Origin of the sequence: Marinifilum sp. N1E240, from assembly GCF_009295825.1 — a bacterium.
GTDB classification, from domain to species: Bacteria; Bacteroidota; Bacteroidia; order Bacteroidales; family Marinifilaceae; genus Marinifilum_A; species Marinifilum_A sediminis.
This window is the reverse complement of sequence record NZ_WHKF01000002.1, coordinates 57,672-115,342: the sequence shown is the minus strand read 5'-3', so window position 1 is coordinate 115,342 and position 57,671 is coordinate 57,672. Positions and strand designations below refer to the sequence as shown.

At 35.0% G+C, this 57,671-nt stretch carries 44 protein-coding genes and 1 other RNA gene; 8 read left to right on the top strand and 37 right to left on the bottom strand.

Going from position 1 to position 57,671, the window contains the following annotated elements:
• The first annotated feature begins 266 nt into the window (after positions 1 to 266).
• Positions 267 to 1,172 (top strand): carboxypeptidase-like regulatory domain-containing protein, encoded by a 906-nt coding sequence (locus tag GCQ56_RS05545; protein WP_193323718.1) that lies wholly within the window; start codon positions 267 to 269, stop codon positions 1,170 to 1,172.
• 794 nt (positions 1,173 to 1,966) lie between these two features.
• Here GCQ56_RS05545 and GCQ56_RS05540 read toward each other — a convergent pair.
• From GCQ56_RS05540 to GCQ56_RS05390, 31 genes are all read right to left on the bottom strand, one after another.
• Entirely contained in the window at positions 1,967 to 2,440 is a 474-nt protein-coding gene (locus GCQ56_RS05540; protein ID WP_299993431.1) for a WbuC family cupin fold metalloprotein, read from the bottom strand.
• Positions 2,441 to 2,494: 54 nt separating this feature from the next.
• The gene (locus GCQ56_RS05535; RefSeq protein WP_152733420.1) at positions 2,495 to 3,463 is read right to left on the bottom strand and encodes a glycosyltransferase family 4 protein; all 969 of its coding nucleotides are present in this window, start codon (positions 3,461 to 3,463) and stop codon (positions 2,495 to 2,497) included.
• An 84-nt stretch (positions 3,464 to 3,547) separates the two neighbouring features.
• The gene (locus GCQ56_RS05530) at positions 3,548 to 4,498 is read right to left on the bottom strand and encodes an NAD-dependent epimerase/dehydratase family protein (protein WP_152733419.1); all 951 of its coding nucleotides are present in this window, start codon (positions 4,496 to 4,498) and stop codon (positions 3,548 to 3,550) included.
• Complete coding sequence (locus tag GCQ56_RS05525; protein ID WP_152733418.1) at positions 4,491 to 5,603, bottom strand: glycosyltransferase family 4 protein; 1,113 nt, start codon at positions 5,601 to 5,603, stop codon at positions 4,491 to 4,493. Before GCQ56_RS05525 ends, GCQ56_RS05530 begins: the two co-directional genes overlap by 8 nt.
• A gap of 64 nt (positions 5,604 to 5,667) precedes the next feature.
• Entirely contained in the window at positions 5,668 to 6,426 is a 759-nt protein-coding gene (locus GCQ56_RS05520) for a formyl transferase (protein ID WP_227006012.1), read from the bottom strand.
• Between the two features lies 1 nt (position 6,427).
• Complete coding sequence (locus GCQ56_RS05515) at positions 6,428 to 7,381, bottom strand: polysaccharide deacetylase family protein (protein ID WP_152733416.1); 954 nt, start codon at positions 7,379 to 7,381, stop codon at positions 6,428 to 6,430.
• A gap of 83 nt (positions 7,382 to 7,464) precedes the next feature.
• Positions 7,465 to 8,646 carry a glycosyltransferase gene (locus GCQ56_RS05510; RefSeq protein ID WP_152733415.1) on the bottom strand — a complete coding sequence of 394 codons (1,182 nt, stop codon included), beginning with the start codon at positions 8,644 to 8,646 and terminating at the stop codon, positions 7,465 to 7,467.
• Between the two features lie 3 nt (positions 8,647 to 8,649).
• Complete coding sequence (gene wecB, locus GCQ56_RS05505; RefSeq protein WP_152733414.1) at positions 8,650 to 9,786, bottom strand: non-hydrolyzing UDP-N-acetylglucosamine 2-epimerase; 1,137 nt, start codon at positions 9,784 to 9,786, stop codon at positions 8,650 to 8,652.
• A 37-nt stretch (positions 9,787 to 9,823) separates the two neighbouring features.
• Positions 9,824 to 10,966 (bottom strand): capsular polysaccharide biosynthesis protein CapF, encoded by a 1,143-nt coding sequence (locus GCQ56_RS05500; RefSeq protein WP_152733413.1) that lies wholly within the window; start codon positions 10,964 to 10,966, stop codon positions 9,824 to 9,826.
• An 11-nt stretch (positions 10,967 to 10,977) separates the two neighbouring features.
• On the bottom strand, positions 10,978 to 12,015 hold the full coding sequence (locus GCQ56_RS05495; protein WP_152733412.1) for a polysaccharide biosynthesis protein: 1,038 nt from the start codon (positions 12,013 to 12,015) through the stop codon (positions 10,978 to 10,980).
• Complete coding sequence (locus GCQ56_RS05490; RefSeq protein ID WP_152733411.1) at positions 12,008 to 12,958, bottom strand: glycosyltransferase family 8 protein; 951 nt, start codon at positions 12,956 to 12,958, stop codon at positions 12,008 to 12,010. Before GCQ56_RS05490 ends, GCQ56_RS05495 begins: the two co-directional genes overlap by 8 nt.
• A 63-nt stretch (positions 12,959 to 13,021) precedes the next feature.
• Entirely contained in the window at positions 13,022 to 14,188 is a 1,167-nt protein-coding gene (locus GCQ56_RS05485) for an EpsG family protein (protein ID WP_152733410.1), read from the bottom strand.
• A 4-nt stretch (positions 14,189 to 14,192) separates the two neighbouring features.
• On the bottom strand, positions 14,193 to 15,392 hold the full coding sequence (locus tag GCQ56_RS05480) for a hypothetical protein (RefSeq protein ID WP_152733409.1): 1,200 nt from the start codon (positions 15,390 to 15,392) through the stop codon (positions 14,193 to 14,195).
• 145 nt (positions 15,393 to 15,537) lie between these two features.
• A complete protein-coding gene (locus GCQ56_RS05475; RefSeq protein WP_152733408.1) occupies positions 15,538 to 16,692 on the bottom strand; it encodes a polysaccharide pyruvyl transferase family protein in 1,155 nt (384 codons plus the stop codon).
• Between the two features lie 342 nt (positions 16,693 to 17,034).
• The gene (locus GCQ56_RS05470; RefSeq protein ID WP_152733407.1) at positions 17,035 to 18,471 is read right to left on the bottom strand and encodes a lipopolysaccharide biosynthesis protein; all 1,437 of its coding nucleotides are present in this window, start codon (positions 18,469 to 18,471) and stop codon (positions 17,035 to 17,037) included.
• A gap of 539 nt (positions 18,472 to 19,010) precedes the next feature.
• Positions 19,011 to 20,060, bottom strand: coding sequence for a dTDP-glucose 4,6-dehydratase (gene rfbB / locus GCQ56_RS05465; protein WP_152733406.1), 1,050 nt, complete (start codon positions 20,058 to 20,060; stop codon positions 19,011 to 19,013).
• Positions 20,061 to 20,113: 53 nt separating this feature from the next.
• The gene (gene rfbD / locus GCQ56_RS05460; protein ID WP_152733405.1) at positions 20,114 to 20,992 is read right to left on the bottom strand and encodes a dTDP-4-dehydrorhamnose reductase; all 879 of its coding nucleotides are present in this window, start codon (positions 20,990 to 20,992) and stop codon (positions 20,114 to 20,116) included.
• Between the two features lie 32 nt (positions 20,993 to 21,024).
• Positions 21,025 to 21,597 (bottom strand): dTDP-4-dehydrorhamnose 3,5-epimerase, encoded by a 573-nt coding sequence (rfbC, locus tag GCQ56_RS05455; RefSeq protein ID WP_152733404.1) that lies wholly within the window; start codon positions 21,595 to 21,597, stop codon positions 21,025 to 21,027.
• Positions 21,598 to 21,761: 164 nt separating this feature from the next.
• A complete protein-coding gene (gene rfbA, locus GCQ56_RS05450; RefSeq protein ID WP_152733403.1) occupies positions 21,762 to 22,640 on the bottom strand; it encodes a glucose-1-phosphate thymidylyltransferase RfbA in 879 nt (292 codons plus the stop codon).
• Positions 22,641 to 22,714: 74 nt separating this feature from the next.
• Positions 22,715 to 23,761 (bottom strand): SDR family oxidoreductase, encoded by a 1,047-nt coding sequence (locus GCQ56_RS05445; protein WP_152733402.1) that lies wholly within the window; start codon positions 23,759 to 23,761, stop codon positions 22,715 to 22,717.
• Between the two features lie 131 nt (positions 23,762 to 23,892).
• Entirely contained in the window at positions 23,893 to 25,182 is a 1,290-nt protein-coding gene (locus GCQ56_RS05440) for a nucleotide sugar dehydrogenase (RefSeq protein WP_152733401.1), read from the bottom strand.
• Positions 25,183 to 25,189: 7 nt separating this feature from the next.
• Positions 25,190 to 26,635 carry a UDP-glucose 6-dehydrogenase gene (locus tag GCQ56_RS05435; protein ID WP_152733400.1) on the bottom strand — a complete coding sequence of 482 codons (1,446 nt, stop codon included), beginning with the start codon at positions 26,633 to 26,635 and terminating at the stop codon, positions 25,190 to 25,192.
• An 83-nt stretch (positions 26,636 to 26,718) separates the two neighbouring features.
• Positions 26,719 to 27,840, bottom strand: a complete 1,122-nt coding sequence (locus tag GCQ56_RS05430) for a Wzz/FepE/Etk N-terminal domain-containing protein (protein ID WP_152733399.1) — start codon at positions 27,838 to 27,840, stop codon at positions 26,719 to 26,721.
• A gap of 316 nt (positions 27,841 to 28,156) precedes the next feature.
• Positions 28,157 to 28,444, bottom strand: coding sequence for a GIY-YIG nuclease family protein (locus GCQ56_RS05425; protein WP_152733398.1), 288 nt, complete (start codon positions 28,442 to 28,444; stop codon positions 28,157 to 28,159).
• Between the two features lie 243 nt (positions 28,445 to 28,687).
• Complete coding sequence (locus tag GCQ56_RS05420) at positions 28,688 to 31,108, bottom strand: SLBB domain-containing protein (protein WP_152733397.1); 2,421 nt, start codon at positions 31,106 to 31,108, stop codon at positions 28,688 to 28,690.
• A 669-nt stretch (positions 31,109 to 31,777) separates the two neighbouring features.
• Positions 31,778 to 33,730, bottom strand: a complete 1,953-nt coding sequence (locus GCQ56_RS05415) for a nucleoside-diphosphate sugar epimerase/dehydratase (protein ID WP_152733396.1) — start codon at positions 33,728 to 33,730, stop codon at positions 31,778 to 31,780.
• A 775-nt stretch (positions 33,731 to 34,505) separates the two neighbouring features.
• Positions 34,506 to 34,860, bottom strand: an RNA gene (gene rnpB, locus GCQ56_RS05410) — RNase P RNA component class A.
• 149 nt (positions 34,861 to 35,009) lie between these two features.
• The gene (locus tag GCQ56_RS05405; protein WP_152733395.1) at positions 35,010 to 35,363 is read right to left on the bottom strand and encodes a four helix bundle protein; all 354 of its coding nucleotides are present in this window, start codon (positions 35,361 to 35,363) and stop codon (positions 35,010 to 35,012) included.
• Between the two features lie 110 nt (positions 35,364 to 35,473).
• On the bottom strand, positions 35,474 to 36,610 hold the full coding sequence (locus GCQ56_RS05400; RefSeq protein WP_152733394.1) for an SPOR domain-containing protein: 1,137 nt from the start codon (positions 36,608 to 36,610) through the stop codon (positions 35,474 to 35,476).
• Positions 36,611 to 36,742: 132 nt separating this feature from the next.
• Positions 36,743 to 38,614, bottom strand: coding sequence for an OmpA family protein (locus GCQ56_RS05395; RefSeq protein ID WP_152733393.1), 1,872 nt, complete (start codon positions 38,612 to 38,614; stop codon positions 36,743 to 36,745).
• Positions 38,615 to 38,794: 180 nt separating this feature from the next.
• Positions 38,795 to 40,030 carry an S-adenosylmethionine:tRNA ribosyltransferase-isomerase gene (locus tag GCQ56_RS05390; protein WP_152733392.1) on the bottom strand — a complete coding sequence of 412 codons (1,236 nt, stop codon included), beginning with the start codon at positions 40,028 to 40,030 and terminating at the stop codon, positions 38,795 to 38,797.
• A gap of 161 nt (positions 40,031 to 40,191) precedes the next feature.
• Here GCQ56_RS05390 and GCQ56_RS05385 point away from each other — a divergent pair, with 161 nt between their 5' ends.
• Positions 40,192 to 41,220, top strand: a complete 1,029-nt coding sequence (locus GCQ56_RS05385; protein WP_152733391.1) for a DUF2027 domain-containing protein — start codon at positions 40,192 to 40,194, stop codon at positions 41,218 to 41,220.
• Between the two features lie 88 nt (positions 41,221 to 41,308).
• Here GCQ56_RS05385 and GCQ56_RS05380 read toward each other — a convergent pair whose 3' ends face one another.
• The 3 genes from GCQ56_RS05380 to GCQ56_RS05370 form a co-directional block, all read right to left on the bottom strand.
• The gene (locus GCQ56_RS05380; protein ID WP_227006011.1) at positions 41,309 to 41,983 is read right to left on the bottom strand and encodes a LysE family translocator; all 675 of its coding nucleotides are present in this window, start codon (positions 41,981 to 41,983) and stop codon (positions 41,309 to 41,311) included.
• 31 nt (positions 41,984 to 42,014) lie between these two features.
• Positions 42,015 to 43,820, bottom strand: a complete 1,806-nt coding sequence (locus GCQ56_RS05375) for a lysophospholipid acyltransferase family protein (RefSeq protein WP_152733390.1) — start codon at positions 43,818 to 43,820, stop codon at positions 42,015 to 42,017.
• Positions 43,821 to 44,064: 244 nt separating this feature from the next.
• Positions 44,065 to 44,904: a histidinol-phosphatase gene (locus tag GCQ56_RS05370; protein WP_152733389.1), complete on the bottom strand. Its 840-nt coding sequence runs from the start codon at positions 44,902 to 44,904 to the stop codon at positions 44,065 to 44,067.
• A gap of 137 nt (positions 44,905 to 45,041) precedes the next feature.
• On the opposite strand from GCQ56_RS05370, the gene GCQ56_RS05365 reads away from it, so the two are divergent.
• Entirely contained in the window at positions 45,042 to 46,874 is a 1,833-nt protein-coding gene (locus tag GCQ56_RS05365) for a YgiQ family radical SAM protein (RefSeq protein WP_152733388.1), read from the top strand.
• Positions 46,875 to 46,985: 111 nt separating this feature from the next.
• Positions 46,986 to 47,711, top strand: a complete 726-nt coding sequence (locus GCQ56_RS05360; protein ID WP_152733387.1) for a tetratricopeptide repeat protein — start codon at positions 46,986 to 46,988, stop codon at positions 47,709 to 47,711.
• Here the strand turns inward: GCQ56_RS05360 and GCQ56_RS05355 are convergent.
• Positions 47,704 to 48,663, bottom strand: a complete 960-nt coding sequence (locus GCQ56_RS05355) for a TIGR01212 family radical SAM protein (RefSeq protein WP_152733386.1) — start codon at positions 48,661 to 48,663, stop codon at positions 47,704 to 47,706. The genes GCQ56_RS05360 and GCQ56_RS05355 overlap by 8 nt on opposite strands.
• Positions 48,664 to 48,942: 279 nt before the next feature.
• Here GCQ56_RS05355 and GCQ56_RS05350 point away from each other — a divergent pair, with 279 nt between their 5' ends.
• The 4 genes from GCQ56_RS05350 (at position 48,943) to GCQ56_RS05335 (ending at position 53,804) form a co-directional block, all read left to right on the top strand.
• The gene (locus GCQ56_RS05350) at positions 48,943 to 50,499 is read left to right on the top strand and encodes a DUF4301 family protein (protein ID WP_152733385.1); all 1,557 of its coding nucleotides are present in this window, start codon (positions 48,943 to 48,945) and stop codon (positions 50,497 to 50,499) included.
• Positions 50,500 to 50,650: 151 nt separating this feature from the next.
• Entirely contained in the window at positions 50,651 to 52,054 is a 1,404-nt protein-coding gene (locus tag GCQ56_RS05345; RefSeq protein ID WP_152733384.1) for a tetratricopeptide repeat protein, read from the top strand.
• Positions 52,055 to 52,095: 41 nt separating this feature from the next.
• Positions 52,096 to 53,028 (top strand): DUF368 domain-containing protein, encoded by a 933-nt coding sequence (locus GCQ56_RS05340; protein ID WP_152733383.1) that lies wholly within the window; start codon positions 52,096 to 52,098, stop codon positions 53,026 to 53,028.
• Between the two features lie 35 nt (positions 53,029 to 53,063).
• Positions 53,064 to 53,804 carry a shikimate dehydrogenase gene (locus tag GCQ56_RS05335; protein WP_152733382.1) on the top strand — a complete coding sequence of 247 codons (741 nt, stop codon included), beginning with the start codon at positions 53,064 to 53,066 and terminating at the stop codon, positions 53,802 to 53,804.
• A gap of 135 nt (positions 53,805 to 53,939) precedes the next feature.
• Here the strand turns inward: GCQ56_RS05335 and GCQ56_RS05330 are convergent, their stop codons facing one another.
• The gene (locus GCQ56_RS05330) at positions 53,940 to 56,633 is read right to left on the bottom strand and encodes a TonB-dependent receptor (protein WP_152733381.1); all 2,694 of its coding nucleotides are present in this window, start codon (positions 56,631 to 56,633) and stop codon (positions 53,940 to 53,942) included.
• A gap of 137 nt (positions 56,634 to 56,770) precedes the next feature.
• Positions 56,771 to 57,598: a GLPGLI family protein gene (locus tag GCQ56_RS05325; protein ID WP_152733380.1), complete on the bottom strand. Its 828-nt coding sequence runs from the start codon at positions 57,596 to 57,598 to the stop codon at positions 56,771 to 56,773.
• Between the last annotated feature and the right edge of the window lie 73 nt (positions 57,599 to 57,671).

Genomic DNA, 57,671 nt, shown 5'->3' with positions numbered 1-57,671 from the left:
TAGAGCCTGGGAGAGGTTTCATTTTACTCCGCATAAGTTAGCTGGTACTTATTTAAGGACAAACCAGCTCCAGCGAAGGACAAGCTTCTCTCAGATCGATTTAAAAATTGCTCCGAACAGCTTTGCCAAGTCTTCGAACAGGAGAACGCCTGCTTGGGAAGAGACAAAGCAGGTTCAGATCCAAACAAGCAGCTTCTAGCAGAGCTTAGCAAATGATTCTGCCTTGCAAAGCCGAACTTTTTATGTCCTGTCTAAAACTAAATGTTATGAATAAAGAATTCATCAACCAAAGAGAAATGCACAGAACATTTCTAGATTTCCATACCAATCACGAAAGCACATTGGATGTGATACCTGTAATCAAAGAAATTTTTGACATACAAGTGGCTAATATCGCAACTTTTGAGCAATTGTGGGAAATCATTAATAAGAAAACCACTGGTAGCACGCTAACCAAACACAACATCAAAAAAAGTGCTGCCGAACAATTGAACCAGGTCAATTTGTTGTTCTACAACTACTGTTTAAAAACGAATCAGCTTACCGATATTTCCAAGCTAAAAGGCTCTGTATCCAGCTATACCAATTTGGGTGATGAACAATTCATAACCCGACTGGAATACAGCTGTCAGTTTGGGGATGATCTAGGTGAACAGCTAGCAGAAACAGCTGTAACAGCAGAAGAGCTAGCAGATTTAAAAACCCTCTGCGCTTCCTATATTGCAGCATCTCCTCGACCCAAAGAGATACAAAGTTCTGTGAAAATTGCCAATAAGAAGATCAAAAAGGTGGCTGCAGACATCATTCATACCAATAAAACCCGATTGGATGCCGTAATGGAATCTTTCTTTGCCAATGCCAATCCAGATTTGTATCAAGCCTATCTGGAAGCCACTCATGTGGAAAAAACCTATACCCGCAAAACGGCGGTTAGTGGTAGTATTTTCGACAAGGAAAGTAAGCTTCCCGTACCTCAGGCGCACATTCTTATCGAAGAGGCTGGTATCGATCATCTCTGCCAGGGTGAAAAAGGGGGTTTCCGAATTAAAAATCTGGAGCCTGGTACCTACCAAATCGAAATACAAGCGGTGACCTACAAAAGCATTAGTATGGAGCTGGTGCATCGCTATGGGGAAACCAATGTGTTGAACCTGGAAATGGAAAGCGAATGACGAATTGTGATGGCTAGATTAGGAATGAAAAGAGGCATGCTTTTGTCTCTTTTCTTCTATAACAATAAAGTCCAACAGTCGAAAAGTCAAATGGTCGAAGGGTCCAAGATGGAAAGTAGAATGGTAGAAGAGTAGAAAAGTTAAAAAGTAGAATGGTAGAAAAGTGGAAAAGTGGAATGGTTAAAAAGTCGAAGGTGGAAAAGTAGAATAGTAGAAGAGTAGAAAAGTAGAAAGGTCAAAAAGTAGAATAGTATAAAAGTAGAATGGTAGAAAAGTCCAAAAGTAAAAGGTGGAAAAGTAGAATAGTGGAAAAGTTCAAAAGTCAAAGAGTCGAAGAGTAAAAAAATAGAAAGTAGAAGAGTAAAAGGCTTGAAAGTTATGGCAGATTAGTGATTACCGCCTACTAATTCAATTGAAAGGGGCGTTTTTTGTGCTTTGCTCTGTTTTGAAGTAGCCGGCAGGGATCAGTCTTCAGCTGCTAGCTAGCAATAGTACTGCATTCAATCTATTTGTCATTACGAAGAAGCGATAGCAAATGAAGTAATCTGTTGAAAGCTTATAGTGTCTCTATTTTGACTTTGCACTGCCGTATGCGAGTAGATTGCTTCGTTCCCGAATTTTCGGGACAGGCTGTACCTCCTCGCAATGACAGGCAAGGATGTTCGACATTTAGCTTTTCTGCCTTAAAATCCAAAACATGAAAAACCCAAAGAATTCACTTCTTTGGGTTTTTCGATATATTACTTCGACCCCACAAAGAGATACTCTCATGTGGGATGGTACGCCGAATGCATTTAATACATTTTTGAAATTTGCGCACTAAGTTTTTCCCTATACAGTCTGCACTCCTCTTCATTTTTAGGTTCAGGTGCCCAAGAAGCAAACTCTACACCAACACCTGGAACATAAGGTCCTTCCTTTAACTCATAAATTACTGAACCCGATTCTTCTACCAAAATGGTATGCCAAATTCCAGCTGGGATTTCAACTCCATATTCTCCATTAATCGGATTTAACTCTCTTACCTCAGTAATTTCACCAATATCATTAAAAAATAAAGTTTTTACTTTTCCCCTTAATAATAAGAATATCTCCACTTTCTCAGGATGTCTGTGTGGAGGCAAATAAGTATCAGGCTCTATTGCATTCAACATTCTTTGCAATACCTCTTCCCCATTAGCATGAAAATTGTAGTTCATTCGCTTTCGCGAATTCTCAATTGCCTTCTTGCTAACTTGATCTAATAAATCTGAATTAATGTATTTCACCTAACTAATTTCTTAATAAAACTATTTCCTGTATTAATTTTCTATAACTACTATTTATGCCAATTGGTGCAAATGAAAATATTTTCGTTTAATAAAAACATAACTCATAGCTAAAATAACCAACGAACCAATAACAGATACGCCAACAGTCATCACAGAATAATCTGATTTCAATAGATAAATAGCAAATCCATTCATAATCAACTGAATAAGGGCGTAAGCCGTAGACACCATTAAATGAGGAATTTTTGCCTCATTTGCCAAAATCTGGTACAAATGCTTGCGGTGGGCTTGAAAAATATTTTCCTTCAATATCAAACGATGAATGATGGTTAGAACAGAATCCACACCATAAACACCCAATAATAAAACCGGAACAAGAGATGGTTCTGTTAATAACAATTTCCCGATCATGAAAAGAAGAATAAATGCCATAGCAATTGATCCAACATCTCCAGCGAAACATTTGGCTTTTTTCCTGAAATTGTAAAAATTAAAAACCAAAAGACTCAATCCAGTACAGTAAATCAAATCGTTCTCCAAAAAATTAACATGGTAATTGTTGATCATCCATAATCCACCTAGAACAGATAAACTATACACCCCAGTGATCCCATTGATTCCATCCATAAAATTATAAGCATTGGTTATGCCTATAAACAAAATAAAGGCAAGAATAATCCAATACCATGGAAGCTCAAACAATGCCAATTGGTAGAATAACATCCCCATAGATAACAAGTGAACAGAGAGTCGTAATTTATTTGACAAAGTCAAAACATCATCCAAAAAGCTAATTAGCGTAATCAAGCTTAAACCAACAAAAAACCAGGAATATTGAAAACCAGAATAAACGAAAAATGATAAAGCACCAAAATAAAAAATAATTCCTCCTCCACGCAAGGTTATCGAGGTGTGAGAACTTCTTTGGTTGGGTTTGTCAATGATGTTAAAATGATCTGCAAGTTTAAAATAGATTTGTATGATTGAGACTAAAACAATCAGAGTAATGAAATATTGCATTATTGGTATTCTTTAATTTAATAAATTATTAGTGTTTTGCTTCGAAAGAAGTTTATATCAAAAAAAATTGTTGAACAAATAATTCTATTTTGACAAACTAGAAAATGATTCTATTGTCTTGATCAAACCTTCCCTTGCAGAAACAGGCAAATTTCTCTCTAATACTTTCTTTATTTTATCGTTTGAAACCACATAATTCTCTGTAAGTTTCACTAGGCGTTCTTCCGTCAAAGGAAGTTTTAAGCGAGTTCCAAATTTAGCTAAACGGACTATAAATGTTTCCGGCAAATTCCATATTTTGGATTTCTTACCTAAAGTATTTGAAATGATAGAGATTAATTCATTGGTCGATAAGGATTCATCATCAGACAACTGATATATACCAGAATCAATATCTCTATTAATGAATTCCTTAAACACAAAACAAAGATTTTCAACACTCAAAAATGACCTTTTATTCTCAAAAGCACCAAGTGGATATGGAATTCCTGATTTTGCAAAACGATACAACAAGTTTAAGTTCCCTTTATTACCAGGACCATGTATCATACAAGGGCGCAGAATAAAGAACGATTTTTCAGTTGGCAATTTTTTTGACAGTAAATACTCTTCCGCTTTTATTTTTGAACGACCATAAGCCGTAATCGGGGCAGGTTTTACTTCCTCTGTTAAAAACGCCCCTTGAACAACATCCGCTACCGCCTTAACTGAACTCATTAAAAAAAACTTTGAGCAGTTCGTAGTCAAAAACCAATCGTAAATTTGCTTTGTCAATCCATAGTTAATGTCAAAATAGGCTTGTTCATCAGAAGTTTTCTTTAAATCATGAGCTTTTCCTGCTAAGTGAATAACAATATCAATATCTCTAATCTCTTCTAAACTATTCCATGAATAAATCTTCTCAACACCTACAATTTCTTTAAAGACAATATCCAAACCATATAACTTGAAGACGGATTGGTTATTAAAATATTTAACAAGATTTTGACCTACAAAACCAGAAATACCAGTAATTAGTAACTTTTTTTTATTCATACAAACCTATTGTTTTATCAATTACTGTATTTATAGAAAAATCTCTCTCGGCAAGCTTCCTTGAAGATAATCCCATAGATTCTCGTAAGGTAGAATCCATTAATAATTGCAAAATACGCTTTGCTAACAAGTCCACGTTTTTCATAGGAATTAAATATCCATTAACGCCCTCTCCTACGCACTCTTTGCAGCCAGGAGCATTTGTTGTAACAATAGGACGCCCAATAGCACAAGCCTCAATAAGAGACTTAGGCAAACCTTCTCTATAAGATGGTAATACGACAATATCGGCTTTAATATATTCGGAAATCATATCACTATTATATCCCTTCCATTCAACACCACAATCCCTTTCCCAATCTCTTAGCTGACGGCTTGAAACACTACTTCGGTTTTGAGAGTCATTGTCACCTACTAAAATAAATCTAACATCAGATGTATGCTCTCTAACTTTTTTAGCTGCTAAACAAAATTCTTCAACACCTTTTGTGTATAGCATGCGAGCAGGAAACAGAACAGTTAAATAATCCTTACTAATAGGAGACATATATTTATAAGTATTGGAAATATCAACACCAGATCCTTTGATAAGACATACAGCAGATTTATTATTCAAAATCCCCATATCATTAAACACTTTTAAATCATCTGGATTTTGAAATATTGTTTTAGTTTTATTATGGAAACCAAATCTCAATATTCTTGAAAAGATACGCTGTTTAAATGTCACCTTATCCGTTGTAAAAACATATCCTAAGCCACTCACTGCATTTATAGTAATACAATTTCGCAAAAATCGTGTGGCAATACCTCCATAACAGCATGTTTTTAAAGCGACGTTATGCACCACATCAGGTTTATGTTTCAATATCAACTTAAATATAGAAACAAATGTTCTTAACTCATTAAAAGGATTAGTGCCTGATCGTTGTAATGGTATTGGAATATAATTTAAACCACGCGCTTTTATCTCATTTCCTTTACCCGTCTCCCCTGCTAATATGGTTACTTCATAGCCTTTCGATTTAGCAGCCAAAGCAATAGGCAAACGATGGGATAAGAAAAACCAATCAACATTTACAATTATAAATAAACTTTTTCCCATTATAATAATATCATCTTTATAATTTTTTTAAACAAAAGGATAAATCACAGTACACACTTAAATTCTATTTAACTCCTTTGCTTCTATACTTTATATATTCCCAAAATGTAGGATGGGAATAAATTACTGAATCAACATCGTCTTTATGCACAAATTTGATATTCTTTTCCTGAATATCAGTAAGTGCACATTTTATTAGTGGAACAGCCTTAGCAATTTGTAAATATGGATAGGTATTAAAATTATCATCTGATGTAACCTCAATAACATCTTGATATAAGACTCCTCCCGTGTCGATACCTTCGTCAACCATATGTACAGTTACTCCACAATTGCCTTTATCACCGTTAACTAAGGCCCAATATCCACCATGAACACCTCTATATTCCGGAGTTATTCCTGTATGAGTATTAATAAAAATTGCTTTTGTGCAAGACAATACTTTCTTCGATATTATTCTAGTTCCATTTACTATTACTACATCAGGTTGCTCTTCAATTAATATTTTTATTGTATCATTATCATTAATTGAGTCTACTTTTACAAATAAATCAGTAGGATAATTGTCCACTGATAATCCATAGTTTCGTTTAATTTCCTCAATTCTACAAGATGAACCAAAAAGAATAAATTTATTGTAAATAGAAAATAATATTTGACCTATTACTTTAATAAATCCTAATTTTTTAATCCTCCTTTTCAAAAATATGTTTTTAGGAACAGCTGTATCTTCAACAATTTTACTTATCTCAAAAACATTTTCCAATGCGTTATAAACTATTTTAGAAGAATCACCATCTCCCACTAGCATTAGTATTTTCATATTATTTTTCAAGACAAACTTCCCCCATATTTAACGATACCATATTATATTTTTCGTTAAGATCAACATAATGAAGTAATATTTTTTCTAAAAAAACAAAATTAGCGTCCATATTCATTCCGAAATTATGAGGGTGCCACCACAAATGAAACAATTCATTTTTTCTTGCTGCGTTAGTCATTTGTCGTTTTATCCTCCTCAATCTTATTTTTTCTAAAAAGAATAATTTATTTGATACAGGTCTTAAAAAACGACTAGATGGAATATTTAAAGGACCTTCATTTTTTTTCTTTTCTAATTGACAGGTATTGTAACCAGTAATATTTATGTAAGAATCTATTAATCTGAAAATTCTCTTTAAAACATTATTCATTCTACTATTATATAACCAATTATCCTCATTACCCCTATAAGAAGAAATATTCATTTTTCTAAGAACATCTATATAATCACAATTAACCTGGTTTCTAGGCAAAACAATACTTTTAATATCAATATTATATTTGCGCTTCACCCAATCAATATTAGCTCCCAAATCCGCTTTAAATGTATTTTTATCTTGCCCCGCCTCCAAACAATAATAATGTGAAAAAGTATGAGATGCTACCTCCTGATAATCGGTATTTATTATTTCTTTAATTATTTCATTTGCAAAATGATACTTATATAGTAAATCATTTCCTTTGGCATAAGAATAAGGATCTAGACATTTATTATAGTAAAGTGGAAGCACATGAGGTATATTTTCAATTAATTCTTTTTTATTATCAAATAGTAAAAAACCGACCGTTGCCCAAGTCGTATGAATTTTATATTTACTAAATAAATTCAAAAGTCTAAAGCAAATAGTATCAACATTATCTAAATTAGTTTTATAGTCTGATATTTTACTGTGATCACGTATCCCCCAATATTTTTCAAAATCAAGAGAAATTACAAATTTTCCATTCTTCATTTAAACATACCTATTTAGCTACATACCATTAAAAACAATTATTAATCATACAATTCCATTTCAACCACAATCATAAAAAGTAATTAATTGTGTAACTTATCAATAAAGAATCTGAACTCTGTCTCATAAGCTTCATAGTGGAACTTATCAAAATCCGAGCACGTGTTTTTCATTTCTAATATTTTTCCCTTATCCTGATTGATTGCATTTGCTAAAGATTCATCTAATTTTTCATCAGAACAAATTGACAATAAATAACCAATCTCTCCAATGCTAAAATATTCACAGATATTACTCGAGTCATTTGTTAGTACTGGAGTACCACAAGCAATAGATTCTACAAATTTAGTTGGAAATCCAGCTGAATTTAACAAATTATTACTCCTCAAAAAAATAGTATAATCTGATTTTTTTATTTTAGATATAACTTCACCATGCGATTTTCTCCCTTCGAAAAATATATTTTCTTTAATATTTTCAGGAATTGAATCCAATCCAAAATATTCTATATACTCAGATTGAGTCAATCCTATCATCGTAAATTTAAAATCTCTTACACGATTTTTAATTCTAGCTAAAGCCAATAAAATAAAATCTAGTCTATCCTTTTGTCCATGAGAAAGTGAACCAACATAAATTAATTCACAAAGCTTGGTTGGCTTAAAATCAACAGTTTCCCATTTTTTATTTTTTTTATCCACAAGAGGAGGTAACCTTACTACGCACTCCTTTTTATAAAAATCCTGAAGATACTGACTAATAGCTATAACGCCATCTACTTGCCTATGCAAATAATGCATTCTAACATACGAATCAAAACCTTTGATAATTTTAAAAAACAAATTACCTTCAGGGAAATACCATTCAGTAACATCCGTAATTAGTTTAATGTTATTGTATTTACAATATTTTATTAATTTCCATAAAGAAACTGCTGGATAATTATATGCAACAATAATATCAACATTATTATTTAATTCAGTCCTAATTGTCTCTTTAATAAACTTTATACTTGTAATAAAATTGAACCATTCTTGTTTTGAATTAGGATATTTTTGTGATTTTGATTTGTATTCTAGACCTTCGAATATTTCAGCCTTAAACAATTTATTATGGCATTCATCAGTCTTTTCCACATCAATATAAAAAATCTCATAACCTAATTTAGAAAATAATTTTCCATTGTTAATTACCCTTTGAGCGGCAGCATTTTTATCAGGTAAGTTAAACCCTCCAACATATAATACAGATTTGTCCTTTTTCATAAACTACTTATTTTCACTCCAAACTATTCTATTGATATAATCCGTATAGGATAAAATGATTCTTACTACTTTATCCGAAACATTTGGCATAGAATAATCGGACACAGGTCTTAGGTCTCGTTCATTACCTCTTTTTTGGGTATCAATTATAGACAAGCCCTGCATGATTCGTTCGGGATTTAATCCAACCATCATAACCGAAGCTTCTTCCATCGCTTCAGGACGTTCGTGAGCCTCACGAATGTTCAAAGCAGGAAAATTCATAATAGAAGATTCCTCAGAAATGGTTCCACTATCCGAAAGGACTGCCTTAGCATTCTTCTGCAAATGATTGTAATCGTGAAAACCCAACGGCTTCATCAATTGGATCAAAGTATTAAACTCAACACCGGTTTCGTTAATTTTATTCCGAGTACGCGGGTGAGTGGAAACAATAATTGGCAATTGATATTTATCAGCAACAGCATTTAGGGTTTCCACTAATTTCAGAAAGTTATCGGAATTGATGTTCTCCTCACGATGAGCGGAAACTAAAAAATATTCTCCTTCTTTTAATTTTAATCTTGACAACACATCCGATTTATCTATTTGCTCTTGATAAGCATGAACGACTTCATAAATAGGTGAACCCGTTTTAATAACACGATCTGCTGACAAACCTTCTCGTAACAAATATTCACGTGCAATAGAACTATAAGTTAAATTAATATCTGAAATATGATCTACAATCTTACGATTGGTTTCCTCAGGTACTCTCTGATCAAAACAACGATTTCCTGCTTCCATGTGGAAAATTGGAATTTTACGTTTCTTAGCAGCAATGGCACACAAACATGAATTTGTATCTCCTAAAACTAAAAAAGCATCTGGTTGAATTTCTTCCAATACCGGATCAATATTCATTAATATTTTACCGGCAGTAACTGTAGCATTCCCTCCTGCGGCATTTAGAAAACGATCCGGTTTCCTCAGTCCCAAATTTTGAAAAAAGACCTCATTCAGCTCATAGTCATAATTCTGACCTGTATGTACCAATATATGCTCAATACTTGCAGTAGCATCCAATTTTAACAACACTCTTGACAAACGGATAATTTCCGGACGAGTTCCTACTACTGTAACAACTTTCAATTTATTCATTTCCATTCTTTTTTTTAAACCGACATAGAGAAGTCAATTACACCTCCAAATAAAATGTATCAGGAGATTTCGGATCAAATGGCTCGTTTACCCACATCACCGTAACCATATCAGACTCTCCTAAATTTTCAATATTGTGTGTATACCCAACAGGTATATCCACTACCTCTAACTTATCTCCAGATACAAAATACTCATGTATCTGCTTTTCATCTATTTTTCGGAAGCGGATCACACCTTTACCACTAACTACCAAAAACTTTTCATTTTTAGTATGATGCCAGTGATTCCCTTTCACAATTCCTGGTTTCGAAATATTTACAGAAACCTGTCCCCTGTCCTCACTTCTTAATATTTCTGTGAACGAACCGCGGTTGTCCACATTCATTTTTAACGGATAAGAGAACTCTTCAGTAGGGAGATAGCTTAGATAAGTAGAGTATAATTTTTTGGCAAAAGAATCATTCATATTTGCCACGGACAGATCATTACGGCTATTTTTAAAGGAGTGTAGCAAATCAACAATCTCTCCCAAGCATACTGAATGTGTAACAGGTACAATACAAAACTCACCATCTCTAGTTTCTTTACCTTCCAAAGCGTGAATTAATTCCTTAATCAAATCATCGATATATACCAAAGTCATTTGATATGATCTATCCGAGACGGTAATTTCCAAACCGTGCGCTATATTGTGACAAAATGTAGCAACAGCAGAGTTGTAATTAGGCTTACACCATTTTCCAAATACATTTGGAAAGCGATATACCAATACTTTAGCTCCTGTTTCATTAGCGTATTGGAATATTACATCCTCACCAGCTTTTTTTGATTTGCCATAAGGATTATCTATTGCTGCCTGAGTAGATGAAGAAATCATTACCGGACAAACATTTTTATGCTTTTTTAAAGAATTCAATAGCTGGCTCGCAAAGTCACAATTGCCCACCATAAATTCAGTTTCATTCACTGGACGATTAATACCTGCCAAATTAAAAATGAAAGTAGCCTCCTTGCAATATTGATCCAATAGTTTTTCATCAGTATCAATATCACACTCCAACAGTTCGAAATTTGGATCAAGAGTATAGGTTTTATCCTTTCCTTCCTGAATATTTTTCAATTGAGCAATTAAATTTTTACCAATAAACCCCTTCGCTCCTGTTATTAAAATCTTCATAGTATCTTGAATTAAATTTTTACAGGCTCACTCTTCTCATCCTGTATGTCCTCACAAATAAAATCTAATTTTAACAGCAAGTTTTTCATACCTTCCACATCTAAAGCACTGGTATTATGGGAATGATAATCTACAATTTTAGATAACTCTTCGTCTCCTTCCTTGAAATATTTATCGTAGTTTAAATCACGTGTATCGCAAGGAATTCGAAAATAGTTTCCCATATCTATAGATTTCGCCATTTCTTCTCGAGTCACTAAAGTTTCATATAACTTTTCACCATGACGAGTTCCAATTGTCTTCACCTCCGTATCTGCATTGTATAACTGCTTCAAGGCTTCCGCTAATACAGATAAGGTTGCAGCGGGAGCTTTCTGTACAAACAAATCGCCATTCTCCCCATTTTGAAATGCATAAATAACCAAATCAACAGCATCATTCAAAGTCATCATGAAACGAGTCATGTTAGGATCTGTAATTGTAATTGAGTTTCCATCTTTGATTTGATCCACCCATAATGGAATCACAGAACCTCTACTTGCCATTACATTACCATAACGAGTACAACAAATAGTTGTTTTTGCATCAGTTCCCAATGCTCTCCCGCTAGCAATGGCTACCTTCTCCATCATAGCTTTACTAATTCCCATCGCATTAATAGGATAAGCCGCTTTATCTGTTGATAAAACCACCACATTTTTCACCCCATATGCAATAGCTGACTGAATTACGTTATCGGTTCCTTCAACATTTGTTTTAACTGCTTGCATAGGGAAGAACTCACAAGATGGAACTTGTTTCAATGCAGCTGCTGCAAATACATAATCCACACCTATCATTGCCAAGTCAACCGAACGACGATCTCTAACGTCTCCTATATAAAACTTCACCTTGGGATTTTTTAGTCTATGACGCATATCATCCTGCTTTTTCTCATCACGTGAGAAAATTCGAATTTCTTTTATATCTGAATCTAGAAATCGACTTAAGACTGCGTTACCAAATGAACCAGTACCTCCAGTTATTAATAATGTTTTATTTTTAAACATAACTTTTAATATTCATTTTTTTAATTATAAATCTAAAAAAATCTAAGATTATATTCGGAAAATATTTATAAAGAAAATTTATTGTTTGTAACCTTAAACTCATTTTTTTATTCTGCAAAGGAACATCTTTCCAACAAGAAAGTGATTTGTAAAATAAATACCTATCTTTCATCGGATGAGTACAATTAATATCCCAAGGTCTGTTAAAGAAAGCCGATAAATAATGTATAATTACAGGCTTACTAATTGCTTCCTGAATAATTCCTGTACTATAATATTCATCCATATTTAAAAAACGGTTTCTTTTATATGTAAAGAATCCACTCATCAAATTATATTTGGGGTGTATTATCTTAATTCTTCCTTTACAAACCTCATTAACAACACCTTCACTAAGAACTGGGGGATTGCCTTTATGTCTCGCTATACATTCAATAAATTTTTGCTCAATATTTTGTTTCCTAAATTCTTTTAAATTTATAAGAACGACACCATCATTAATAAATTTATCCGATTTACTAAGATTTAATTGTTTTTTTGCATCGACGGTATATGTTTCAACACCAGCAAGCAAGTTGTTAGATAATTCAATTCCCCAAAATTCAGATATGGAGCTATTGATTATTGTATCGCTATCTATGTATAAAATTTTATCAATACCTTCAATTCTTGAGAAAAACAACTTTGCATATATAGTTTCAATGTGACGCCCAAGTGCATTAATTTTTAAATTGAAGCATATGTCATAAAAAGGGATTACAATAAGTTTCCTTTTATAAGAATTAACAATTTCATTAAGTTTAAATAGATTACTTGAACTCACATCTTTTTCAATAAAATAAATATTTATTGTTTCAACTTCTTTACTATTTTCAAGTAAAGAAATTAGAGATATTCCAGTATGTTGAATGTAAGCATCGTTGCAAGAGTAAGCTATATTCATTTATTTAGAAGTTAAGATTAGTTTTAATATAGAATTTGGTAGTTACATAAAACACTAATTTAATTAGTATAAATACTGACTATCAAACATTTTTTCACGCAAAATAGATTCTTCTTTTGTCAAAATGGAGGAATACGGTAAATATCTGTTGTAATTAGATATTCCCGAAATATCCGCAAAATACTGACCCTTTAATTTAAGAACAAGAAACAGTACCATAATAAAAGTAACTTTTAAATTTATTGATTTATTTGAATAACGAGTATATATAGTTAGACCTATTAAATCCGTAAATGCTAATAATAAAAAAGGAAAAAAGAATTGAATATACCTAACAAATATTTGAACATTAATAGAAAAAATCGACATTAGAATACATAAAATAATTAAAAATTCATAATCTAGTCTTTTATTTTTTATTTTTTTTAATCTTACAACCGCCAAATATGGTAATAATACATTTGAAATTACTGTAGTAATGACACCAAATATATTTAGCACCTGTCCTGAATATTGAGAATTCAAATATAATTCACTCTTCCTTATAAGACTTTTTGAAACAGCAATCTTTTCAAAAATAAATTTAATATTTTCACCTATAATAATTGAAAGAATAATTGCAATAAATAGATAAAAGATCCCGTATTTAGTCATTTTCAATTTTGTTAAAAACGGGATAATTAAAAGTATAATTGCTGATACATGCATCATAATTGCTAAAACACAGAATATATAATACATAATCCATTTCTTCTGTCTCAAATAATCATATGAGCCAAGAAATATTGCAATAGCCATAGAAGCTCGCATTACTTCAAAATTAAAACTTACATATAAAGTTAAATAATATAACAGAATTGCTGTAAATACGTATTTTGTGTGTTTTTTAAAAAAATTTACGATTATTAAATTAACAAAGACAGCATGAATAATCTGTAAAACAAAAAAATCAGGTGAAATTGTTTTTGCAAAAACTTCAATAATAAAATATAATGGGGCATGTGGAGAGAAAATAATATCTTGATAAGTTAAGATATCAAAGGTTGGAATGTATTCATAGTACTTCATGTACTGCATCGTATCTAATCCAATTCTATAACGAAACCCAGAGAGAATTATGAGAAGAAAAGACGCAAAATATATACTAAATTTTCTTCCCCTTACCTGCTTAGAAACATCAAACTTAAAAGTGAATAGTAATAACACACAAAGTACAACGAGATAGACCATTAGTTTATAGGCATTTATATATGTTTGAATATTCTTGAGCTACTTTTTTTGTAGAGAAAAATTCGCAGGCAACTTCTCTGCAATTTATTGAAAGTTTTTCTTTTGATATAATTAAATTATTTATCTCCTTTAGATTCATATTGTCAAGAACCAACCCAGTATTGTATTTTTCTATTATTTCCTTTGCTCCAAGTACATTTGAGTTTGTAACAATAGGTAATCCCATTGCTAGATATTCTGCTGATTTTATGCTCATACGTATATCTTTTTTTGTCATTATGTTTAGACCAAAATCCGTAATTGCTAAGTTGTTGGGCATTTCGTCCAAATCGCAGGAAATCGCAATATACTCTTCTTCTCTAATACCATAAAGGTTAAATGAGTTTTTAAGTTGAGCAATATTTAAGGTAATAAATAGAAATCGGTGTTTTATATTTAGCATTCTTAATTGAATGATGAACTCTGCATATGTGTTAGGATCGTTCCATGAATTGTTTAAACTACCTGAATAACAAAATACTATCTCGTCATTCCCAATTCCTAACTGACTTCTTAGTCGTTTCTTTGTTTCCTTGTCTGGTCTAAATTTATTAGTATCTACATTATTTGGAATTTCTACAAACTCAGTATTATATTTTGCTTTTTTAAAATGATCAGTATAGGTACGAGTAATAGAGACAGTAACATTAGCATTGTTTAAATATATTTTTTCAATATATTTCCAAATATTATATGTTATTCTCTCCTTTCCAGATATTAATTGTTCCTCTGGAAAGCTTGATCTTGGATCAAAAACTATTTTTGCTGACGACAATTTTTTAATTGCAATTGACGCCAGTGTAATAGGATAAGAACGACAATGTAAAATAGAAATCTTTTTTATGATTTTGTAAAATAGTAGAATAGGAAAACTTTGCAAGAATACAAAAGGAAATATGTACCACTTTCCCGAAGACAAGCCCAATCTTGGGATCTTAAAGCAAGGTACTTGTATTAAGGATATATTACTTTGTTTTAAAATTGAAATAGTTTTTTTTATTTTCTCTTTTTGAGAAAACATTTTATAGAATGGCTGAAATGCAACAATACAAATATTGTCTTGCGGTTCTATTCTTTGTTTTTCAATTAATACATCATATACCTGACTTCTAATTATTGCAGAATTTAAATTCTCACACCAAATTGTATATGCTATGTTAGCCATTGAATTTTCTTATTTTTAAAATTTTCTAATGAGTCTTTTAATCTTTAGCTCGTAAAATTGAAGTCTATATTTTGAGGACAAATTATCATTTTATTCAAAAATGCTTTATTAAACGAATAATCTTTGCCATTATCGATGGCACATTTTAATTACTTGATAAATCAATTCCTTCCCAAATTTCTTTCCACATTTTTGAATTGCTATTTATCAATTCGTCATGTTTCGATTGTAATAGATCTCTTTCCTGATTGTTGTTATTGGGATCTAATAATGAAATAATTTTGCTGATTAAAATATCGTATTCATTATTTATGTCTACAATATTTGAATCAATACCAAAATCACCAAATAATAATTCATATTTGTGACTCCAACTAGTTGCAATACAAGGTACACATTGACTTAATGCACTAGCAACACCATGATACCTAGATGATATAACAAGATAAGAATTACCTATTACACCTTTAATTTCTTTTGCATTTAAGTTATTAACGATCTCTACTTTTTTAGTTAATCGATTATTGATATTTCTACATACTTTTAAATCCTTAATCCCCTCATGATTTAATATAAAGACATGTTTACCCTTGTTTTGTATTTCCGTAATTACCTTCTCAAAAAGTTCATAATATTCGAGTTTACTTATATTTGTTTGAGAATACATTTTTCTATTTGGAATAATACAAACCGCATCTTCCAAGTGACTGTATTTTCGAGGGGTTATACCTTTAGTTGGGAATGTAAAATCTGGATAAACAAGTATTCTTTTTGGATCAACATTTTCATTTAACAAGAATTCTTTTGACACATTATCACGCGCAACAATCAGGTCTACATAATTATTTAAAATTTCTACAGTTTTTTTACTATTTGGTAAATTAAATGGTCCAAATGCTTGAGGTAGAAATATAATTTTTGTCCCATTCTCCTTTAATTTCCTATAATATTTCTCTAACAATTCAATATATTTATCTGAATATTTCCATTGATCACCATACCTAAATCCACCGGCATCTATAACCAAATCAATATTTTTTTCAGCAAAAAGGTCAGTAAAAAAATGATATGGTAATTTTAAACGATTAATAATTTCTCTTATGTAAGGTCCATATATTAATCTTTGTCTTAAAGAGATTCTAACTTTAAGATTTGTTTTAATATATTTCAAGTTTGTTGTAAATGAATTTAATGTTACTCTTGAAGTTGGCATTTTATGTTCTATTTCTTCAAGTATTGAATAAAGCATTAATTCTGCACCTTTATTCTCTGTGCCTGTTCCGTCAATCTGAATTTTCATATTTAATTGTATTTGATTACTGATTTCACATCGTTTTTAACAGATGGTACTCCAAAATTAGGTGCCGCATAACTCACTGATATTGTTCTAACGAATTGTTCCCAGTTTTTAAAGGTTAAAAAAAATTCTTTAGCCTCATTTTGTTTGTAGAAATATCTGACCGACTGCCTTATTAAGATAATACCGGATTAACAATCGCTGTTTACTTAATACCAAAAATTTACTATAGGTAATACTGCTTTTTATTCTCTCACTATTAAAATATTGATTAAGTATACCAAAATTCCATATAACCATATATGAATCATAGATTTTATAATTACATAAACTTGGTTTGAGATATCATTTTGTTTTTAACAGTTTAACTTTTAATAATTTAATCATTTCCTTTTCAAAATAAAGTATTACAATCAAATAAAATAGGAAATAAAAAATACTAATTACGATCCAATTCATATTAGGACAAATAAATTTCAATATAAATATTAATATTGAACTAATACTAACAGATAGAACGGCTCCTTTGACAGCTAAAATAATCTCAATTAATTTTATTTTAATGTGTTTTTTTAAAAATATAAGTGCTACAATCACCAAACTAATTTTATTTACCAGTATAGCTATTGTCGCACCTAACAATCCCCATCCTATAATACCAAAATATAAACCAGGTATTAAAATAAAAAGTGTTATTCCCAGTATAATCTTAAACTCTAGTCCAGGGTATCCAAGTCCGCGTAACAAAGATGCAAAAGAATTAATTATTAAATGAATCATAACCGCGATTGATAAAACCCTTAGAGGGAGGACTGCATCTCCCCAATTAGTCCCAAATATATCTAAAATCATTTCCTTTCCAAAAAGGACAAAAAAGAACATAATAGGATAAATCATGATTGCATTTATATTAACAATCATCAAAAAATAGCTTTTAAGTTTACTTTTATTTTTCTGTAGTTGTCCAAATACAGGATACATTACTTTATTTAAAATAGAACTTATAGCTTGTCGAAGCGTTTCCGTTAATGAAAAGGCTAAAGTATATACACCTAAAGAACTTGCTCCCAATAATTTCCCAATAATTAAATTATCTGCATTGTACGTAATCGTGCTAAAAACAGATGTTCCGGTCGAATAAACACTAAAACCAATTATTTCTTTAAAATAACTTTTAATCCATTCTAATTTTGGAATCCAACGTGTAGTGAGAAATAATAAAGGAACAGTAAGAACTGATATTATCGCATTATTTAAAACCAAAGCCCAAACTCCAAACCCAATATAAGCAGTATATAAACCAACAAACCCAGCAATCAAAGCTGCACTATTATTAATAAGGGCTAATTTTTTAAAGTTCATTGAACGAGTTAGAATAACCGTGTGTATTAAATTGAGTGGTTTTAACAAAATGCCAAGACTTAACACTGGGATTAATTGAAGGAGAAGTGGTTCGTTATAAAATGAAGCGGCAATTGGTCCTATACCAAAGCACATTAATAAATATAATCCTACTCCCCAAATTAATCCTGACCAAAATGCCGTATTGAATAATCGTTCTGCATCCTGATTTTCTTTTTTCTGAATTAGGGCGGCTCCCATGCCAAGCTCGGATGCAGCAAAAACTACCCCGATAAAAATAGTTGTCATTCCAACTAATCCAAAGTCTTTAGGTAAAATTAGTTTTGCTAATACTAATTTGACAAGAAAGCGAAACGTAAAACTGAATGCAAATTCAAAACTAGCCCATTTTATTCCTTTAAATATAATTTTTGCTTTCAAATTATTATGGTTTATTTAGTTGTCTACTCGTTTTTTGATTCCGTAACGTTGCAAAATTTGAACACTTTTAATATATGCAGCAATAAATATGATATTTCAGATGCCTTAATGAAAAAAATATAATTTTTGAATACATTCTTCTAATTTCACCATGTATAATATTCACATATTGCCCTACTAAAAACTTAAACATACTTGTTGGAGGAATCGAAGTATCACTTTTATAGCTTCATCAATTAAATTTTTAACACTTCCAACCTTCGCAGGTAATGTACTTGAATATTACAACTAGAAAGCATCTAAACTTTTAATATATCAGAACTAAATCTTGCATAACATAGTACTTTTTTTATCCTTATCTGTGAGCACGAAATCATTGATTATTTTGCTAGACTCACCAACGACAACCTTAACAGCAATGCTTCTATCAAACTACCAAACAACTACGTTCTATTCATAGCTACAGTTGTATCCTTATCACAAAGGAAACTCTTATTGTCTCTTATAAATATTTTAAACATACTTCTTGTTTAACTAAATCACCCTTTATACATGGCTTCATAATACTGCTCATATTCTCCAGAAGTAATACTATCCATCCACTCTTTATTCTCTAAATACCACTTCACAGTTTTTTCAATCCCTTCTTCAAATTGTAAAGTAGGCTCCCACCCTAATTCTTTTTTTAATTTAGTTGCATCAATTGCATAACGTACATCGTGTCCTGCACGATCAGTTACATAAGTAATTAATTTTTCAGAAGTTCCTTTTTTACGACCTAACAAGCGATCGGTTGTTGCGATCAATACTTTAATTAAGTCTATATTCTTCCATTCGTTAAAACCACCAATATTGTAAGTATCCCCTAATTTACCTTTATGAAAAATAACATCAATAGCACGTGCGTGGTCGTTTACAAATAACCAATCGCGTACATTTTCACCTTTTCCGTAGACGGGTAATGGCTTGTCATTGCATATATTGTTGATAAAAAGCGGAATTAATTTTTCTGGAAACTGGTAAGAACCGTAGTTATTCGAGCAATTGGATATTACTGTTGGTAATCCAAATGTATCTTGAAAAGCACGTACAAAATGATCAGAAGAAGCTTTTGATGCCGAATAGGGTGAGTGTGGATCATAAGAAGTTCCTTCAGTAAAGAAGCCTTCATCTCCTAAAGAGCCATACACCTCGTCGGTTGAAACATGATAAAACAATTTATCCTCAAAATTGCCATCCCATACGTGCTTTGCCGCTTGCAATAAAGATAAAGTTCCCATCACATTGGTTTGTGCAAAAGAAAAAGGATCTTTAATAGATCTGTCCACATGCGACTCTGCAGCCAAATGAATTACGCCTTCAACCTGATAATCAATAAATATTTTCTGAATCTTTTCAAAATCACAGATGTCGCACTTTACGAATTCGTAGTTTGGCTTGTCTTCTACATCTTTTAGATTTGCCAAATTTCCAGCATAAGTCAAAACATCAATATTGATGATTTTATACTCAGGATATTTGTTCACCAATAAACGAACCAAGTGAGAACCGATAAATCCGGCGCCGCCGGTGACTAGTATATTTTTCATTTTTTTAAAATTGCTAAACTGTATTTTTTTAAATTGCTAGGAATTAGTTTACTCTATTCTTCAAATTTTTCTGTCTTTAATATATCAATGCAATCACAAAGAGAATCGCCCCAGTATGGAATTTGAATTCCGAAATCTGCTTTAATCTTCGATTTATTCAAAACAGAATAGTGAGGACGAGCGGCTGGTGTCGGATAATCTTTACTTTCAATCGGATTAACCTGACAGTCTACCTCTCCCATTATCATAATAGACTTGGCAAAATCGTACCAGGAAGCAGCACCCTCATTGGAAAAATGATAAACCTTTCCTTGAGTATCCAAACGTTCCGATTTGGAAAGAATCTCTAAACAGGCCTGAGCCAAATCTCTGGCGTAAGTCGGCGTACCCACCTGATCGCAGATCACTCCTAAGCTTTCTCTTTCAGCACCTAAACGCAGCATGGTTTTTACAAAATTATTTCCATAAATAGAATACAACCATGAAGTTCTTATTAAAATAGAATTCGAAGCCGAATAAATGACTTGTAATTCACCTGCTCTTTTTGTTTTGCCATAAACACCCAAAGGGGAGACGGGCATTTTTTCGGAATAAGGGATATGAGAAGTACCATCGAAAACATAGTCGGTAGAGATGTGAATCAACTTTAAATGTTGATTTTCTGCAACAGCAACTAAATTTTCTACAGCCTTAGCGTTAACCAATTCTGCAAGTACACCATCCTTTTCAGCCTTATCAACCGCAGTATAAGCAGCACAATTAACGATGCCTTTAATGTTATTTTCTATTACAAATTGAGTCAACAAGTTTTTCTTGCAAATGTCCAATTCAGGTAAATCAGAATATACAAATTCAAAATTCGTATATTCAGAAGCTAAGGCTTTAATTTCAGAGCCTAACTGCCCGTTTGAACCAGTAATTAATACTTTCATTTTATTTAAGGATAAAGTAAACAAAGGTAAGGCTAGATCAATGCTGATTTTTCAATGAAAAATGGATTTTCTGTTTCTGCTAAAGCCTTTAACTCTTTGTCTTTTCCCGAAAGTTGTATTTCCTCAACTGCAATTTGCCAATCAACTGCAATTTCTTCATCGTTCCAAGCAATACCAGAATCATAATTGGGTGCATACCAATTGTCTACCTTGTAAGCAAAAATTGCTTTTTCGCTTAACACAACAAAACCATGAGCAAAACCTCTTGGCACAAACAACTGTCGTTTGTTTTCGCCTGTTAGGCTTACGGCAACGTATTTTTTGTAGGTTGCTGAACCTTCTCGCAAATCTACTGCAACATCTAAAACTTCACCTTCTACGCAACGAACTAGTTTCGCCTGATTAAAAGGAGGTTTTTGAAAATGCAATCCACGCAATATGCCTCTTGATGATTTTGATTCATTGTCCTGAACAAAATTAACTGCGCCTATATTTTCTTCAAACTCTTTCTGATTAAAAGATTCGAAAAAGTAACCTCTTTCATCACCAAATACATTTGGTTCTAGTATGATGACCTCGGGTATATCTGTAGGTATAAAATTCATAGTTTTCTTGTTTAACCACTTACTAATTCAAAATATCTTTAAAAAAAGTAACCACTAAATACACAAATGCACACAATTTTTTAAAGTGTCGTTTTTTTAAAGAAGATGAACAGAATTTAATTTGTGAAAATCTGAGAAATTTATGGTTAAAACTATTTTTCAGATTACTTGTTTTCAACTAGATTCAATAAATATTGACCGTAGCCGTTCTTCTTCAAAGGCTCAGCTAATTTTAGTACTTGATCCGCATCAATATAACCCATGTTATAGGCAATTTCCTCTAAGCAAGCTACTTTTAAGCCTTGTCGGGTTTCAATAGTTTCGACAAATCGACTTGCATCCAAAAGTGATTCATGGGTTCCGGTATCTAACCAGGCAAATCCACGTCCCATCAATTCAACACTCAAATTGTCTTTATCTAAATAGTCCTGATTGACTGTTGTAATTTCCAACTCTCCCCGTTTCGAAGGCTTGATATTTTTTGCAACTTCGATCACAGAATTGGGGTAGAAATAAAGCCCTACAACCGCATAATTCGACTTTGGCTGTTCGGGTTTCTCCTCAATAGTCGTTACAGCTCCATCTTCGTTAAAAGTACAAACACCATATCGTTCAGGATCATTAACCCAGTAACCAAACACAGAAGCTTTCTTCTCTTCAGACACTTTATTCACGGCATTTTTCAACAATCCTGAAAATCCGTGCCCATAAAAGATATTATCTCCCAGTACCAAACACACATCATCATCTCCAATAAATTCTTCACCAATCAAAAAGGCCTGTGCTAATCCATCTGGGCTTGGTTGTTCCTTATATTCCAACTTCAGTCCAAAATCCTCACCTGTTCCCAAAAGTTTTTCGAAATTCGGAAGATCTTCGGGTGTCGAAATAATCAAGATCTCTTTAATACCTGCCAACATTAAAACAGATAATGGATAATAGATCATTGGTTTATCGTAAATAGGCAATAACTGTTTAGAAACTCCTTTGGTAATGGGATATAGTCTTGTTCCGCTTCCTCCTGCTAGTATGATACCTTTCATTGATGTTATATTGTTAATCGTTTATATTTTATAGTAATGAGTATAGGAATATTGATATTACCATAGATTTATGGCTAACTTAAGTTTTTCCAATACCATTCTGTAGCTTCCTGAATCCCCTCTTTTATTGAAAATTTAGGATCATAACCAAGCAATGTACGCCCCTTTTCAATGGAAGCCAAAGAGTGAGGAATGTCTCCTGCACGTGTAGGTCCATGAATAATTTCAACATTTGCAATGTCTGAATCGAAAGTAGAAAGGTTTCTTTTTAAAACATCAATTAATTCCTGTATATCGGTGCGCTCTCCAAACGCAACGTTGAAAACTTCAGACAAAGTTTCATCTGTTCGCGAATCAACCGAATGTTTTTGATAATAAAGCTGCGCTTTATCGCGAATTAAATCGGTTGGTGTAATGGCAGCTAATTGATTGGCTTGTATCACGTTGTCAATGTAGGTAAAGTCACGAGAAAAAGTACCGTCTCCATTGATCACCGGTGATTCATGATCCATTAACTTCTTTACAAACAAAGGAATGACGGCAGCATAAGCGCCATTCGGATCCTGGCGTCTGCCAAAAACATTGAAATAACGCAAACCGATAGTTTCAATGCCATATAAATCGCTAAAATTCTTAGCATAAAGCTCATCCACATACTTAGTAATGGCGTAAGGCGAAAGGGCAACTCCAATCTTGTGCTCCACTTTTGGCAGTACTTTTGAGTCGCCATAAGTAGAAGAAGAGGCAGCATAAACAAAGCGCTTTACTCCTGCCTCTTTAGCAGCAAACAGAATCTTGACAAAACCACCAATATTCACATCTGTAGCAGTCATTGGGTCAACAATAGAACGTGGCACAGAACCTAGAGCTGCCTGGTGCAGCACATAGTCCACACCTACTACTGCTTTTTGGCAATCCTCGTAATTCCGTATGTCCCCTTCAATAAGAGTAAAGTTAGGCTTGCTAAGGAATGGTTCTATATTATGGCGATGCCCCGTCATAAAATTATCCAGGCAAACGACTTCATTATTTTGTTCAAGGAGCGCTTCGCATAGGTTGGAACCGATAAAACCGGCGCCTCCAGTTACTAAAACCTTTGAATTATTTATTGTTCTTTCCATTCTGTCTCTAATATTGCTATAAATTGCCCGCCTCCCGATAGCTATCGGGAGGCGATCTATTGTCCACGAATTACACAAATTGAACCAAGTTTAATTAGTGTAACTTGTCGACAGAAATAATTTGGTACTAGTTAAAGTCTACCGTCAACAAGTTCCTTATCCCAAATGCCCTTAATGTCGTAAATAACCGCATTGTGACCGTTACTTAACACAGATAAATCTAGGTCTTTGAATTGATTATGTGATACGGTCAATACTACACCGTCGTATTTGTGTCCGGTGATGCTGTCAACCATATCCAACCCGTACTCTGCTTTCACCTCCGCATTATCGGCCCAAGGGTCGTACACATCTACCTGCGATCCGTAATCTTTTAGCTCACTAATCACATCAATGGCTTTGGTGTTGCGAATATCAGGACAATTTTCTTTAAAAGTAATGCCCAATACCAATATTTTAGAATTCCTAACGGCTTGTCCTTTTTTAATCATCAACTTCACCACCTGAGAAGCAACCCAAGCACCCATGCCATCGTTCAAACGACGCCCTGCAAGAATAATTTCAGGATTGTAACCTGTTTCTTGTGCCTTTTGCGCCAAATAGTAAGGATCAACACCAATACAGTGCCCGCCTACCAAGCCAGGAGTAAAAGGAAGAAAGTTCCATTTTGTCCCTGCAGCTTCCAGTACCGCGCGAGTATCAATATTCATATTACTGAAAATCTTCGCCAACTCGTTTACAAAAGCAATATTGATATCCCGTTGAGAGTTTTCAATAACTTTTGCAGCTTCGGCAATTTTGATGCTTGGTGCTAAATGCGTACCTGCCACAATTATAGATTTGTACAACTCATCTACTTTGATACCTATTTCAGTATTGGAACCAGAAGTCACCTTTTTAATCTTGGTTACCGTATGTTCTTTATCTCCCGGATTGATACGTTCCGGTGAGTAGCCCACAAAGAAATCTTTATTGAAGATCATTCCTGATGATTGCTCCAGAACAGGAACACAATCCTCTTCTGTCGCACCAGGATAAACGGTAGATTCATAAACAACAATATCACCTTTAGATAGCACATCCCCAACAGTTTCCGAAGCCTTAACCAAAGGAGTTAGAACCGGACGATTATTTTTATCGGTAGGAGTAGGTACTGTAACAATGTAGTAATTGCAATTTTCAAGCTGGCTTTTTTGTGTTGTTAAAAACAAACCATTTACATCTGTACTTTTTTCTAATAATACTGACTGCAAATTAGAATCCTCTACTTCCAGTGTTGAATCTAGACCACGATTTAATTCATCAACCCTTGATTGATTGATGTCGAAGCCAACAACAGAGAATTTCTTAGCAAATTCAACAGCTAAAGGAAGACCAACATAACCAAGACCAATTACTGCTATTTTAATATCTTTATTCATCTCTTAATTATTTACCTTTTCCAATATTATAAACCTCAAAACCTAGTTTTATTAAAAGGTCTTTATCAAAAATATTTCTACCATCAAATACAAATGCAGGCTTCATCATTTCCTTGTAAATCTTATTCCAATCATAAGTTTTAAACTCATCCCATTCCGTTAAAATGGCTGTAGCATGAGCTGATTCCATGGCTGCATAAGGATCATTATGCACCGTCACCAAGCTTCGAACCTCATCCATAGTCATCACTTCTCCCTGCTCCACATATTGTCCCACTCTATGGGTTTGTACGTATTCCAAATCGGCTAAAATTTGTTCCTCTGTTACCTTTGGGTCATACACATGAATTTCGGCACGATCCTGAAGTAGCTCATCTGCTACATAGATAGCAGCTGTTTCACGTGTATCGTTGGTATCTTTCTTGAAAGCCCAGCCCAGAAAGGCAATCTTTTTCCCTGATACTGTATTGAATAAGCTATCAATAATATTCTTGGCAAAACGGTGTTTTTGATAATCATTCATTTTAATTACCTGTTCCCAATAATCCGCAACTTCAGGCAAATTAAAGTGTCTACATAGGTAGACCAGATTTAGAATGTCTTTTTGAAAACAAGAGCCACCAAAACCAACGGATGATTTTAGGAATTTAGCACCAATACGAGAATCCTTACCTATCGCACGTGCAATTTCGTCCACATCAGCACCCGTTTTTTCACATAATGCAGAAATAGCGTTAATGGAAGACACGCGCTGAGCCAGGAATGCATTGGCAGTCAACTTCGACAATTCAGAAGACCAAACACGGGTTGTTACAATATTCTCTCTAGGCACCCAATTCAAGTAAACATCTACTAAAGCTTGAACTGCAGCCTCACCAGATTCTGTTTGTTCTCCACCAATTAAAAATCGATCAGGATTGTGTAAATCTTGTATTGCTGTACCTTCTGCAAGGAATTCAGGACTAGACAAGATATCAAATTTCACCCCATTACCGGTCGAATGTAAAATGGTACGCAGTGCTTCAGCTGTACGAACAGGTAGGGTTGATTTTTCTACAATAATTTTATCGTCATTCGCAACCTTTGCAATTTGACGAGCACACAATTCAATAAACTTCAAATCTGCTGCCATCCCTTTTCCAACTCCATAAGTTTTGGTTGGAGTATTTACAGAAATAAAAATCAATTCTGCTTCTTCAATGGCTTTTTCCACATCAGTCGAGAAAGTCAGATTGCGACCGCGAGCCTCTGCGACAACATCAGCTAAACCTGGTTCGTATATTGGCAGTTTCTCCAAATCAGCAGCGTTCCAGTCTGCAATGCGCTGTTCGTTCAAATCTACTACATGAACATTGATATGCGGACATTTTTGAGCAATTACAGCCATGGTTGGGCCACCTACATAACCAGCACCTATGCAGCAGATGTTTCTGATTGATTTTACTTTGTTCATTATATGCTTTTTGTTATATTGTTTTTTATCGTCACTCGTTTATTGGATAACTCGGCACTCAACTATTGACTTGTGAATAGTAACTATTGTTCGTCTCCTTTATTCCATTGCTCCTTAATCGATCCTAGAAACTCTCGTCCGAACACCATTCCGAAACCAACAATTCCTCCAAAGAAAGTCCACATAATCAATATCATTGAACGTATTGGCTTTGTCCTCTCAAGTGGGATCGAAACCGGTTCAATTACCGTGAATACCGGCGTATCTTCTTTCACTTGAATCTTCTGAGATTCCAATTGCTTGGCCAGTTCGGTATAAACAGATGAAGCCATGGCGAACTCCGACTGCAAACGTTCCAATTGGGTTTGCGCCATGGCCGTGCTAACATTTTTATTCTGATCACGAAAGCGAGCCAGCTTATTTTGAACAGCCGTAAAAGCAGCCTCCTTCTCAATATGACGTTCCTCTACAAAAGCCATTTGATCTTTGGCCTTCTTGATCTTAAAATCCGTAATGGCTTCCTGTAATAAAATCTGAGCTCTTTGCACCATTTCAGCAGCTGGACGCGCCTCATGCATACGCGCTGATATAGACACATAACCATCCTTATCGTTCACTTCTAAAGAAAGCTGTTCAGACAACAATTCCATCAATATTTTGTCATCTTCGGAAATAGTCAAAAGGTTATCATTTTCCTGACCACTAAGAGGAGTCAAAGCGTCGCCTTTAAGAGCACCAATAATGACACCTGGCAATCCGATGGTGTATTTTTTGATGTAGCCCAATAATCCGGGCTTTTTAATTTCCAAATAATATTCTGCAAATGTGACCTTTTCTATTTGCCCTTCAATAGAAAGCGGTGTTTGCATTAATTCCTTTTGAAATGGAATGCTTGCTAAAATTTTAGGATAAAGAGTTGGTGGTATGTCTGACCCTCCCCCCATAGAGCCCAAATTGATACCCGCCATGGCAGCTAATCCACCTAGGCTACCGCCCAGTTTGGATCCACCTTCAGCGGATTGTGGCACCATGGTGGTAGAGGCGGTGTATTCTTTTGCTGAGAAAATGGCGATGAATAAGCCTAGTAGCATAAAGATTAGAGTTGTCTTTATAACTGTTCGGCGACCTTCCCATAGGGTCTTTGCCAATTGAATCAAATCGATCTCATCGTCGGCTTGGGTTTGTATGTTGTTGTTTTCTTGCATACTGTGTATGTTGATTTCGCGGATTTTTATATTGATTACGCGGATTAGTACCGATTTCACTAATAAGCGTTTCTACTTTTAATCAGCGTTTATTTTTTTATTGTGTTGATAAATCTTTTATACTATTCTATTTCTAATGTCATGCTGTCCCGACAACTGTCTGGATCAGCATCTTTTCAATCTTATGTTTTTTTTGTCATGCTGAGATTCCGAGATTATGAGATCCTGAGATAAACTCAGGATGACTACGTCAGTTCAGGATGACCGCGTCAGTTAAAGATGACTGTATTAATTCTGGATCCTTTCCTTATTTCATTTATCTAAAGTCCATTTTTAAATCTTTCAACTCAGGATTCAAACTCTTAATTAAATTCATTTTCCAATCACGTTTCCAGTTTTTCAATTGCTTTTCTCTGGCAATCGCTTCACCTATATCATCAAATTCCTCATAATAAAGCAGGTCAATCAAGTTGTATCTTTTTGTAAACTTTGCTCCTACTCCTTCTGAATGTTCAGCCATTCTTCTATTTAAATCAGAGCTTACACCAATATACAATGTCGTTCTATTCTTATTCGACATGATATATATGTATCCTCTCTTCATTATCTTTTTTCGTCATGCTGAGATCCTGAGATCCTGAGATCCTGAAACAAGTTCAGGATGACTGCGTCAGTTCAAGATGACTGCGTCAGTTCAGCATCTGTTTTTGTTTTATTTGATCCTGAGATAAACTCAGGATGACGCCCTCAATCCGTGTAATCCATTTTAATCCGTGTAATCCATATTCCAATAGATTGCTTCGGCCTACCTTCTCGCAAAGACATTTATTGAGAGAAGGAACTATATTTAACGTGTTGCAATTGCAATCGCCGTTACCAAACCAGCCAAGGTTGATGTAAATGCCAACCACTTGCTAGCGTTAGCAGCTTTGTCCACTTCCGGTTTTTCAGGTACGATGATCTCGCAACCTGGTTCAATTTTCGGGAATCGTCTTCCGAACAAACCACCCTTTGTAGCCGCTGTTGTTCCATTGGCATACAATACATATACTTTTCCTTTTTTAGCTCTCTGAGCAAAACCACCGGAATTCATGATGTAATCCTTCGCTTTTCTTTTTGTTGTAAAGGTATGAGCTACTGGATTCAATACCGATCCGGATACCATTACCGTTTCCAGTTTCGATGGCACAAGCAGTTGATCTCCTGCCTTCACCTGCAAATCTTCCACACAAGCCCGCTGACTCATGATCTTAGGCAAATCAATCCCTACAATCTGATACTTCACCTTCTCCACATCACCTGGGTTCATGGTAGTATCCTGAGCTGCGATGGCCAATTTTGCCTGGTATTCCGATTCACTCAATTCAATTCTTCTTCGCAAGGATGCTCCTTTTGCATAGGCTTCAGGCGTTAAACCTCCTGCACGTCGAATGACATCTGAAATTTTCTCATCTTTTCGGGTAATTCCATAATCACCGGCATATAGTACTTCTCCCTGAATGGTAACCGTACCCTGTTCACGATAACCCGGAGCCTGACGCACATAGACCCTATCAAATGGCTTTAAAATAAAGCCGGCATCATCCGGATGGAATTTTAAATTCCGATCCAATCCAAACTGAAAGGTATGTAGCAATGCCTTGTTCAAGCTTCCAATCTCCTCATAATCTAGCACACGACTGACCTCCACACTGGAGACCTCCGCATTCTCCTTGAAACCACCTGCCTGAAATACAAGATCAGCGATGCTGATATTTTCCGCCCATCCGTAGGTTCCCGGGTATTGCACCTCTCCTACAATTTCGATGATACGAGCTTCGCGCACATCGAATATGGATGAGATCTGAATGCGATCCTCTCTTTCCAGAGCGACATCACTCTTTCCTGAAAGCACTTCGCGCAGCGAAAAAGAGATGGACTCAAAAGTCATGTCAGATTTCTTTCGGGTGATGACCCCTCGTTCCATAAAAGCCTCTTCTTTTAGACCCTCCGCTTTTTGTATCAATTGAGAAAGCATCATCCCTTTCTTCAACTCGTAATTTCCTGGACGGTAAACCGCTCCTTCTATTGAAATCCGATTCTCAAAACGATCCACGATCTCACCAGCCTTTATCAAATCTCCATTGACCAAAAGTGTAGAAGCATATTCAGCTTCTTCCACTCCCATAAAGGTCATGGTTCTGCTATTGTTTCTGTACAATTCCAAACGGTGCGTGTAAGCCCTATCGGTAAAACCACCCGCAAAGCGCAGTAGGTCTTTCACCGTCTCTTTCGGTTTGGCTTCAAACAATCCCAATCTTTTGAACTCCCCTTCAACGCTAACGCGATTCACATAGGGACGAACCAAAATCACATCCTGATCGCGCAATTGAATGTTACTTGACGTTTTTCCATCTATCAGGTAAGCATACACATCAACAGTCGTTATGGTCTTCCCATCACGAATCAGGTCGATCATACGAAAGGATCCATTTTCGTTGGGTCCACCCGCCAAATAAAGGGCATTAAAAACAGAAGCTGTGGCTGGCAAGGCATAGGTTCCCGGCAGGTTGATCTCCCCAATCACATTCACCTTCACCCCACGCAAAGCACCCAGGCTCACATCCGCAAAAGTATTCGGTCTGTCGCCCTGCATGCCATTGTATATGGAAATCAGTCTGTTTTTTATTTTATCCTGTACTTCCTCAAAACTCAAACCATACAAATAAACAGGTCCCAGATCAGGAATCACAATTGAACCATTCTTTTGCACAAGCAATTGGTAATTTTGTTGAGAAGCTCCGTAAACCGAGATATTCACCTCATCACCTATCCCCAGGGCATAAGATTTCGAAACCGGAACATCGGCATTGGGCTCAAAACTTAAGTTATCCGAGTTAAAGAAGTGAAAACCAAAGATGTTTTTATTTTTCTCTGTCGCCTCAAACTCTACTTTTTCAGACATCACCTCTGTGGGCTCCAAAATCTCCTCCTGACTATTCAAAGCAGAAACCTTAGCACCCCCATTCATTTTCAACTCATTGATTCGACTGATCAACTGATCGATCTGCATTTGAGAGGCACCACGCGCACGTGCCAGGGTCATTGCTTCCTCCTGACTCATTCCGTTCTTTTCCATCTCATCAATGATCTTCTGAATTTGAGCATCGCTCAAAGCCTCCACATTTACAGTTGCAGGATTCACATTGGTGTTTTGCGCCTGAAGTTCCGCAAAACAAGAAACAATCATCAAGCCTATCAATAGACCTCTCCGAAGGGATAACATCATAATCTTATATTAATATTTAATAGATTCCTATATATCTATATTCCGTTTACCTCAATACCTTTGACAAAAGCTTAAAAAATTGAGATTAAGCTTTTTTTTAGTTTCGCAAAAGTAAAAAACCAATTGGCAAAAGCCTAATTTTTCCTGCATTTTTTATGAACATATTCAGAGCTGAATTGTAAGTTTCAAATCTCAAGTTCCAAACACCAAATCCCAAACACCAAAGGAGAAAGTCCCAAAGGAAAAAATCTCAAGCTTCAAATTCCAAAGAAACAAAACCCAATGACCAAAGTTCAAGTCATAAAGGAGAAAGGAATAAAATCCAATAACCAAATTTCAAACTCCAAATCCCAAAGAGACGAAACCCAATGATCAAAGTTCAAGTCATAAAGGAGAAAGTACCAAAGGAGAAAGGAGAAAACTGCAAACACCAAAGGCGAAAGGAATAAGTCTTTGACTTTTCCAACATTCTACTTTTTGACTTTTCGACTCTTTGACTTTCTAATTTATAATCGCACAATTTTAGCAATAATAATTGTATAATCTACCTGTCAAATGTGCCAAGTTAGCTCCTGACCTAACTCTTTTAAAATCTTTAGATCTAAAAAAAAGATTACCACGATTCAAGCAGTAATCTTTCTTTATTCATTCTATCTTAAGCTTTAAAATTTACTTGATCATCTCTTTCAATTCAGCAATGTCAATATTTTTGAACTCATTCTCCTTATTCACAATCACCTTATCCAATTGCTCGTATATAGAGTTCATGGATTTGAATTCCGGCACAATAGCCTTCATCTGAGCCACAATTTTATAATTGTCGTTCATTGGCAGCAATTCATCAAATTGATTGATCATGTATTGAACTTCCTCCAACTGATACTCCCGAACCTTTGCGATCATGATTCGTGGATGCTTGGTAGGAACCGTATTTTCTTTCACATTCAACAACTCTTCATATAATTTTTCACCTGGTCGAAGTCCTGTAAACTGAACCTGAATGTCCGTACCCAACTTCAGACCACTCAACTTTATCATCTTGTAGGCCAAATCAACAATCTTCACTGATTTGCCCATGTCAAAAATAAAGATCTTACCTCCTTTACCAATGGCACCTGCCTGCATTACCAACTGGCAAGCTTCCGGAATGGTCATAAAATAGCGGGTAATCTCAGGATGGGTCACCGTTACCGGTCCCCCCTTATCAATTTGTGCTTTAAATCTAGGTATTACGGAGCCATTTGATCCCAAAACATTTCCAAATCGTGTTGTAATAAAATGAGTTGGACAGCCTGGGTGATTCAGGGATTGAGTGTAAATTTCGGCAATTCGTTTCGATGCGCCCATCACATTGGTTGGATTTACTGCCTTATCGGTAGAAACCATGACAAAACGCTCCACTCCAAACTCCAATGAAAGGTCGGCCACATTCTTCGTTCCCAATACATTGGTCTTGATGGCTTCGGAAGGATTGTTTTCCATCATCGGCACATGCTTGTAAGCTGCCGCATGATACACCAAATCGGGTTTGAATTCATCGAACATTCTTCTGGTTCGCTCCAAATCACGAACATCTCCAATTACGATTTCTGCATTGTAAAAGCCCAGTTCTTCTTTTAAAGATAACTCCACATCGTACAGAGGAGATTCCGCCTGATCGAACAAAACAATTGACTTCGGGTTGAACCTTGCAATTTGTCGTACCATTTCGCTCCCAATAGAACCAGCTGCTCCAGTTACCAAAACCGTCTTATTATTTACCTGTTCGTTGATCTGCTCTAAATCCAACTGAATAGGGTCACGCTCCAATAAATCTTCAATTTTAATCGCACGAATTTGCTTTACGCTCAGCTCCCCATTTACCCAACTTTCAAATTTAGGCACTTCCCACACTTTCACATGAAAATCCAAACACTTCTCAACAATCGCTTGCTTTTGCGCATTATTTAAATCCTTCTTGGCAATGATCACTTTATCCACACACTCCTTTTCGATCAAACATTCCAAATCATTGGTGCTGTAAATCTTTACATTCTCCAGCTTACTTCCTACTTTTTTATTGTTGTGATCAATGAAAGCAACAATGGTACTGTTTACCTCGCTCCCACTATCCAAAGCATGCTTGGCCATAATCCCAAACTCATCGCTTCCATAAATTAAAATGTTCTCACGAACTTTCGATCGGGTTAAATAACGATAGTAAATTGCCTTATATATAATACGACTGCTGGTCATTAAAAAAACCACTGCTATGTATTCAATAATCAGAATGGAAAAAGGAATAATATAAGCACCCTCTCTGGCGAAATAGCTCAACACATTTAGCACCGCAAACACGAGGCTACCTGCTGATACCACCACAAAAATTCTTTCTGCATCTTTCGAACTCGTATATCTGATAATACCCGTATAGGTTCCTCCCAACAAAAAGGTGAGAGCCCTTAGCATAACAATCAATGGAATGATCACTTTTGCAGAATTTAAATTAACAGCTTCCAAATTAAAATTAAATCTCAAAATGTAAGCTGCTGAAATTGATACCAGGCTAATAGCCAAATCAATTACAAAAACAATCCATCTAGGCGTTGTCTTATCAAAAATATTAATTCGTGATAAATTCATATTAAACAATTTATTGTAGTATAATAGTGTGCTCTTTTATCTATATATGTTAGCTATGCAAAAGTAGTGCCTTCTTTTAGCAAAAGCAACTGTCAAGTTTGCCAAATTTATTTTCTTATCAATTTTATTCCATCATTTACATTAACTTTTCCTAAACTCATCATGTAGAGCAGGATACTCTCTAGACGTAAATAAATGAAAAAGGTTGCGCAAACCTTTGATATTTAACCCTTAATTCATTCTATTTATTGTAAATACCGATTTAACCGTTCTTTACCCTACTTTTTTACTCGTTTTTCAAGAAAATAGATTTAATACTTTAGACTTTCTCCTTTATACTTTGAAACTTTTAAAGCCACTCGCGAAAGCAGGCGACGAAAGTCAGACAGTCGAATAGTCCAATAGTTAAATGGTCGAATGGTCAAATGGTCAAATGGTCAAACAGTCGAATAGTCAAACAGTCGAATAGTCAAACGGTCGAATGGTCGAAAAAATATAGAATACACTGATCTTACGAATTGTAAAAATGTCGAATGGTCGAATGGTCGAATGGTCAAAAAAAAATAAAGAATACTCAGCTCTTACCAATTGAGATTTTTTTTGGATTTTGAAACTTTTTACTTTCTACTTTTCTACTTTGTACTTTGTACTTTAGACTTTGGACTTTTGGACTTTTGGACTTTTGGACTTTGGACTTTTAGACTTTGAACTTTAAGATTTAAAACAAAAACCCCTAATAAGATCCATCCTGTAGATACATCTTATTAGGGATTTTAAAAAAAGCAAACCTATAAGCCGGGTCCTGTTCCCTCCAGGAGGGTTCTATCATTTATCTAGGACATTTGTCACCAAATGTCTCGAGCAATCTACCCCCCGACATCGGCCGAGTAAGCCTAAAACTGCCGGTATACTTGATCTTGCAACACATAAGGTACACGGCTACCCATGTCACCACAGGTACCGGTGAGCTCTTACCTCACCTTTTCACCCTTACTCCGACATACATCGAAGCGGTTATTTTCTGCTCTACTACTAAAGCCCTTCAGCCTTCTTCCCGTTAGGAAGTATGTTACTCTGTGTTGCCCGGACTTTCCTCTCCTTATAAAAGCAGCGATAGAACGGTTTGCCGATGTAAAGATAAAGAATTTATCTTTACATCGGCAAACCAAATCCCAAGTTTACAAACTCCAAAACTTTAAAAAATCTCAAATGTCAAGCTTCAATTCCTAGCATATCAAAATATGGATTTATAATAAGTTAATAATAAGAAAAATAGCTTTTATTTTTGATTTGATGTCTTGTTGTATATTGAGCCAAGTATCTTAAGAATTTCCTGGGATTCTTTCTCGAGCGCTATCCACTCCTGGTTTGACGTAGATATGGCTATAATTATCCTGATCCAATAATTCGTTTCTCTTATTTCTTTTAGGGATATACCAACTTTATTTGCAAAATCAGGCTTAGATACGGCTCCTTGTGCTTCTTCGAAGTTAGCACCAACCGAAGTTGCCGACTTTAAGATTTGATAGGATATTACACGATACTCTTTGGAAGAGGGTAAGTTTCTTACTTCTTTTATTATTCCGATAGAAAAATCAAATAATCTTTTAGGAAGATCATATTTAGAAGACATTTACTAAAGCTCTTTTAAAGTATAAAAAATTTAAAATTCCCTATTTACAACTAAAACATGATTTTTGGATTTTGGAGCTTGTAATTTGGTATCGTAAAACTTTAACTTCGTTAAAGTTTTACGATAAATGCATCCTGATAGCCACTTTCACGAACTTTGCGCAAATCGCGGCGGCAAGCCCAATAGTTGTCGTAGTCTCCATAAAAATAACGGTACAGACCATCCTTCTGATCGTAGGTTCTGTTTACTTCAAATTTAAAGCGGGACGTTTTTAATGATGATTTGCCTGCAAACACCTGAATGGTGAAGTGTTTTGCTGCAGAAGGATCTCTTTTGACTTGAGACTCATTCGTTTTTGTGGGTGCCTTTATCTTTGCCTTCTCAAAACCCAAATCTTTTAATTTCTGGACTGCCTCTTCTGCAATTTTCTTATCCCGATAAGGACCTAGTTCGATTTGATAAAGAGGGGTGGAAACAAATTTCAATTCTGGCAGTTCGTAATAGTAGGCAAGATATTCCTTTCCTCTCATCTTACGTCCCATATCGTATTGAGCTTCTTCACTTGCAGGCACATTCTTCTTTGCCAGTTGCCCCTTGTTCATAACAACCACTTCCGCATTCTTATAGTTGGACAGAACATTCTCCTTCATGTATTTTTGAGCCGTATTCACATCCTCGAAACGCCCCAGGAGATAATGATACACTCCCGATTGTTTATGAGCTTTGGGTTTAAGTGGTGCAAAAGTTGCCGCACTTTCCATATCCTTGCTCTCCTTAAGCTTGATGGTATAAAAATAGGCATTCCCAACATTGTTCAATTTGGCAATTGCCGATTCGGCTGCCTTTTTCTTCTCTGCTACAGTCTTCTTCTTCTGATCCTGCTTTTGAATGTTCCCGGAAAGTACATCTGCTAACTCTTCAGCTGAAAATTCCTTTTTTAGGTCGATGATTCTGGCATCCTTATAGCCCAACTCCCTGATTTCAGCAGAGATTTCCTCAGCATCAGCTCTGGATGTTGTTATTCCCGAGATGTAATGATACTCTCCATTTTCCGCATCCAATTCGATCACATCATCCAAATTATCAAAATAATCTGTGTAAACCGGATATTTGTATTTCGCAATTTCTACTGCATAAGTCGTCCCTCCAGAATTGGAAGAAGAAAAATCAATATCCAAAAAGGGAGAGAAAAAACTGAGCGTTCCCGCTGATAATAAAATACAAATTAAAAAGAATATGTTTCTCATAACAATTAGGTAGAATGGTAGACCGATGTAATTTATCAGATTAACATTAGTAAATATAATAAAAACCTCATTTAAAGAAAATAAAAACCAGTAAACTCAGTTGACTTTTGATAAAAATGCAAATTTAGTCATCTAAAACATAAAAAGAAGTTCCAACCTTCTGTTTTTTCGATGTTGGTCTTCTGTGCACTCTACTCCATCAATACATCCATTTACTATAAAATCCTCTCCATAAGCATTCAATTCGATCTTTGCTTCATCAATTCCCAAGCTTTTCAAGTAGTTTTTTGCCAGATTCGCTCTTTTCAGAGTCATTTTTTTATTCCCGGAAGCACTTCCTTTCGAATCGGAATGAGAATTTATAACCAGACGTAAATCCGGAAACATTTTCCAAAAACCAGCATATTTATCCAATACCTTTCTATTTTCAGCAGTCAGTTCATCTGCATTGGGCTCAAAATAAACATTTCGAAAAAACTTTATTTGCGGCAAATTCGGTATTGCTTGTAATTCGTTGGAAAATCCGATTTCATCCTCCTTTTTTTTTAAGAAGATCTCCAATTCCTCCTTAGTCGATTCAGGATAAAAATTGAATTGCTGAGACTCAAAACCAATCGATTCTATTTCTATAGAATACAAAACTCCTTTATCCATATCCTTAGACAATACCGAAAGCACATAAGAACCATCTTCAGCTTTATCTACTTGTATTTTTGAATTGTCCACAATTCTATTTACACTCACCTGCGCACTATCAATCATCGCATTCGATTTGGCATCTCTTAAAAACAATTCCACGGATTTAACTTGTAATTTTTCGATACTGAAAAATCCTTCACGAGCCCCATTGTTCATGCGATCGGATACAAAACACAGTTGATCCCCCTCACGAGTAATCGCTATAGAATATTCATTGTACTGGGAATTAAATGCCATTCCAGCATTTTTCAGATTTCCCCAAGTTCCAGATGTTGTTTTTGTGACAAAGTAAAGATCCAACTTCCCATAACCAACATGCCCATTAGAAGCAAACCAGAGCTTTCCATCGGACAAAACACGAGGATAAATCTCATTTTGACTGGTATTGATTTCTGATCCTAAATTGACAGGCTCACCCCAGGAGTTTCCTCTTTTATGAGAAATGTACAAATCCATTCCTCCAAATCCTCCAGGCATATCCGAAGCAAAATACATGATCTTACCATCCTCACTCAAGGCAGGGTAAGCACAAGAATATTTTTTAGAGTTGAATGGCAGTACATTGGCAGCTTTCCATGTATCCTCTTTTACAGCTTCAACAATTTCCATAATTTGCTTGCCTTTACGGGTATACCACTTAGTATAGTACATTATTTTGCCATCTGCTGAAAATACAGCTGCTCCTACATCCACACCTTCTCCAATCTCCGGAGCAAATTCTTTCAGATTCGTCTTCTCCTTCTCTGAAAAAACAGTAGCAAACAATTGATAAGTTTTATCTAATCCTGCTTTTTTAGAATGTAGTTTAGAGTAAATCAGTTGATCGGAATAAAACGCCAATCCTAAACTTTTCAACTGCGGCTGAATACTCAATTCCCTTACTCGCCATTTATCCCTATGGCTTATTTTTGTGAGTTCTTGTATGGCAAGAATTCGTCTATCCACATCTTCACGATTGGCTCCAGCCAAAGCAGCTTGTTCGGAAAATAAGATGGCTGCTTCATAATTTCCAGCATCCAAATAGATTTGTGATAAAGTCAATAAATCCTTATCGGTTTTCTCGCTATCGTATATTTTCTTAAAGTATTTTTCGGCTTGCTCGTAATTATTCAGAAAGAAATAAGATTCGGCTATCTTCCGGTTGATTTTGGTATTTTTCTCTTTAACATTCCGAAAGTAGGATATCGCTTCCGGATAATTCCCTTTTTCGAAGGCCTTATTGCCTTTTCTAATAAATCTGTCTTGAGCCTGAACAGAAAAGGCAAGAAATACAAATATTATAAACAGGGAATTTTTGAAGATCATATCTTTAGTATGTATGGGATGAACATAAATAAAAATAGAACTTTTTCATAGAAAATACAAAATTCAAGGAGAAAGTTATAAGTAAGCAAAGGAAAAAACACTTTTTACTTTGTACTTTCTACTTTCTACTTTCTACTTTATACTTTGTACTTTATACTTTATACTTTGTACTTTGTACTTTTACCCTTTCATAAGCAAAGAACTATCCCCGTAACTAAGGAATCTAAAGTCATTTTCAAGGGCATAATTGTAGATCTCTCTCCAGCGTTCTCCCACCAGGGCAGATATCAATAGCAATAAGGTACTCTGAGGCTGATGAAAATTAGTCACCAATCCCGAGATCACTTTAAAGTCGTAACCCGGCGCAATAATAATTTGCGTTGCCGCATTAAACAAACTCAACTCCTTTTTATCCATATAAGAGCAAATGGCTTCAAAGGATTCCTTTATGCTATAATGATTTGGCAATTGATAAGCTTCCCACTGCTTTAAAAGAGCTGGCTCCTCACTATTTGTCAGCAACTTCACCCCCATCCAATACAAACTCTCCAAGGTTCGCACCGATGTGGTACCCACGGCAATAATTTGTCCTTTGGCATTTACAATACTCATTAGACTCTCCCGGGTAACCTGAATGTGCTCTGTATGCATTTCATGATCACCAATCTGTTCTGATTTTACGGGCTTAAATGTTCCTGCTCCAACGTGCAGGGTCAACTCCTCACGCTCTACTCCTTTGCCATCCAATTCTGCAAAAACTTCATTGGTAAAATGCAATCCAGCGGTTGGTGCCGCTACCGAACCTTCATACTTAGAATAAACGGTTTGATATCTAAGCAAATCTCCCTCTTCGGTATCACGATTCAAATAGGGAGGAATAGGAATTTTACCCGTTTGCTCCAACACTTCACTGAAACACAATTCCGGATGATTCCATGAAAACTCTACCTCCTGTGCCCCATCCAATTGATTTATTCTCTCTGCCTGCAGGACAAACTCTTGTCCATCAACAAAAAATGGCATTTTTAAAATACCCGATTTCCATTTCCGCAGGTTTCCAACAATACACTTCCAGGTAGACTGCCCTTTAGCCTGAAATGCCAAATTGTAATCCGCAGGACTCAAGGGTTCCAGACAAAAAATCTCAACACGTGCTCCAGTGTCTTTATGGAAAATAAGTCTCGCCTGAATAACCTTGGTATTATTGAACACCATTTTAGTTCCTGAAGCGATCTCAAGTGGAAGCTGATCGAATACCCTTTCTTTTATTTCACCACCTCTGTAAACCAACAATTTCGATACATCTCTATTTTGCAATGGATGTTTCGCAATTCTGCAATCTGGTAAATCATATGTGTATTCAGCAATCTGAATTTCTTTCGTTTCAGATTTCAAGTTTCCTGTATTTGTTTCCATTTTCCTTTTCTCCGCCTGCAAGTATTTATAGCCTTGCCGTTAATTTTGATCGGCAAAAATAGTTAACTTTGAGCGAAATTGAAAACAAAGAGAAGAATTCAATTTCATTAGGACAAGCTGCAAATGATTGTCCAATGTAAAACCGCTTAAAAAAATACAAAATGCAAATAAATATAGGTGATAAAGTCCGATTTTTAAATGAAACAGGTGGTGGTTTGGTAACACGCATAGTCGATGCCAATACTGTAATGGTCTTGAATGAGGAGGACGAGTTTGAAATTCCAACTCTGAAAAGAAACCTTGTGGTGGTTGAAGCTGCAGGTGGAGAGGCAAGCAATCAAAAAGGAACGAGCGAATTAAAGAGTGAACGTTCCGGTTTCAAGGCAAAACATGAACCATTACACATCGAAAAAGAAGATGTTTACGTTGCCTTTGCACCCAGAGAGGGGTACAATCCTACCGAAAGTCCACTGGAACTTTATTTAATAAACGATACAAATCACATTCTTTTGTATGGCTTTTATGATGCGAATACTGGCGAACTCAACGGAAAAACTGCTGGAAACCTCGATCCTAAATCCAAAATCTTATTGTGTGAGTACGATCAGAAAGAGTTGAACGAATTATCGAGCTGCTTTTTCCAAATCTTATTCTATCAGCAAGGTGCTTCTGTCATCAAAGCTCCCTTGGTAAAGAACATTAAAATTCAGCCTGTTAAATTCCACAAATCGAGTAGCTATAAAGAAACTTCCTACTTTCATCAGGATGTAATCCTTCACAAATTAACGGGTGAAAATCTCGAACAGAAAATTGAAGAACTGAGTAAAAAAGAGGTAAAACAGGTCATTCGAGAAAAAGAATACGGAGGCGGTAAAAATATCAAGCAGACGAAAAGCAAGTCAAATAACAACATTCTGGAAGTAGATCTTCACATTAACTCTTTAATTGATTCGGTTACCGGACTTTCCAATGCCGACATTCTGGAATATCAGCTGAATGAATTTCATAGTGTATTGAGAAAGAACCAAGGCAACAAAGGGCAGAAAATTGTATTTATACATGGTATCGGAAACGGAACTTTAAAGAAGAAAATACATGACGAATTGCGCAGAAAATACAAGAAACATTACCAACAGGATGCATCCTTTAAGGAGTATGGCTGGGGCGCAACAATGGTGACAATAAAATAGATTGCTAAGATATTTTAAGGCAATAAAAAAAACCTGTCGATTCAAGTTGAATTGACAGGGTTTTTCTTTATAAATATCTTAAGATCATTTATTGATACACAAATGATTTTATCGGTTCGAAACAGGAAAGGAAAACTAAAAATCCTAAAATTGCGATGATCAATCCAGAGATTTTATTGATCCAGAACATCTGCTTTAAGCGAAATTTCTTCCTGAATATATCAACAAGAGTAGACAAGGCATACCACCATAGTGCTCCACCCAATAGTACTCCTACTAATAAATACAGTGCAATTTTTGCTGAATGCGCATCTCCAAAAACCGAAGCTCCGGCAAACATAGCACCAAAAAAGATTACTGCAATCGGATTGGAAAGTGTCAGGAAAAAGATCGCTAAAAAATCCCCAAACATCCCTCTCTTGCCTGGTGCCTGAGATTTTCTGAACTGCTCAATGGTATTGGTTAAGAAAATTCGTAAGCCAACAAAAACCAAAAAGACAGATCCAATTAATCTGAAGTAAAATTCCTGTGCTTGTATAAAGTTAATCACAAAACCCAAGCCCAAAACAGCTATCGACGCAAATAGGGTATCTGCAACGGCGGCTCCCGATCCGGAAATAAAGCCGGCGAGTCTGCCTTTTTGCAGTGTTTTTTGAATAATCAAAACACCAATAGGTCCCAATGGTATCGAAGCCATCAAGCCTATCCCAATTCCTTTAATTATATATTGCAAGTCCAAATAGTCGTCTTTTTCAGTTATCAAAATTGATTCGCAAAGTTCGGAAAATTATCGGTTAAAAACCTATATCTTCAGAAGAAAATCTTTTAAGAATGGTATCGTCCTTTATTTCCTTTGATAACGATTCGATTACCTGTACAGGAACATCAAATAAATCAATCACAATCAAGCCATCCAAACAATCATTAAAATTTGGATCAATATTAAAACCAATAATCTTCGCGTTAAGCGATATGTATTTCTTCAACAATACAGGAAGTTTGTCGTTAGTAATCTCAAAATCACCAATCAACTTGTCCAATTTATTGATATCACTCTTTGCGGTCTCCAATAAAATATCAATATCTACATCAGTAGTTTTAACCTTAAATTTCTTACGAGATTTAATGAACTGCCCCAAATCATAATTGAAGTAATTCGCCATAATAAATTTAATAATCAAATCCTTAGAGAGATCCGAATATTTATTACTAATACTCACAGGACCAATTAAATATCTCGATTCAGGATTTTTAAGCAGGAAGTATAAAATTCCTTTCCACAGCAAAAACAAAGGCAATGGCTTACGCTGATATTCCTTCACAATAAAGGAACGTCCCAATTCCAAAGATTGGCTTAATATTGGCTGAAACTCCTTACTCATACGAAACAGGCTCTGAAGGTAAAATCCCTTTAAACCATAGCCTGATAGAATCTCATGCCCTTTACCTACCCGATAGGCACCAACTATTTTATGATTTTCTTCATCCCAAATAAATAGCTGATGATAATACAAATCGTACTCATCAACATCTATGCTTTGATTTGTGCCCTCTCCTACCTCTCGAAAAGTAATTTCTCTGAGTCGACCCAGTTCGTTAAGTATATTCGGTAATTTATTCGATGGAGCGCAATACACCACATAATTCCTGCTTTTAAAAAGCATATAATCCTCATGAAGACCTTCTACCTCGGAACGAATCAAGTTCGGATCTACGGCATCAATTATCTCTTCAACCTTTTCTTTCTTTGTTTTTCGCTTGAACTGATAAAACTTTTTCACCTCGATAGGAGTTCCCAACATATAGGTTTTCGCACGTAAAAAACGCCCATACTGATTGATATCTGTAAATCCTTTCTGATCTTTAACAGATATCTGATTACCAATTCTTATGCGAATCACCTTCTTATTCTTATTTAACAGTTCTGAAGGTAATTTTATGGTTCTCAATGTTGGATGAATCATCCCAAGCAGATGAAATATCAAACTATTACTCCCTTGAAAATAAATAGGAACAACAGGAACGTCAGCCTTCTTAATCAATTTCAAAATAGAAGGCATCCATTGTTTATCGGTAATGTTATTGGTTTGAGACTGATAGGATGAAACCTCTCCTGCTGGAAAAATACCCAAAGGCATTCCATTGCTTAAATGTCTTAATGCTTCTTTTAACCCACCAGTACTCGAAGCTGCTCCTTTTCGCGATTCGAATGGATTTACACCCAAGAAATAATCCTGTATCGGTTCAACTTTTTTAAGTAAAAAATTTGCCATCGCCTTAAAATCAGGGCGAACCATACAAACTAACTTTATCAGGATAATGCCATCAATTCCTCCAAAAGGATGATTCGAAATCGTAATAAATGGACCTTCTTTAGGAATTCGTTTCAGTTCTTCTTCATCAAATTCAAACTTAACCCCTAGCTCATCAATTAAAGCGTCGATAAATTCAATTCCATCTTTACAACAATTTTCAGAATACAATTTATTAAGTTTATTCAATTTCAGGATGTACATTAAAAGTTTCGCAAAACTCTCTCCTCCAAACCAATTTAAACTTTCACTTGCTTTCAGTAAATCTTTTGGATCAACTAATTTCATATATATCTATTTTCCTACAAGCTGATTTTCGCAACAATCATAAAAAATTCACTAAGCTTGCTTAATGAACTGCTTGCATTTTTAAGTTTTATTTTAAGGTCCTTTTTATGCTCCAGACAAATACGATAGTAGAATAAACATGTATTCTATTAGGTTGATATCATATTTTGAACTGAGTAAAAATAGCATAATTTCTCCATTCTTCTTCTCAATATTCGGTTAAATAATGCTTCCTAATCCGATTTCAGATTTTGACTTCTTGCCATACTTCATCCTCAAAGACAGAAACCTTCTCGAAACCAATACCTTTCAACTTCTCACGAGTAAAATCAAACTCCGAAATTATTTCATCGGGATGATGGGCATCTGAACTAATAGTAACAGAAATATTCCTACGAAAACACTCTTCCAAAAAATAAGAATCGGGAAACAAATCATTCGATTTCTTTTTGTACAATCCTCTTGTATTGACTTCAACAATAGAGTCCGATTTTTCTATCGCACCTAAAGTTTCATTTAACAAATCAACATACCAAACTTCATTTTCTGAGAAAAATTGTCCTTTGTTATTCATTTTCACCTTATCCACATGACCAATTACATCTGGCTTCTCAATGTTTATCATGTCAATTACCTGATGATAATAGGAAGAAACTGCCTTCTTCACATCACCATCAAACAATTCTAAAATTCCCTTGCTGTACTTCGTAGCAGGACCATCTAAAAACCAAAAATTAGAATTAGAATCGGCTTTCACCAAATGAACAGAACCAATGGTATAATCCAACTGGCAATCCGTTTTCCAATCATGAAAAGACTTACTAATTCCAGGAATGTAGTCAATCTCAAGCGAGCGATAAATATTTATCTTACTCTTATATTTTTCTTTCAGCCTGCTTATTTCGTGCAAATAGGATTCTAAATTAGATCTTTTCATTGCCCACACATAATCAAGATTCATTGGTGCATGAGATGAAAAACCCAAAGAGTGCATTCCTAACTGAATGGCACGCAGGACATAATCTTCTGCTGACATCTTACCGTCACAAAATGATGAATGAGTATGAAATGAAAAGTAATCCATAGGCAATTTTATGTTGGCAAATATATATCCAAAGATTTGAAGTTCCAAAGCTCTATTTACAACAATAAGCACAGATTAAAGCAGGCTTCTTTAAAATGTTTTTAAATAATCCTATCTTTGCAGTAATTTCAAGACTTATGGCAGAAAAAAACACAAGATATAATCAATGGCTACCTACATCAGCCAAGGAGGTAAAAGAAAGAGGTTGGGAAGAACTGGATGTAATCCTTTTTAGTGGTGATGCCTATGTGGATCATCCCTCGTTTGGAGCTTCGGTAATAGGTAGAATTATCGAAAAAGAAGGTTTAAAAGTAGCAATCGTTCCTCAGCCCAATTGGCGTGACGATTTGCGCGATTTCAAGAAACTCGGTCAACCCCGATTATTTTTTGGTGTTACTGCCGGAAACATGGATTCTATGGTAAATCATTATACCGCAAACAGAAGATTGCGACATGATGATGCTTATACTCCAGGAGGAAAACATGGATTCCGCCCGGATAAGCCAACGGTGGTTTACTCTCAGATTTTAAAGAAAATCTATCCTGACACTCCTATTTTAATTGGTGGTATCGAAGCTTCATTGCGAAGAGTAACACACTACGACTATTGGGAAGATGAATTGAAACCAAGTATTCTTTGCGATAGTGGTGCCGATTTACTTGTATACGGAATGGGTGAAAAACCCTTGAAGGAAATCATCCGTTTGATGAAAAGAGGTGTTCCTTTTTATTCCCTTACAAACATTCCACAAACCTCATTTCTGGTTGCACAGGATGAAAAATACGCCACAAAAAAACAGTGGCAAAGTCAGGAATTGTTTTCTCACGAGAACTGTCTATCTGATAAAAAGAAGTTTGCCAGTAATTTCCGATACATCGAAATGGAATCGAATGCCATGCTGGCAAAAAAGCTAACTCAGGATTTTGAGCAGCAACAAATCGTAGTCAATCCTCCCTATCCGGTAATGAACGAGAAGGAAATGGATGAGATTTACGATCTGCCCTTCACAAGACTTCCTCATCCTCGATACAAAGGAAAAGCTATTCCTTCCTTTGATATGATTAAGTTTTCGGTTAACATGCATCGCGGCTGTTTTGGAGGATGCTCCTTTTGCACCATTTCTGCCCATCAGGGAAAATTTATTGCCAACAGATCTGAAAAATCTATCCTGAAAGAGGTTGAATACATTACAAAGATGGATGACTTCAAGGGCTATCTTTCTGATTTGGGTGGACCATCGGCCAACATGTACCAAATGAAAGGGATTTTTGAATCCATCTGCAAAACCTGTAGAAGACCTTCTTGTGTACATCCTGATGTTTGTCCAAACCTGAACACCAACCACCAGCCAATGCTCGACATTTACAAAAAGGTGGATAAAATACCAGGCGTTAAAAAATCATTTATTGGTAGTGGTATACGTTACGATTTAATGCTACATCAGACAAAAGATGAAGCTGCTAACAAATCGAATAAGGAATATGCTACGGAACTGATTAAAAATCATGTCTCTGGACGATTAAAAGTGGCACCTGAGCACACTTCAGATGAAGTATTGAATATGATGAGAAAGCCCTCTTTTAAACTATTTTACAAACTCAAAAGCTTGTTTGACGAAATCAATAAGAAGGAAGGCATGAATCAACAATTGATTCCTTATTTCATATCTAGTCATCCGGGAAGTCAAGGTAGCGATATGGCTGATTTGGCAATTAAAACCAAAGAATTGGATTTTAAATTGGAACAAGTGCAGGATTTCACACCAACACCAATGACGGTAGCAACGGTTATTTACTACTCTGGTTACCATCCTTACACACTTAAAAAAGTATATACAGCAAAATCTAAAAAGGAGAAATTATCACAGAGAAAGTTTCTATTTTGGTATAAAAAAGAATATCGCGATGCGATAAAAACTGAATTGGTTAAAATGGGTAAAAAAGATTTACTCACCAAACTATTTAGGTAATTCAAACATGAAAATTAACACTTAGTAATAATATCTATAATATTAAAATCCTAATATTTTAATATTTATAGATATTATTGTACATTAGTTTTCTAACTGCATCTTTAATCTATGGCACAATTCTACCCAAAAGCATTTATTATAGTACTTCTAACGGGATTTCTTTTTATTTTCAGTAGCTGTGAAAAATCGAAACAGGATTATGAAAATGAAAAGGGTATTGAATTATTGAGTAATAAAAAATACGAAGAAGCCGTTAAGCATTTTACCCAAATCATTAAAAAAGATAAGAACTATCTTCCTGCTTATTTTAATCGTGCCGTATGCTATTCTTTTTTAAACAACAATCGGGTTGCCATTAAAGATTTAAATGTAGTTATTGGCAAACAAAAATTTGAAGAAGAAGCCTATCTGAATCGCGCTATCTTATACGAAAATCAAAAGAATTACAAGAAAGCAATTGAGGATTATACTCACGTACTAAGCATTAATCCTCGAAATATTAAAGCATATCACTATCGTGGCATTTGCAAATATTACATCGAAGATTATCAGGCTGCCATTGCAGATTACAATCATTCCATAAGAATTGGATTGAATTCATCCGGCGTATATTACAACAAAGCTGTATCTCTCGATTGTACTAAAAATTACAAAGAGGCAATCAAGTTTTACAATAAGGCAATTGGCATTGATAAAAAATTGGATCGAGCCTATTATGCAAGAGGCATTGCACAACTAAAAGATGGCAATAAAAAAGCCGCAATTAAAGATATTGAGGCTTCTGTGAAATTGGGATACAAAAAGGGAGTTCAAACATTAAAAGAACTCAAATAGATTCTTCTTCAAATAGTTTTCCCTGCCAGGTCTCTCTCTCTTGCAATCTTTTATCCAGCTTGTGTAAAAATTGGTAATTTTTTACACCTCCCCATTTAGGCGCAATTAACCATCCCGGAGGAGCTTGATTTAAAAATCTTTCCAACATTACTGCTGGATTAATTCTTTCAATCACATCCACAATAAAATCCAAGTACTCATCCAAGTCAAAAAGATAAAATCTTTCTGGTGACTCCTCATACTCTTTTGCCATCTGTGTATGATTCAGAATCTGAAGCTGATGCAATTTTAAGGTTTCGATCGGTAGTTTAGACAAGCGAACCGCGTGTTCAATCATATCCTCTTTTGTGTCATAAGGCAAACCATTCACCAAATGTGCTCCTATATGAATTCCACGTTTAGCCGTATTTAATATCGCCCTTTCCGATTCTGCATAATTGTGTCCTCGATTTATTGCTAGTAAAGCATCATCATTTGCAGACTCTACTCCATACTCTATTCCAATGTAATAATCCTTAGCCAATTCTTCCAGGTAATCCAATATGGCATTATTTACACAATCAGGTCTTGTGCCGATAACCAATCCAATTACTTTTTCGTGTGATAAGGCTTCTTCATACATCTCCTTTATCTTCTCCAAACTTCCGTAGGTATTTGAATAAGCTTGAAAATAGGCAAGGTATTTCTGGCTTTTATACTTGGCTTTGAAGAAGTCAATGCCTTCGGTTATTTGTTCGCTTACCGATTTTCTTGGACTGCAATAATCAGGATTAAAACTATTGTTATTACAATAGGTACAGCCTCCCACTCCTTTACTACCATCCCTATTAGGACAAGTAAAACCAGCATCAATTGACACTTTTTGAATCCGTTCAGAAAAACGGCTTTTAAAATAAGATGGGAAATCATTATATCGTCTGCTGTGTCCCCAGGAATAAGTTACCTCTGTCATACCAAATTTTAATTTGCCTCAAAAGTACAAAAGAAATCTATGCTTTAAGGTCATCCAATTAATATGGAATACCTCTAAAGATTACAAAATAGTCTTTTTAGCCTGTTCGAACTTCAAATTAAATACATTTCATAGTAATAAATTATAGTAGACAAAAAATCCGTTCAACTCCTTAAAATAAGCTGATTGCATAATTATTTTCTTTTTAAATGGAAATGCCTTTTCATTTCATAAAAGTATTCTTTATATTGCCTGAGACACTATAATAAAACTTTACTCATGTTTTCAGAAAAAGACCTATCTCAATTCCAATCTAAAGGAATTGCACAGGAAACCATTGAAGAACAATTAAATAACTTCAGCACTGGATTCCCAAAAATGAAGTTAAAGAAACCAGCAACTAAGGAAGATGGTATCACTCAAATTAAAGATGAAGAACTTGAGATTTACGAAGAAGTGTACAATACACATTCAAAAGACCTCTCTTTATTAAAATTTGTTCCTGCTTCGGGGGCTGCTTCAAGAATGTTTAAAAGTCTTTACGATTTTTTAAATACTTATCAGGATACTGAAGATGAATATTTGAAGTTTTTGTGCCACAAGGGTCCTGAGACAATGTTTAACTTCTTTGATCGCTTAGAAGATTTTGCTTTTTATGGTGACTTAAAAAATGTGATTACCGATAGCGAAATGGATCTTGAAAAAATGCTTGACAAGAATCAGTTCAAGCAAATTTTAGCGATGCTTCTTAACAACAAAGGACTAAATTATGGAAATCTGCCTAAAGGCTTATTAAAATTCCACAGATACAAACTTTATTCCAGAACCTCTTTTGAGGAACATTTGGTTGAAGCCCTAAATTACACCAAAAATAAAAATAACGAAGCTAAGATACATTTAACAGTTTCTGAAGATCACAAAGAGCTTTTCAACCAGCGTTTTCAGAAGACAAAATCTACTTTCGAAGAAAAATACGATGGCAAATTGAATGTAGACTATTCTGTTCAAAAATCATCTACAGATACAATTGCAGTTGACCTAAACAACGAGCCTTACCGCAACGAAGATGGAACAATTCTTTTCCGTCCTGGTGGGCACGGAGCCTTAATTGAAAATTTAAATGAGCTTGATGCTGATGTCGTTTTCATTAAGAACATTGATAATGTAGTTCCTGATCGTTTAAAAGAAACTACCTATCAATTCAAAAAAGTATTGGCAGGATTACTTCTTGAGTATCAGTCGATAATATTTGAATATTTAAAACTACTGGAAGAAGATAAAAATCTGACACAAGAGAATTTAGATGAAATGTTGACTTTTCTTGAAGAAAAACTTTGCACAACAGCTCCAGCAAGTCTAAAAAAAGACAATCCCGAAAAGTTAAAAAAGTACCTATTCGATAAATTTAACAGACCAATTCGAGTTTGCGGAATGGTTAAAAATGAAGGAGAACCTGGAGGTGGTCCTTTTTGGGCTCGAAACAACGATGGTTCTGTTTCACTACAAATTATCGAAGGTTCTCAAATTGACAAATCAGATGTCAGACAGAAAAATATCTTTGAGCGAGCGACTCACTTCAACCCTGTTGATTTGGTATGTGGTATTAAAGATTACAAAGGCAATAAATTTGTCTTACAAAATTATATCGATAAACAAACGGGTTTTATTTCGAACAAGTCGCACAACGGATCGGAACTTAAAGCAATGGAGTTACCAGGTTTATGGAATGGTGCCATGTCCGATTGGAATACGGTATTTGTTGAGGTGCCAATCATTACTTTTAATCCGGTAAAAACAATTTTTGACCTTTTAAGAATAGAACATAGAAACTTATAATTAACAACGACCTTGCTTTGCAAGGTCGTTTGTTTTTACGCAATTGTCCCATTTTACCCAAGTCTGGATTGGTTTTTGTTAATATCTTACAACTTGATTATTTTAAAATAAATCCTATTTTTGCAGTGCAGTAATCATTTTAAATTGGTAAATGATAGATAATACAGAAAACTATCTTGATGGAGATTCACTTACTCTTGTAAGTCGATTTGAAGAAATGATTGAAGCCCAGAAGCTTTATTATTTCGATGTACATGAATTTGAAAGTATCATAGATCATTATATCGAGAAAAATAAACTTGCCGAAGCCGTTAAGGTTTCCAATATTGCCAGTAAACAGCATCCGGCAGCCATTTCCTTACAAATCAAAAAAGCACAAGTCCTTATTAACCGAGGTCAGCATATTGAGGCGCTTTCTATTTTAAAGAAGGTACAATCAATTGAATCTTCCAATAAGGAAATTTGGCTTCTGAAAGGAAATATTTACAATCTATTGGGTAAACATCAAAGTGCAAAAAAACAATTCGATGAAGCCTTGACAAAGGATCATGAGAACAGAGAAGATCTGCTTTTTAGAATTGCACTGGCATTTGAACAGCTGAACCAGTTTGAATTGGCAATTGGCTACCTGGAAGAAGCAGTAAGACTTAACGAGGATGATTCGGAAGTTTTATTCGAATTGGGTTATTGCTACGAAAAACTCGGACTTGATCAAAAATGTGTTGATACCTATCACAGATATCTGGATTTAAATCCTTTTTCGGACAACGCCTGGTACAATATTGGTATCGTTCACAACCGAATGGGAGATTTTGAGAAAGCAATTGATGCCTACGAATTCGCCTTAGCTGTAAACGATCAGCACAGCAAAGCTTACTTCAACAAAGCAAATGCGCTAGCCAATACAGGTCAATTCGAGGAAGCCATAAAATACTATATCGAATATCTTGAATTTGAAGACGATCACTCCTCTACTTATTCCTACATTGGTGAATGTTTCGAGAAATTGAGCGAATACGATCAGGCTTTAAATTACTACGAAACAGCTATAAAAACCAATGAAACCATTCCGGAACCATGGTTTGGAATGGGATTGATTCTAATGTATCAGGATAAGATCGACGAAGCAATTGTGTATCTGGAAAAATCTAAAAAACTAGATGATGAAAATCCTGATTATTGGTTTGCTCTAGGTTCTGCTTATACACAATCTCAAAATCCACAAAAAGCAGTTCAAGCTTTTCGAGAGGCAATCGACTTGGATCCTTACGATCCTACTTACTCCATTACTCTAGCTGAATTTTACCATCAAAACGAAAAACAGGAGACTGCAATTGATGTTCTATTGGAGAGTTTAGATTACAATCCAGATTCTGCACAAATCCTTAACAATCTTGCCGCATACTACATGCTTACAGATGATTTGAGTTCAGCAGAAAACTACATTAAAAAATCAGTTGATGTTGAGTCCGAAAATATCAAAGATATCTTCCTTCAATTTCCAGAATTGGAAGACAATGAGGACTTCAATAACATCATTCAACTATACTCTTAAACAAGTAAATACACACTTACAATTTCAAGCCGAAGATAGATATGTCCAGAAAAATTAAAGATTATGTTATTATTGCCTTAAAAGGAATGGGGATGGGAGCTGCCGATGTAGTTCCAGGTGTTTCAGGCGGAACAATTGCGTTCATTACCGGAATCTACGAAGAATTAATCAACACCATTAAATCGGTTAATCTGAGTTCTATTAAATTGCTTTTCACTTTCAAACTAAAAGATTTTTGGAAAGCAATAAATGGTAATTTTCTTTTAGCATTGATCTCGGGTATTGGTATCAGTTTCTATACATTGGCAAGACTAATTAAGCATTTGTTAGAAACACAACCCATTCTAATTTGGTCTTTCTTTTTTGGACTAATAGTAGCTTCGGCAATCGTAATAGCCAAGAAAATTACCGAATGGAAAGCCAGAACAATTATTGCCATGCTAATAGGTATTGGCATTGCCTACATGATAACCGAAATAACTCCAGCCGAGGCGCCAACTAGTTATTGGTTTTTGTTTTTATCGGGAGCATTAGCCATTTGCGCTATGATATTGCCTGGAATATCGGGAGCATTCATTTTAGTTTTGTTAGGATCATACAATTACATTTTAAGTGCATTAAGTAGCTTTAAAATTGATGTAATTGCTGTTGTTGGAGCAGGTGCTGCTGTTGGTATTCTAAGCTTCTCTCATCTATTAAGTTGGTTATTGAATAAATACCACAACATGACCATTGGATTGCTGTCAGGGTTTATGATTGGATCCTTAAATAAAGTATGGCCCTGGAAAGAAACCATTACCACACGAATTGACAGACATGGAGAAGTAATACCTGTACTTCAAGATAATATTCTTCCTGGAACTTTTGAAACTTTGGCTAATCAGGATTCTCAGCTATTTTTTGCATTGGCACTAGCAGTAGTAGGATTTTTATTAATTTGGATAATGGAAAAGTACTCTCCTGAAACCAAATAAGCTTTACAAAACCTTTAACCTTTAACCACGGCAAAATGAATACATACGGAATTGTAGGATATCCTTTAGGCCATTCCTTCTCGAAAAAATACTTTTGTGAGAAATTCGAAAAATTAAAACTTGATGCAGAATTCCTAAACTTTGAATTGCCAAATATTCAGGAATTAACAGATATATTAACACAGCAAAATGACCTAAAAGGGTTTTGCGTTACCATTCCATACAAGGAGGAAGTTATTTCATTTTTGGATGACATTGATCCTTTGGCTAAAAAATTGGGTGCAGTTAATTCTGTTCAAATTATTCGTAAGCAAGATCAAATCAAACTTAAGGGTTACAATACAGACATTTATGGCTTTCTTGAATCTCTTAAATTATTCATAGGTGATAAGCGACCTAATGCTTTAATTCTGGGAACTGGAGGCGCTTCGAAAGCAGTTGCTGGTGGATTAGAAAATCTAGGTATTGACTACAAGTTTGTAAGTAGAAATGCAAAAGAGAATTGCTTTACCTACGAACAACTCAATGCTGATATTATAGCTAATTACAAGCTTATTGTAAACTGTTCCCCTTTAGGTACTTTTCCTAAAGAAGATACTTGTCCTGATATTCCTTACTCATTACTGACAAAAGATCATTTCCTTTACGATTTGGTTTACAATCCTGCAGAAACTCTTTTCATGAAAAAAGGAGCTGCACAAGGAGCCAAAACTCACAACGGACTGAGCATGCTTCATCTTCAGGCAGAAAAAAACTGGGAAATCTGGAACAGATGATAATTATCAATTAGGAATGATAAATTAACAATTGACAGAAGTGAAGAGCCCGTCCGGCTTGAGGACTCAAAAAAAATTACAGTCAGTGTTCAAACCCACTGACTGTAAATTATAATTGGTAATTATTCTTTCATATTAAATATCATACTTCACAGTAAACAGCACATATCTTGGTTGTACAAAATAAGTAGAGGTAGAATAAGAAAAATCAGACTCGCTATTACTATCCATCGATTTTGTATCCAATAAATTCTTTCCTTTCAAGCCAAACTCCCATTTCGAATCTTTCTTGTGATAAAGCAATTCTGCATCAAGAAAACTATACTCATTCAATATTGTATTGTCTTTATTTGAATAATTGTAAAATTCATAATCAGCGGTAACAATAAAATTCTTTAAAAAGGCAGCATCAAATTTTGCAAAGGGTCTTTGCGTATAGTAGGTTGTATTACCAGACTCCCTATCGTAATCATTAATAGAATACTTATATCCTATCTCAATATTAGGAGCATTTTTAAAATTGGTTCCCACGGACATGGTATAAATTTGCGAAAAGCTCTCTGATTTACTGGGCAGTGAATTCACCAGATTATTTGTTTCAGACCATGAAACCTTTGCCTTTGCCGAAGCTTTTATTTTATGGAATGTTCTTTGATAACGTGCGTTCATGCTTAATGATTCATCCGCCAAATCAGAATTTTCGGTCGTATTTATCTGATTAATCCCTATTGGTACAACATTATTTTTAAATCCTTCAATGCTTTTCGAGTAGCTAATATTCGCAAACATATTGGTAAAATTAAACATGTTAAAGCTGAAGAAATTCAAGGACAGATTGTGTTTCAAAGAACTCTCTAACTCAGGATTCCCACTGTAAACAGAATTGTAATTATTCAAAACATAAGCCTCGGCATATTTCGAAACATCGGTAAAACTTCGGGTGATATTATAATTGAAACGAAGATTCTCAGATTTCTTCAACTGCATATTAATATAAACATCAGGTAAAACTGAGGTTAAATCATCTTTGTAATTCAAGTTGTTTTGTGAACTTTTTGTTTCGAATTGATGTACGCTAAATCCCGGATTAAATGTGAAAATCCCTGCTTTTAATTTGTAATGAAACTCAAAAAACAGATCGGAAACATTAAATTTCACATCGTTTATATAATCGCTGCCTTGCATCTCCAATTTTTCTTCATCGTCTAATACCTGAAAAATATCTGAATCGAAATTTTGATGATTTTGAGTTGTTCCCAAGGTAAACTGAATATTGCTCTTATCGCCTGTCACCAGGTAATAATCCAATTTGGCATCCAATTTATTGGTGATTATTCTTTTGTTCTGATTCAAATCGTATAAACTCACCGACTGATCAACCGGAAACAAATCAGTAAAAGCAAATTCATCGCGAACCGCGTTGTAAAAAGGATCCTCATTTTTATACAAATGCTGAGCATCGAAGGCAAATATATTTTTATCGTTTAAGGTGTAATATATTTTCGCTGTTTGATTTAAGGAGATAGGCTTCTGTTTCTTCAATTGAGTAATTTCATCCGACACACCATCTACTAAAGAGATCACCTCTTCCTCTTCATTATCGTCCGATTGTTTGATAAAAACATCGTAATCGAACTGAAAATTAGCATTTGGCTTGTAAATAGAATTCAACTTGAACAAACCTAAACTTGCCTCCTGATCATTCTTCTTTATACTTTCCTCTACCTGAGACTGATTCCCTTCCAATTCGTAAGTAGTTGTACTCTGTGTTTCCATCAAAGTTCCGGTATAGGAGTAGATTCCAAATCCACCTAGATCCCAGGTTTCAGATGGTGAATAGTTAAAATTCAATGCAGCAAATTTAGTTTCGATATCCTTGGCTTTATTGTTTTGCAAGCTGGACAATCCCAAGGCATCCGATCCGGTTCCAATGGAGCTTCCACCACCAGGATTGAATCCTTTAAAACCACCAGTAAAATTCATATAATCTCTTCTGGTAAAAGGCACTTCTCCAATATTATTCACATCAGTAATCAGATTTAAACTGAATTTAGGACTGTAGTAAAACAATTTAGGGTGAGCCAAATATTTATCATCAGGACCAGCACCGGCTGTCAACTCGCCAAACCAGAAACTCTTCTTCCCCGATTTCAATTTAATATTCAATGCAATATTGTCCTCGTCATTGGTTAAGCCTTGCATTTGACTAATCTCATTGTAATTTCGAAGCACTTCAATTTTATCAACAGCATCGGCAGGAATGTTATCCGAAGCAATTTTAGAGTCTCCATCAAAAAAATCCTTCCCTTCAACCATCACCTTTTGCACCTGCTTTCCTTCCACCTCAATCTGCCCGTCATCATTCAACTCTACACCTGGCAAACTCACCAAAACATCCTTTAGTTTTCGTTCTGTGCCGGTTGTAAACGAATCAGTATCGTAAACAATAGTATCTCCCTTTACCATAACCGGCATGGTATAAGTCACGTCCACCTCCTGCAACATACTTTCCTCTTCAGCAATCTCCACATCCTTCACAGCATCATTTTCATCTGCCGAAAAATAAAACTCCTTGGCACCAAAACCTATAAAGCTAATTTTAATATCATAATTCGAGCCTGATTTCAATTTTAGCTTATACAATCCACTATGATTGGTAACACAATACGATTCCAACAATTTAGAATCCGAATTTACGGCTATCACATTTGCCATTTCCACGGCAACACCTTCGGTATCTCGAACTATTCCCTTTAATGTGATATCTTCCTGTGCGTAACTCCAAAAATAAGAGCATAGCAATAGCAGTATGAAAAAATATTTCTTCATGATTTTATAAATTTACCTTATGAATTATATGATGTAGCGGGATTACTTCTAAACAAAAATTTTTCTCTCAAATCCTCAACCTTTATACTTTGAAATTAATTTTTGGAGCTTGATACTTGGAATTTGGAGCTTAAAACCTATCTCCCTCTCCCTTGTCCAGGACCTCTAAATCCGCCATTCTCTCTCATTTCCTTCATTTTCTTACTCGCAATCTCGTCATATTCTGCCTGGCTAACTTTTTTCCCCTTTTTAGGTGCTTTTATCACCATCTTTTCTTTTGGATTCATAACCAGTTTAGAGCAGATAATTGAGGTCTGATCGTCACTTACCTCAAGAATTAAACCTGGTAAGCCTGAGTAATTTGCCGGACCTTGATTTACTGGAATCTCTGGCGAGTACCAAGCTACTACATGAACTTCCTTCTCTGTATAAACTTCTTGTTTTTTATCCTGATTTCGGTTGAATATAGCGGACATATTCCTACGCTTCACCTTTTTAATGGCAGTAGCTTTATAAGCGGTATAATTCCCAATCTTCTTTGTTTCCGCCTCCATTTTCCAATCCAACTTGGGTAGACTATCCTTCACCAAAAATAGTTTCCCAAACAAATCATTCTTTACGGCATAGGTTCCCTCTTTTACATTCTTGTAGTAATCTTCACCTCCACCTTGCATCATTCCAAAACGCATTCCTTTACCACCGCCCATTCCAGGCTGTTCCAATTTCTGCTCTTCTTTGTATAAAGATTCCACGCGATTAAAAGACAAAACAAATGTTTTCTCTCCTGCTTTTTTCATTCGCTCCAAAATCATTTGCTTTCTATCTTCAGGAATATTTCTTCCACCAAAATCCATTTTTATAGTGGTTCGGCTTTCATAATAAGCTTTTCCTTGAAATTCCTGAGCTTGCAAAGCAGTTCCCAAACTTATAAATAGGCTAAATACAGCAAGTAATATCTTCTTCATTTTTCCTTTTTTATTGATTACTGATGCTAAGACTCTTATTCCCTTAAATGGTTTAACCACCAACGAAATTTCT

Excerpts from the sequence above, each read along its gene's own strand:
- GCQ56_RS05545 (WP_193323718.1), top strand. The coding sequence starts at position 267 with ATGAATAAAGAATTCATCAACCAAAGAGAAATGCACAGAACATTTCTA.
- GCQ56_RS05535 (WP_152733420.1), bottom strand. The coding sequence starts at position 3,463 with ATGCAATATTTCATTACTCTGATTGTTTTAGTCTCAATCATACAAATC.
- GCQ56_RS05530 (WP_152733419.1), bottom strand. The coding sequence starts at position 4,498 with ATGAATAAAAAAAAGTTACTAATTACTGGTATTTCTGGTTTTGTAGGT.
- GCQ56_RS05525 (WP_152733418.1), bottom strand. The coding sequence starts at position 5,603 with ATGGGAAAAAGTTTATTTATAATTGTAAATGTTGATTGGTTTTTCTTA.
- GCQ56_RS05520 (WP_227006012.1), bottom strand. The coding sequence starts at position 6,426 with ATGAAAATACTAATGCTAGTGGGAGATGGTGATTCTTCTAAAATAGTT.
- GCQ56_RS05515 (WP_152733416.1), bottom strand. The coding sequence starts at position 7,381 with ATGAAGAATGGAAAATTTGTAATTTCTCTTGATTTTGAAAAATATTGG.
- GCQ56_RS05510 (WP_152733415.1), bottom strand. The coding sequence starts at position 8,646 with ATGAAAAAGGACAAATCTGTATTATATGTTGGAGGGTTTAACTTACCT.
- wecB (WP_152733414.1), bottom strand. The coding sequence starts at position 9,786 with ATGAATAAATTGAAAGTTGTTACAGTAGTAGGAACTCGTCCGGAAATT.
- GCQ56_RS05500 (WP_152733413.1), bottom strand. The coding sequence starts at position 10,966 with ATGAAGATTTTAATAACAGGAGCGAAGGGGTTTATTGGTAAAAATTTA.
- GCQ56_RS05495 (WP_152733412.1), bottom strand. The coding sequence starts at position 12,015 with ATGTTTAAAAATAAAACATTATTAATAACTGGAGGTACTGGTTCATTT.
- GCQ56_RS05490 (WP_152733411.1), bottom strand. The coding sequence starts at position 12,958 with ATGAATATAGCTTACTCTTGCAACGATGCTTACATTCAACATACTGGA.
- GCQ56_RS05485 (WP_152733410.1), bottom strand. The coding sequence starts at position 14,188 with ATGGTCTATCTCGTTGTACTTTGTGTGTTATTACTATTCACTTTTAAG.
- GCQ56_RS05480 (WP_152733409.1), bottom strand. The coding sequence starts at position 15,392 with ATGGCTAACATAGCATATACAATTTGGTGTGAGAATTTAAATTCTGCA.
- GCQ56_RS05475 (WP_152733408.1), bottom strand. The coding sequence starts at position 16,692 with ATGAAAATTCAGATTGACGGAACAGGCACAGAGAATAAAGGTGCAGAA.
- rfbB (WP_152733406.1), bottom strand. The coding sequence starts at position 20,060 with ATGAAAAATATACTAGTCACCGGCGGCGCCGGATTTATCGGTTCTCAC.
- rfbD (WP_152733405.1), bottom strand. The coding sequence starts at position 20,992 with ATGAAAGTATTAATTACTGGTTCAAACGGGCAGTTAGGCTCTGAAATT.
- rfbC (WP_152733404.1), bottom strand. The coding sequence starts at position 21,597 with ATGAATTTTATACCTACAGATATACCCGAGGTCATCATACTAGAACCA.
- rfbA (WP_152733403.1), bottom strand. The coding sequence starts at position 22,640 with ATGAAAGGTATCATACTAGCAGGAGGAAGCGGAACAAGACTATATCCC.
- GCQ56_RS05445 (WP_152733402.1), bottom strand. The coding sequence starts at position 23,761 with ATGGAAAGAACAATAAATAATTCAAAGGTTTTAGTAACTGGAGGCGCC.
- GCQ56_RS05440 (WP_152733401.1), bottom strand. The coding sequence starts at position 25,182 with ATGAATAAAGATATTAAAATAGCAGTAATTGGTCTTGGTTATGTTGGT.
- GCQ56_RS05435 (WP_152733400.1), bottom strand. The coding sequence starts at position 26,635 with ATGAACAAAGTAAAATCAATCAGAAACATCTGCTGCATAGGTGCTGGT.
- GCQ56_RS05430 (WP_152733399.1), bottom strand. The coding sequence starts at position 27,840 with ATGCAAGAAAACAACAACATACAAACCCAAGCCGACGATGAGATCGAT.
- GCQ56_RS05425 (WP_152733398.1), bottom strand. The coding sequence starts at position 28,444 with ATGAAGAGAGGATACATATATATCATGTCGAATAAGAATAGAACGACA.
- GCQ56_RS05420 (WP_152733397.1), bottom strand. The coding sequence starts at position 31,108 with ATGATGTTATCCCTTCGGAGAGGTCTATTGATAGGCTTGATGATTGTT.
- GCQ56_RS05415 (WP_152733396.1), bottom strand. The coding sequence starts at position 33,730 with ATGAATTTATCACGAATTAATATTTTTGATAAGACAACGCCTAGATGG.
- GCQ56_RS05405 (WP_152733395.1), bottom strand. The coding sequence starts at position 35,363 with ATGTCTTCTAAATATGATCTTCCTAAAAGATTATTTGATTTTTCTATC.
- GCQ56_RS05400 (WP_152733394.1), bottom strand. The coding sequence starts at position 36,610 with ATGAGAAACATATTCTTTTTAATTTGTATTTTATTATCAGCGGGAACG.
- GCQ56_RS05395 (WP_152733393.1), bottom strand. The coding sequence starts at position 38,614 with ATGATCTTCAAAAATTCCCTGTTTATAATATTTGTATTTCTTGCCTTT.
- GCQ56_RS05390 (WP_152733392.1), bottom strand. The coding sequence starts at position 40,030 with ATGGAAACAAATACAGGAAACTTGAAATCTGAAACGAAAGAAATTCAG.
- GCQ56_RS05385 (WP_152733391.1), top strand. The coding sequence starts at position 40,192 with ATGCAAATAAATATAGGTGATAAAGTCCGATTTTTAAATGAAACAGGT.
- GCQ56_RS05375 (WP_152733390.1), bottom strand. The coding sequence starts at position 43,820 with ATGAAATTAGTTGATCCAAAAGATTTACTGAAAGCAAGTGAAAGTTTA.
- GCQ56_RS05370 (WP_152733389.1), bottom strand. The coding sequence starts at position 44,904 with ATGGATTACTTTTCATTTCATACTCATTCATCATTTTGTGACGGTAAG.
- GCQ56_RS05365 (WP_152733388.1), top strand. The coding sequence starts at position 45,042 with ATGGCAGAAAAAAACACAAGATATAATCAATGGCTACCTACATCAGCC.
- GCQ56_RS05360 (WP_152733387.1), top strand. The coding sequence starts at position 46,986 with ATGGCACAATTCTACCCAAAAGCATTTATTATAGTACTTCTAACGGGA.
- GCQ56_RS05355 (WP_152733386.1), bottom strand. The coding sequence starts at position 48,663 with ATGACAGAGGTAACTTATTCCTGGGGACACAGCAGACGATATAATGAT.
- GCQ56_RS05350 (WP_152733385.1), top strand. The coding sequence starts at position 48,943 with ATGTTTTCAGAAAAAGACCTATCTCAATTCCAATCTAAAGGAATTGCA.
- GCQ56_RS05345 (WP_152733384.1), top strand. The coding sequence starts at position 50,651 with ATGATAGATAATACAGAAAACTATCTTGATGGAGATTCACTTACTCTT.
- GCQ56_RS05340 (WP_152733383.1), top strand. The coding sequence starts at position 52,096 with ATGTCCAGAAAAATTAAAGATTATGTTATTATTGCCTTAAAAGGAATG.
- GCQ56_RS05335 (WP_152733382.1), top strand. The coding sequence starts at position 53,064 with ATGAATACATACGGAATTGTAGGATATCCTTTAGGCCATTCCTTCTCG.
- GCQ56_RS05330 (WP_152733381.1), bottom strand. The coding sequence starts at position 56,633 with ATGAAGAAATATTTTTTCATACTGCTATTGCTATGCTCTTATTTTTGG.
- GCQ56_RS05325 (WP_152733380.1), bottom strand. The coding sequence starts at position 57,598 with ATGAAGAAGATATTACTTGCTGTATTTAGCCTATTTATAAGTTTGGGA.